This window comes from Kitasatospora xanthocidica, from assembly GCF_014656195.1.
In the GTDB taxonomy this organism is placed as follows: Bacteria; Actinomycetota; Actinomycetes; order Streptomycetales; family Streptomycetaceae; genus Kitasatospora; species Kitasatospora xanthocidica.
Map to the genome: position 1 here is coordinate 191,301 of NZ_BNBY01000006.1, position 57,535 is coordinate 248,835.

Below are 57,535 nucleotides of genomic sequence, written 5' to 3' on the forward strand. Positions count from 1 at the left end.
GACTCCCTCGCCCGAGCCGGCCGACCCGTGTCCGCAGACGTGCACCACCTCCCGATGGAAAGAGCAGTGCCCATGGCCCGCGACCTCACCCCCGGCTCAGGCATCCGCCGCGGCCGGCTGAGGGTGTACCTCGGCTCCGCGCCGGGGGTCGGCAAGACCTACCGGATGCTGGACGAGGCCCGGCGCAGACAGGAGCGCGGGGCGGACGTCGTGGTCGGCTACATCGAGTGCCACGGCCGGCGCCACACCGAGGGCATGCTGGCCGGCCTGGAGGTCCTGCCGCGGGTCCGGCGCTCCTACCGGGACGCCGAGTTCGAGGAGATGGACCTCGACACGGTGCTCGCCCGCCGCCCGTCCGTCGTCCTGGTCGACGAACTGGCGCACACCAACATCCCCGGCGGCCGGCACCCCAAGCGCTGGCAGGACGTCGAGGAACTGCTCGCCGCCGGGATCGACGTCATCACCACCGTCAACATCCAGCACCTGGAATCGCTGAACGACGTCGTCCAGAAGATCACCGGCATCCCGCAGCGCGAGACCGTCCCGGACGAGGTGGTCCGCCGGGCCGACCAGATCGAACTCGTCGACATGGCCCCGCAGGCACTGCGGCGCCGGATGGCCCACGGCAACGTCTACAAGGCGGAGAAGGTGGACGCCGCGCTCTCCAACTACTTCCGGGTCGGCAACCTCACCGCCCTGCGCGAACTCGCCCTGCTCTGGGTCGCCGGGCGGGTCGACGAGGGCCTGCGCGACTACCGGGCCGCCCACCGCATCGACCGGGTCTGGGAGACCCGCGAACGCGTCGTGGTCGCCCTCACCGGCGGCCCCGAGGGCGAGACCCTGATCCGCCGCGCCGCCCGCATTGCCGACCGTACGGCCGGAGGCGACCTGCTGGCCGTCCACGTCACCCGCAGCGACGGCCTGGCCGGCGCCTCCTCCGGGGCGCTCGCCCAGCAGCGGCAACTGGTCGAGACCCTCGGCGGCAGCTACCACGTGGTCGTCGGCGACGACATCCCGACCGCGCTGCTCGCCTTCGCCCGCGCCCACGACGCCACCCAGCTGGTGCTCGGCACCAGCCGCCGCGGCCGGATCAACCGCTTCCTCACCGGCCCCGGCATCGGCGAGACCACCGTGGACGCCTCCGAGGACATCGACGTCCACATGGTCACCCACGAGTTCACCGGCCGCGGCCGGCTGCCCGCGCTCGGCCGCCGCCACTCCCGGCGGCGCACCGTCGTCGGCTACACGGCCGGCCTCGTCCTGCCCTGGCTGCTCACCGCCCTGCTCTCCCAGGCGCACCAGCGGATCAACCTCACCACCGACGCCCTGATCTTCCAGCTCGGCGTGGTCATCGTCGCCCTGCTCGGCGGCGCGATGTCCGCCCTGGTGGCCGCGCTCATCGCCTCGGTGCTGCTGAACTACTACTTCATCCCGCCGATCCACAGCCTGACCATCGGCGAGACCAACAACATCGTCGCCCTGGTGGTCTTCGCCGCCATCGCGCTCACCGTCTCCACCGTGGTCGACCACGCCGGCCGGCTCACCAGCCGGGCGGCCCGGGCCACCGCCGAGGCCGAGACCCTCTCCACCCTGGCCGGCAGCGTGCTGCGCGGCGCCGACGCCCTGCCCGCCCTGCTGGAGAAGTCCCGGACGGCCTTCGGCATGCGGGCCGTCGCCCTGCTCTCCCGGGCCGACGGCGAGGTGCTCGCCCACTGCGAGGGCGAGCACCAGGGCGAGCACCGGACCGCGCGCCAGGGCGAGCACCAGGGCGAGCACCGGAGCGCGCGCCAGGACGAGGACGGCCCGCAGGAGTCCACCGAGGTCCCGGTCGGCGCGGACGCCGTCCTGGTGCTCACCGGCCGCCGGCTGCCCGCCGCCGACCAGCGCGTCCTCACCGCCTTCGCCGCCCACGTCGCCGCCGCCCTGGAACGCGACCGGCTGGCCGTGGTCGCCGCCGAGGTCGAGCCGATCAAGGCCGCCGACCGGATGCGCACCGCCCTGCTCGCCGCCGTCAGCCACGACCTGCGCACCCCGCTGGCCGCCGCCCTCGCCTCGGTCGGCTCGCTGCGCAGCCCCGACGTCGAGTTCTCACCCGAGGACCAGGACGAACTCCTCGCCACCGCCGACGAATCACTGGTCAAGCTCACCCGGCTGGTCGACAACCTGCTCGACATGAGCCGCCTCCAGGCCGGCGCGCTCACCCTGCACCTCACCGAGATCCACCTGGACGAGATCCTGCCCAGGGCGCTGGACAGCCTCCCCGACCCGTACGCGCCGATCCAGCCGCTGGACCTGGACACCGCCCCGCCGGTGCTCGCCGACCCGCCGCTGCTGGAACGCGTGCTCGCCAACGTGATCACCAACGCGCTGCGGTACAACGCCCCCGGCGCGCCCGTCCTGGTCACCGCCAGCCACCACGCCGACCAGGTCGAGATCCGGGTGATCGACCGCGGCCCCGGCATCGCCCCCGAGGACCGCGACCGGGTCTTCCTGCCCTTCCAGCGCCTCGGCGACACCGACAACACCACCGGCGTCGGCCTCGGCCTCGCCCTCTCCCGGGGCCTCGCCGAGGCCATGGGCGGCAGCCTGGAGGTCGAGGACACCCCCGGCGGCGGCACCACCATGCTGCTCACCCTGCCTGCCGCGCACTCCGGGACCGAGCCCGCCGACCTCGCAGCCTCCGGGGAGGAGCCACCGCATGAGTGAGATCCTGATCGTCGACGACGAGCCGGCGCTGCTGCGGACCTTACGGATCAACCTCAGCGCCCGGCAGTACGCCGTCCGCACCGCCGCCAGCGGCGGCGAGGCGCTCGACCGCGCCGCGCACTCGCTCCCGGACGCCGTCCTGCTCGACCTCGGCCTGCCCGACCTCGACGGGATGGACGTGCTGCGCGGCCTGCGCACCCACAGCGCGATGCCGATCATCGTGCTCTCCGGCCGCGGCGACGCCGCCGACAAGGTCGGCGCCCTGGACGCCGGCGCCGACGACTACCTCACCAAACCGTTCCTGATGGAGGAACTGCTGGCCCGGCTGCGCGCGGTGCTGCGCCGCCCGCTGGGCGGGGTCCCGCCCACCCGGCCGGTGATCGGCGACCACGCCGTGGACCTCGCGGCCACCACCGTCACCGGCCCGAACGGCCCGGTACGGCTCACCCCGACCGAGTGGCGGATCCTCGCCCTGCTGCTCGCCAACCCCGGCCGGCTGGTGCCCGGCCGGCAGATCCTGCGCGAGGTGTGGGGCCCGGCCCAGGAGGGGCGCGGCAACTACCTGCGGGTCTACCTCGCCGGGCTGCGCCGCAAGCTGGAGCGCGACCCGACCCGGCCGCGGCACCTGATCACCGAGCCGGGGATCGGGTACCGGTACGTGCCGTAGCGCGCGGCGGGGCGGCGCGCGGTGGAGGTGGCGGGCGGTCCGGGAGCCGGGGCGCCCGGTCGTCAACGGGCCGTCAAGAGCGGGCCGGGGGGCGCCAGGAGAGCGTCAAGGCCGGTGGAGGGCGGTGCTCCGTGGGCGTAGCGTCGGTACCGAAGCGAGCGGGCCCTGCTCCGTGTGGGGGAAGCCCGGGCCCGCTCGCGCCGCCGTCGGGAACGGCGGCCAGCAGGTGGGGGAGGGGCGCGCGACCATTCATCGCGCGCCCCTTTTTGCCCGCTGCTTCCGTTCCCGCCAGCCGCTTCCGGAGGCCGACCCGCCGGCCCCGGCCCGCAGGGTCAGTCCTCGGTGCTCCCGGACTGCCGCGGCAGCGCCAGTGCCACGGTGTCCGCGAACTCCCGCACCGCGCTGGTCCGGCTGACCACCCGGCCGCTGTGCACCACCAGCCGGCTGTGCCCGCCCGCGAGCGCCCCGGCCAGGCTGTCCCCGCGCACCGCCAGCAGCTCCGCCGGGAACCCGGCGTCCACCCGGACCGGCGGCAGCCCGAGCGCCGCCCGGGCCTGGTTCGCCACCGCGTCGTACGCCGCCTCCGGCTCCAGCTCCCCGCCCGCCGCCAGCAGGTACGCCGCCTCCAGCGGATCGGCCCGGCCGACCGGGTTGGACGGGTCGCGCAGCGCCCCGCTGCCCGCCGCCAGCGGAACCCGGGCCTGCGCCAACTCCCGCAGCAGGCCCGGCCGCAGGCCCGTCGACCGGCCCTCCAGCCCGGTGCAGCCGCCGTTCTGCGGCAGGCAGACCACCCGCACCCCGCCGGTCGCCAGCACCGTCGCGGCACCCCGGGCCAGCGCGCCGCACGGCCCGAGCGTCACCCGTGGCCGCAGCGGCGCCAAGGCGCCGACCAGCCGGGCGAGTTGGGCCGCGTCGGCGGCGGTGGTGTGCAGGTCCACCGGGCAGTCCGCCTCCCGGGCGGCCTCCAGCAGCAGCTGCACGTACCCGGCCGGGTCCGGATCCAGCTCCGGACAGCCGCCGGCCGCCGTGGCCCCCAGCTTGAGCGCCTCGCGCAGCTGCGCCCGGCCGTCCGCGCCGGCCCGGCCGGTGAGCAGCCGGGGCATCGCCACCGCCTGCAGCTCGGCCAGCCCCCGCAGTGCCTGCCGGGCGGTGAGCACCGCCTCCAGCCGGCGCAGCCCGTGCACGTCGCCGATCCGGACGTGGGTGCGCTGCGCGGTGGCGCCGTAGCCGAGCGAGGTGAGCGCGGCCTCGGTGACCCGCTGGGTCAGGTCGCCCTGGGTGTCCGGCGGCGGGGCGGGCAGGGCGGCGGAGAAGGCGTCGTCGTAGTGGGCGTGCGCCTCGGCGGGGGCCGGGAGCAGCAGGTAGCCCGTGAGGTCGATCCGGGCGCCGGTGGTGACGGTGGGGGCGCCGGGCAGGGCGGGCAGCGGGCCGAGGCTGCCGACGGTGCCGACGGCCTGGATCCGGTCGCCGCTGATCCGGACGTCCACCACCCGCCCGTCGGCCAGTCGGGCGCCGGTGAGCAACAGGACCGGACCGTGCCCGAGCGGGTTGGCCGCCGGGCCGGGCCCCTGGTGCGGCCCGTCGGCGGCTGCGCTGTCCATCGCCGGCCCCCTCTCGCGCCGGCCCGTGCGGTCGGCCAGTCGATCCCGATCAACCCGATCAATGAGCGTCGAGCCTATGGGGCTCGGGGGCGGGGCGCCGGGAGGCGGGCAATAGTCGTATCGGGTCGGGCCGCCGGGCTCACGGGCCGATCGAACGCCCGGCCTTGGATCGCTCGTCCGCGCGCCCCGCCCACCTGCGGTCTTCGCCGCGGGATACGGATTTCACCTCCGGGCGCGAAACGTGTAATCTCTTCCTCGTTCGCCCCTATAGCTCAGTCGGTAGAGCGTCTCCATGGTAAGGAGAAGGTCTGCGGTTCGATTCCGCATGGGGGCTCTGGTGAGAAGTGGTCAGCCTCGGCTGTGCCACGGATCACTGTGGCGGTGTAGCTCAGTTGGTAGAGCAAGCGGCTCATAATCGCTGTGTCACCGGTTCAAGTCCGGTCACCGCTACCCCGCGTAGTCGGTCGGGAGATCGCACTCCCGGTCGGCTACTCTTGTTGTGTTCTTATTCGTTGTCCAAGGAAGGCACTCCCGTGGCTGCCACCGATGTCCGCCCGAAGATCACGCTGGCCTGCGTGGAGTGCAAGGAGCGGAACTACATCACCAAGAAGAACCGGCGTAACGACCCGGACCGTCTTGAGATGAAGAAGCACTGCCCCCGCTGCAACTCGCACACCGCGCACCGCGAGACCCGCTGACCCTGTCGTAGGGCATCGGGCCTGTGTGAATCAGGTCTTCGACTCCGGGCCGCATCCCTCACGAGGGGTGTGGCCCGGAGTCTTTTCCGTATCCGTCCGCTTCGTGTCCATCCGTGTTCCGAGGAGCTGCCATGGCGCTCGACCCCTCCTTCATCGGGCGTAGTTACCCGCCCACCGAGCCGTACGAGGTCGGCCGGGAGAAGATCCGCGAGTTCGCGATCGCGATCGGCGACGCCAACCCGGCGTACACCGACGCGGAGGCGGCGAAGGCGCTGGGCCACCCGGACGTGATCGCCCCGCCGACCTTCCCGTTCGTGATCACCTACCGCGCGGCCGGCCAGGTCGTCGAGGACCCGGAGCTTGGCCTGGACTTCACCCGGGTCGTGCACGGCGACCAGAAGTTCGCCTACACCCGCCCGGTGCGGGCCGGTGACCGGCTGTCGGTCGCCGTGACCATCGACAACATCAAGTCGCTGGCGGGCAACGACGTGCTCACCGTGCGTGGCGAGGTGACGGACGCGACCGGCGAGCACGTTGTGACGTCGGTCATGACCCTGGTGGCCCGGGCCGCCGACGAGGCGGGGGAGTGAGCGCGATGGCGATCAGCTACGACGAGGTCGAGGTCGGCACCGAGCTGCCGGCGGGATCCTTCCCGGTGACCCGCGACACACTGGTGCGCTACGCGGGCGCCTCGGGCGACTTCAACCCGATCCACTGGAACGAGAAGTTCGCCCTGGAGGTCGGCCTGCCGGACGTCATCGCGCACGGCATGTTCACCATGGCCGAGGCCGTCCGGGTCGTCACCGACTGGGTCGGCGACCCGGCCGCGGTGGTCGAGTACGGCGTGCGCTTCACCCGTCCGGTGCCGGTGCCGAACGACGGGGTGGGCGCGGTGATCGAGGTCTCGGCCAAGGTCGCCAAGAAGCTGGACGACCGCAAGGTGCAGGTCGACCTGCTGGCCACCACCGGCGGGCAGAAGGTCCTCGGGATGTCCCGGGCGATCGTCCGCCTCGTCTGAGAGCGGCGGGACCGGCCCCGGCCGACCCCGGACGGCGAGTTCGCCGGGGTCGGCCGGGGCCGCGCCCTTGCATAGGTAGTGATTGGCCACTAACTTAGAACCCATGGCGAGGTCGAGCATGCGGATGAGCGCGGAGGAGCGGCGCGAGAGCGTCGTCCGTGCCGCGATGATCGAGTTCGCCCGCGGCGGCTACCGGGGCACCTCCACCGAGGCGATCGCCCGTCGGGTGGGCGTCTCGCAGCCGTACCTGTTCCGGCTCTTCCCGGGCAAGCAGGCCATCTTCGAGGCGGCCGCCGAGCGCTGCGTCGAGGAGACCTGGCGGGTGTTCGATGAGGCCTCGGCCGGGCTGACCGGCTCGGCCGCCGCCGAGGCGATGTCCGAGGCCTACATGGGACTGGTCGGGGACCGCGACCAGCTCATGATGCAGATGCAGCTCTACGTCTCGGTGTTCGCGGCGCGGGCGGCGGGCGAGGAGGGCATCGGGGATTCGGCCCGGCGGCTCTGGGAGTCCCTGTTCGAGCGGGTCAGGATCCGGATCGGCGGGGACATGGGGGACGCCACGCACTTCTTCGCGCACGGGATGCTGATCAACACGCTGGTGGCGCTGGGCTTCCCGGAGGACCACCGGATCTGGAGCGGCTTCAACGCGCACGACCCGGCCGAGTAGGCGGGCCGCACGGTGGACTCCGTGCGGCCTCTTTTCGGCCCCAGAAAGTTATTGATCAATAACTACCTAGGATCCGGAAGGCCCGGACCTGGAGGAACTGGGGGAAGTCATGACGGAGAAACCGGCTCTCGGCAGGACCGCGATCTGGACCCTGGTGATCGTCAGCGCGGCGAGCTTCATGGCCGCCCTGGACAACCTGGTGGTCACCACCGCACTGCCGTCGATCCGCGAGGAACTCGGCGGCGGGCTGTCCGACCTCGAATGGACGGTCAGCGCCTACACCCTGAGCTTCGCCGTGCTGCTGATGTTCGGCGCGGCCCTCGGCGACCGCTTCGGCCGGCGCCGGATCTTCCTGGTCGGCCTGACGGTCTTCACCCTCGGCTCCACCGCGGCCGCCCTCTCCCCGGAGATCGGCGAGCTGATCGCCGCCCGGGCCGTCCAGGGTGTCGGAGCCGCGGTGATGATGCCGCTCACCCTCACCCTGCTCACCGCCGCCGTGCCCGAGGCCAAGCGGGGTCTGGCCTTCGGCATCTGGTCGGGCGTCAGCGGCCTCGCCGTCGCCGCCGGGCCGCTGATCGGCGGCTCGCTCACCGAGCACTTCTCCTGGCAGTGGATCTTCTGGGTGAACGTCCCGGTCGGGCTCGTCCTGCTGCCGCTGGCCTATCTGAGGCTCGGCGAGAGCCGGGGCGCGGAGCGCGCCCTGGACGTCCCCGGCACCGTGCTGGTCAGCCTGGGGATGTTCGGGGTGGTCCTCGGCCTGATCCGCGGCAACCCGGACGGCTGGACCAGCCCGCTGGTCCTCGGCGCCCTGATCGCCGGCGTGCTGCTGCTGGCCGCGTTCGTCCGCTACGAGCAGCGCGTGGCCGCCCACCCGATGCTGCCGATGCGGCTCTTCCGCAGCCGCGCGTTCTCCGCCGTCAACGCAGCCAGCCTGCTGATGTACCTCGGGATGTTCGGCTCGATCTTCCTGATCAGCCAGTACCTCCAGGGCGTCGGCGGCTACAGCCCGCAGGAGGCCGGCATCCGGATGCTGCCGTGGACCGCGATGCCGCTGCTGATCTCGCCGATCGCGGGCATCGTCTCCGACCGGATCGGCGGCCGGCCGATCGTGGTCGCCGGGCTGGCCCTCCAGGCCGCCGGCCTCGCGCTGTTCGGCCTGGTCGCGGGCGGCGGCGGCTTCGACTACCTCGCCCAGATCCCGGCCATCGTGGTCTGCGGGATCGGCATGTCGCTCTACTTCGGCCCGACCGCCCAGCTGGTGATGGGGAGCGTCCGGCCGCACGAGCAGGGCATCGCCTCCGGCGCCAACAACGCGCTGCGTGAGGTCGGCGGGGCGCTCGGGGTGGCCTCGCTCTCGGCGGTGTTCTCGGCGCAGGGCGGCTACGAGTCGGCGCAGGCCTTCGCGGACGGGCTGGTGCCCGCGCTGTACGTCGGCGCGGTGGCCGTCGGGGCCGGGGCGCTCGCCGCGGCGTTCATCCCGCGCCGGCGCCGGGCCGTCGTCGCGGCCGAGGCCGCAGCCGGGCGGCCGGTGGCGGACCGGGCCGGAGCCGGCCGGGTCTGAGCGGGCCGGGTCTGAGCGGGCCGGGTCTGAGCGGGCCGGGTCTGAGCCGGTGCGGCCCGGATCCGGGCGGATGCGGGGACGGGTGCGGGGACGGGTGCGGGGACGGGCCCGGGAACGGGTGCGGGGGGAAGGACGGCCGGGGGGCCGCCCTTCCCCCCGTACGCTGGTGGGCGTGCTGGTAGAAAACGACGCCCCCCTCGCCCCGCTCACCACGCTCCGGCTCGGCGGCCCGGCCCGCCGTCTGGTGACCGCCCACACCGACGACGAGGTGATCGCCGCCGTCCGCGCGGCCGACGCGGCCGGTGAGCCGCTGCTGGTCCTCGGCGGCGGCTCCAACCTGGTGATCGGCGACGCCGGCTTCCCCGGCACCGTGCTGCGGATCGCCACCGCCGGCTTCACCGTGGACGGCACCGTGCTGGAGCTGGCCGCCGGCGAGGTGTGGTCGGAGGCGGTCACCCGCGCGGTGCGCGAGCACGGCCTGGCCGGCGTCGAGTTCCTGGCCGGCATCCCCGGCTCGGCCGGCGCCACCCCGGTGCAGAACGTCGGCGCGTACGGCCAGGAGGTCGCCCAGACGATCACCGAGGTGGTCGCCTACGACCGCGCCGCCGACGAGGTGGTCACCCTCTCGAACGCCGAGTGCGAGTTCTCCTACCGCCACAGCCGCTTCAAGGCCGAGCCGGACCGCTACGTGGTGCTGCGGGTCCGCTTCGGGCTCGCCGACCACGACGGGCTCTCCGGCCCGGTCAGGTACGCCGAGGTCGCCAAGCACTTCGGCGTCGCCCAGGACGAGCGGGTGCCGCTGGTCGAGGCGTACGAGGCGGTGCTGAAGCTGCGGGCCGGCAAGGGCATGGTGCTGGACCCGGCGGACCACGACACCTGGTCGGCGGGCTCCTTCTTCACCAACCCGGTGCTCACGGCCGCGCAGTACGAGTCCTTCCGCACCCGGCCGGGCGCCGGGAACGCCCCCGCCTACCCGGCCCCGGAGGGCTGCACCAAGACCTCGGCGGCCTGGCTGATCGACAAGGCCGGCTTCGGCAAGGGCTACGGCAGCGGCCCGGCGACGCTCTCCACCAAGCACACCCTGGCGCTCACCAACCGCGGCTCGGCCACCGCCGACGACCTGCTGGCCCTGGCCCGGGAGATCCGGGACGGGGTCCGCGAGGCCTTCGGGGTGGAGCTGGTCAACGAGCCGGTGATGGTGGGCGTCGCGCTCTAGGCGCTCGCGCTCGCGCTCGCGGTGACGGGCACGTCCGCGGGGGCGTGCCCGTCCGCCAGCCAGGCGTCGATGTCCGCCAGCAGCTCCTTGCGGACGGCCTCCGGCGCCACCGAGCCGCGCACCGACTGCCGTGCCAGCTCGGCGAGTTCGGCGTCGCTGAAGCCCAGGACGTCCCGGGCCAGGTCGTACTGCTCGGCCAGCCGGCTGCCGAACAGCAGCGGGTCGTCCGCGCCCAGTGCCAGCGGCACCCCGGCGTCGAAGAGCCGGCGCAGCGGGACCTCCTCGGGGTTCTCGTAGACGCCGAGCGAGACGTTGGAGGACGGGCACACCTCGCAGGTGATCTGCCGGGCCGCCAGCCGTTCCATCAGCCGGGGGTCCTCGGCGGCCCGCACGCCGTGGCCGATCCGGCCGGCGCCCAGGTCGTCCAGGCAGTCCCGGACGGACTCCGGGCCGGCCAGCTCGCCGCCGTGCGGGGCGGCCAGCAGCCCGCCCTGGCGGGCGATCGCGAAGGCCCGGTCGAAGTCCCGGGCGAGGCCGCGGCGCTCGTCGTTGGAGAGTCCGAAGCCGACCACCCCGTGGTCGGCGTAGCGGACGGCCAGCCGGGCCAGCGTCCGGGCGTCCATCGGGGACTTCATCCGGTTCGCCGCGACCAGCACCCGGATGCCCACCCCGGTGGCGTCGGCGGCGTCGCGCACCGCGTCCAGGATCAGCTCCAGCGCGGGGATCAGCCCGCCCAGCCGGGGCGCGTAGGAGGTCGGGTCGACCTGGATCTCCAGCCAGCGGGAGCCGTCCCGCCGCTCGTCCTGGGCGGTCTCCAGGACCAGCCGGCGGATGTCCGACTCGTCCCGCAGCACCGAGCGGGCGGTGTCGTACAGGCGCTGGAAGCGGAACCAGCCGCGCTCGTCGGTGGCGCGCAGTTTCGGGGGCTCGGCGGAGCTGAGCGCCTCCGGCAGCCGGACGCCGTGCTTGTCGGCCAGCTCCAGCAGCGTGGCGGGGCGCATCGAGCCGGTGAAGTGCAGGTGCAGGTGGGCCTTCGGGAGGCCCCTGACGTCTCGCGGGTTCAACAGGCGTTCCATTCACCGATACTGCCGTATCCGGCCCCCAAACGGGAACCGCCCTCTTCCCGTCCCCCGATGGGGTGAAAAAAGGGCGGTCGCTCGCCCGCTCGCTCGCCTCCGGGCCGCTCGGACCCGGCGTCGACGCTCCTCGCTCCGGCGCGCCTTCGTCGCTGGTCGCTCGTCGCTTTCGACACCGGCGCGGCCCTTCGGCTCGGGGCGAAGTGACACCGGCACGTCGGCTCGACGTCAGTCGCGGGCCTCGCCGAGCAGCTTCTGCATCCGGCTGACGCCCTCGACCAGGTCGGCGTCGCCGAGCGCGTAGGAGAGCCGCAGGTAGCCGGGGGTGCCGAAGGCCTCGCCCGGGACGACCGCGACCTCGGCCTCGTCCAGGATCAGGGCCGCGAGCTCGCCGGAGGTCTGCGGGCGCCTGCCGCGGATCTCCTTGCCCAGGACGCCCTTGACGGACGGGTAGGCGTAGAAGGCGCCCTCGGGCTCGGGGCAGAGGACGCCCTCGATCTCGTTGAGCATCCGCACGATGGTCTTGCGGCGGCGGTCGAAGGCCTCGCGCATCTCGGCGACGGCGTCCAGGTCGCCGGCGACGGCGGCCAGGGCGGCGCGCTGGGCGACGTTGGAGACGTTCGAGGTGGCGTGCGACTGCAGGTTGGTCGCGGCCTTGACGACGTCCGCGGGGCCGATCACCCAGCCCACCCGCCAGCCGGTCATCGCGTAGGTCTTGGCGACGCCGTTGACCACGACGCACTTGTCGGCCAGCTCGGGCAGCAGGGCCGGCAGCGAGGTGAAGGTGGCGTCGCCGTACACCAGGTGCTCGTAGATCTCGTCGGTGAGCACCCAGAGGCCGTGCTCCAGCGCCCAGCGGCCGATCGCCTCGGCCTCGGCCTCGGTGTACACCGCGCCGGTCGGGTTGGACGGCGAGACGAACAGCACCACCTTGGTGTTCTCGGTGCGGGCGGCCTCCAGCTGCTCGACCGAGACCTTGTAGCCGGTGGTCTCGTCGGCCACGACCTCCACCGGGACACCGCCGGCCAGCCGGATCGACTCCGGGTAGGTGGTCCAGTACGGGGCCGGGACGATGACCTCGTCGCCCGGGTCCAGGATCGCCGCGAAGGCCTCGTAGATCGCCTGCTTGCCGCCGTTGGTGACCAGCACCTGGGAGGCGTCCACCCGGTAGCCCGAGTCGCGCAGCGTCTTGGCGGCGATCGCGGCCTTCAGCTCGGGCAGGCCACCCGCCGGGGTGTAGCGGTGGTTCCTGGGGTCCCGGCAGGCCTCGACGGCCGCCTCGACGATGTAGTCCGGCGTCGGGAAGTCGGGCTCGCCGGCACCGAAGCCGATGACCGGCCGGCCGGCGGCCTTGAGGGCCTTGGCCTTGGCGTCCACGGCGAGGGTCGCGGACTCGGCGATCGCACCGATCCGGGCGGAGACCCGGCGGTCGGCGGGGCGGATGGACTGGCTGGGCTGCTGGGTGGAAGCGCTCATGTCTGCATGGTCGCAGAACCGGGACGGGCCGGACATGACGCTTCCGGGATCGGTACGGCCCCCTCCGCATCGCGGTGCCCGGCGATCCGTCGGCGGGCACCGCGCCGGGCCGGACATCCGCCGGGCGATCGATCGTCCCGGAAGAAGAGGTTCGACCAAACGCCCCTCGACCACGTACACTCGCTGCTCGACGGCCCGCCGAAAAGACCGGAGCTTTCACCGCTGTTACAGACAGCGGGGGGAGATGCGGTAGGTTGGTCGCCACCGGAGCCGCGAGGCACCGTAGGGCAATAGCTCAATTGGTAGAGCACCGGTCTCCAAAACCGGCGGTTGGGGGTTCGAGTCCCTCTTGCCCTGCTGTCAGATCCGTTTCAGCCCGTTCGCTCCACAGAGCGAGCGGGCTTGATGCGGAGATGGCACCGATCAGCACCGCTAGCCGGCTGGTCGTGCCCCACCGGGTGCGCGGCGAAGTTCGGCAGGACCCGGATTCAGGTGAGGACGAGTGACGGAGACCACGGGCTCCACCGCAACGCCTGAGAGCGGCAACCCCGAGGGTGCCGACGGCGCTTCCGAGACCACGCCCGTCGAGGGCGAGGAGAAGGCGCTGTCGCGCCGCGACCGCAAGCGGGCCAACCGCTCCGGCGACAAGAAGTCCGGCAAGCGGGCCAAGAAGGGCCTGTTCGCCCGCATGGGGCTGTTCTACCGGCAGATCATCGCCGAACTGCGCAAGGTGGTCTGGCCCTCCAAGGGCGAGCTCACCAGCTACACGACCGTCGTCGTCGTGTTCGTCGTGGTCGTGATGGCCTTCGTCGCCGGTCTGGACTACGGCTTCTCCAAGCTGAGCCTCTGGATCTTCGGCTGACGCGGCCGACCACCTTCGAAACAGCTTCCCGACCCGGGCCGACCTTCGGTCCGGGTCGAGCTGTCGGTGGCGGACGTACGCGCGGTTACCGTTGACTCGGTACTGTTGAAGTCTCCGAGACCTCGCCAGGCGCCCGCGCGAGCGGCAGCGTGCCGGGTCCGGTTTCGGAGCGCGCCACCTTCACCATCTCCAGGAAAGAAGCAGCCACCGTGTCTGAGTCCCCCCTGTACGACGCCGACGAGACCGTCCGTGAGGCGGATGTCGCCGCCGAGCTGGACGCGGCCGAGCTGGCTGACGACGTCGAGCTGACGGAGGACGCCGAGCAGATCGTCGACGCCGCGGACAGCGACGAGGACGAGGTCGAGGCGTACGACGAGGCCGAGGCCGGCGAGCCGGCCGAGGAGGCCGCGCTGCACGTGGAGAGCGACGACGAGGCCGCCGACGAGGACGAGACCGAGGCCGCGGACGAGACCGTCGACGAGGACGAGGCCGAGGCCGAGGAGGCCGTCGAGGTCGACCCGGTCGCCAAGTTCCGCGAGGACCTGCGCTTCATGCCGGGCGAGTGGTACGTGATCCACACCTACGCCGGCTACGAGAACCGGGTGAAGCAGAACCTGGAGCAGCGCGCCGTCTCGCTGAACGTCGAGGAGTACATCTTCCAGGCCGAGGTGCCGCAGGAGGAGGTCGTCCAGATCAAGAACGGCGACCGCAAGACCATCCGCCAGAACAAGCTCCCCGGCTACGTCCTGGTGCGCATGGACCTCACCCCGGAGTCCTGGGGCGTCGTGCGCAACACCCCGGGTGTCACCGGCTTCGTCGGCAACGCCTACGACCCGTACCCGCTGACCCTGGACGAGGTCGTCAAGATGCTCGCCCCCGACGTCGAGCGCCAGGCGGCCAAGGAGGCCGGCAAGCCCTCGCCGGTCAAGCCGAGCGAGATCCAGGTGCTGGACTTCGAGGTCGGCGACTCGGTCACCGTCACCGACGGTCCGTTCGCGACCCTGCAGGCGACCATCAACGAGATCAACCCCGACTCGAAGAAGGTCAAGGGCCTGGTCGAGATCTTCGGCCGGGAGACCCCGGTCGAGCTCTCCTTCGACCAGATCCAGAAGAACTAGTCATACGGTCTTCGGATCCGGGGTGGGGCCGAGGGCCCTGCCCCGGATCCGTTTTGATCCAGCGGCGCTGACGCGTTAGCCTGGTTCGATGTGTGTGCTGGCGGCTGGGTGTCGCCCCGGTTCCGCACGCACCAGCAATCACCTCTCGGAAGGACCCGGAGAGACATGCCTCCCAAGAAGAAGAAGATCACGGGGCTTATCAAGCTCCAGATCAACGCCGGTGCGGCCAACCCGGCGCCGCCGGTCGGCCCCGCGCTGGGCCAGCACGGCGTCAACATCATGGAGTTCTGCAAGGCCTACAACGCTGCGACCGAGTCGCAGCGCGGCATGATCGTGCCGGTGGAGATCACGGTCTACGACGACCGTTCCTTCACCTTCATCACGAAGACGCCGCCGGCCGCGCGCCTCATCCTGAAGGCCGCCGGTATCGAGAAGGGCTCCAGCGAGCCGCACAAGACCAAGGTCGCCAAGCTCACCAGCGCCCAGGTCCGCGACATCGCCACCACCAAGATGCCCGACCTGAACGCCAACGACCTGGACGCGGCGGAGAAGATCATCGCCGGCACCGCCCGGTCGATGGGCATCACCGTCGAGGGCTGATCACCTTCTCGTCCCCTGTGGTAGGGCCTGCGCAGGCCCGTTGACTACCACAACTCCAATCACCATTCAGGAGCAGCAGTGAAGCGCAGCAAGGCTCTGAAGGCCGCGGACGCCAAGGTCGACCGCGAGCGCCTTTACGCCCCCCTCGAGGCCGTCCGCCTCGCCAAGGCGACCAGCACCACCAAGTTCGACGGCACCGTCGAGGTCGCCATGCGTCTGGGCGTCGACCCGCGCAAGGCCGACCAGATGGTCCGCAGCACCGTGATCCTCCCGCACGGCACCGGTAAGACCGCTCGGGTCCTGGTCTTCGCGACCGGCGAGCGTGCCGAGGCCGCGCGTGCTGCGGGCGCCGACATCGTCGGTTCGGACGAGCTCATCGACGAGGTCGCCAAGGGCCGCCTCGACTTCGACGCCGTCGTCGCCACCCCGGACCTCATGGGCAAGGTCGGCCGCCTGGGCCGCGTGCTCGGTCCCCGTGGTCTGATGCCGAACCCGAAGACCGGCACCGTGACCCCGGACACGGCCAAGGCCGTGAACGAGATCAAGGGCGGCAAGATCGAGTTCCGCGTCGACAAGCACTCGAACCTGCACTTCATCATCGGTAAGGCCTCCTTCACCGACGAGCAGCTGGTCGAGAACTACGCCGCCGCGCTGGACGAGGTGCTCCGCGCCAAGCCGTCCGCCGCCAAGGGCCGCTACATCAAGAAGACCGCGTTCTCGACCACCATGGGCCCCGGCATCCAGGTGGACCCGAACCGCACCCGCAACCTCCTCACCGAGGAGGACCCGGCCGCGGTCTGAGCCCCAGTGCTCTAGAGCTGTCCGTACGACGGGCCCGCACCCCCTTCACCGGGGGTGCGGGCCCGTCGTCGTTCCCGCGACCAGCGCGGATGGGAACGGATGACCGAGTCGTCGTACGCTCTGCCGGTCAGATCGTGTGGAGACCCCGTGACCGCCGGAGTGTGCCGTGCCGCCCGCCCCCCGCGCCGCCGCCCTGGCGGCGGCCCTGCTGGTGCTCGGCACCGGCACCGGTTGCAGCCTGCTGGCCGCCCCGGACACCCGCACCCCCGGCAATCCCGCGCCGATACCGCCCAAGCAGGTGGTGCTGGCGGCCGCCCAGGCGATGGACGACGCGGGCGGCGCCCGGATCGAGGTGGTGCGGGAGGGGCCCGGGGGCCGGCGCACCGCGAGCGGCACGCTGGTCTGGGGCGCCCGGGACGAGGGCGAGCTGGCCGTCACCGACGAGGCGGGCACCGGGCGACTGGCGCTGAAGGACGGCGAGATCGACCTCGCGTACCAGGGCGGCGCGGCCAAGCACGCCGACCGGTCCACCGCCGAGTCGCTGGACGCGGGGGCCGCCGCCGGTCCGGACGGCTACGCGGGCGGCTGGACGACCGCGCTGATCAGCACCCCGGGCAACCGGGCGTACGCGATCGCGCAGAAGGTCCCGCTCGGCTCGCTCGGCGGCGAGCAGCTGGCCGGGACGACCGTCGCGCACTACCAGGGCACCGCGTCCGTGGACGAATTCTTCGGTACGGACCAGGAGTTGAGCCCGCAGCGGAGGTCCGCCACGGTGGACTGGTACCGGCAGCACGGGGTGACGGCGATCGGTTTCGACGTCTGGGTCGGGCCCGGCGAGCGCTTGCTGAGACTCCGCGAGACGGTCCGGGGGAGTGCCGGAACCACGGTGACCACAACGGATGTCCCCTCCATCGGGACGGGGGATCCGACCCCCTCCGACGGAGGCTGACGGGAGGCCCGACAAACCGGTGCGTGGCGGCTCCGACGATCCGTTAGAGTCCGCTGGGAAAGACCTGAGAAGAGCTGAAAATCGGCTCTTCCATGGGTCGAAACGGATCTTCACGGGGGGACTCCATGCGCGCTGTGCGCCTCGCCTCGGCCGTCGTCACGACGGCCGTCCTGCTCGGTGCGGTCACCGCCTGCAGCAGCAGCAAGGGCGGCAACGACGCCAAGGCCGGCAATGACGCCAAGGGCGGCGACCCGATCGCGGCGGCGCTGACCGGGGACCCGAAGGCGGCGCTGGCCGCCTCCGCGCTGGTCATGCAGAAGGCCGGCAACGGCAAGGTCAGCATGGTCGCCCCGGACGACAGCAAGGGCGGCGGCACCGGCGACGCGGACTGGAAGGACCCGGGCAAGCCCTCCGTGGACCTGACCGGCGACATGGCCGGCAAGAAGCTCAAGATCCGGGTGGTCGGCGCGGACGCCTACCTCGGCGGCGGCGACGAGGCGGCCCCGGCCCTGGGCGGCAAGCACTGGGTCAAGCTGCCCTCCGGCAACGAGGCCGGCGACGGCTTCCGGGTGGTGGGCCAGATGCTGAACCCGGTGGTCATGCTGACCGTCGCGGCCCAGAGCGGCAAGCTGTCCAAGGTCGGCGACGAGGACCTGGGCGGTGCCAAGACCACCCACCTGCGGGCGGTCGAGGACACCTCCGCCCTGGTCGCCGGGATGTCGGCGCTCCCCGAGAACCAGCGCAAGGCCGTGCAGAAGACGCTGGAGCAGGACGGCAAGACCCTCACCTTCGACTTCTGGCTGAACGGCAAGCAGGAGCTCGTCCAGTACCAGGAGTACGGCGACACGAACGGCGCGAAGGACGCCGTCACGGTCAAGTACTCGGACCTCGGCAAGGCCGCCCCGATCGCGGCGCCCGCCGCCACCGACCTCGGCAGCGAGGCCGACCTGCTCAAACTGCTCGGCTGATCCGGCCGGGCCCGTGGACCGGAGCCCGCGCGGCTCCACCGCACCGACCGGCTACCACCCCGGGCGCACCTCGCGCCCGGGGGTCCTCAAGGGGGGAATCATGGCTGGAACCCGCAAGACCGCCGTCGCCGTCGTCCTCGCCGCCGTGGCGCTGACCGCGACCGCCTGCAACGACAGCGGCGGGGACGGCAAGAACGCCGCCCCGGCCGCGCCGACCACCGCCGCGGCCGCGCCGACCAGTGCCGCGCCGTCGTCCGCCACCTCGTCGGCGGCCTCGACGCCGACCAAGGTGAGCCCGGCGTCCTTCCTGGAGCAGGTCACCCAGAAGACCGGCGCCGCGAAGTCGGCGAAGATCGACGAGGTGATCGCGATCGGCCAGATCACCATGAAGGGCAAGGGCGCGGTGTCCTGGGCCGACGGCCTCCAGGGCAACATCACCATGGACCTGTCCGACTCCCCGCTGGGCAAGGTCCTGGCGCCGGTCACCGGGGGCACGAGCGCGCCGTACCGCTACACCAAGGACTCGATGTACATGCGGCTGGGCGGCGACGCCGTCCAGGCCCTCGGCGGCCGGCACTGGCTGCACTACAGCAAGGCCGACATGGCCAAGGCCTCCGGCGGCTCGACCGACCAGCTCAAGAGCGCGGACCCGGTGCAGGGCGTCCGGACGCTGATCGCCACCGGCAAGGTGACCGAGGTCGGCCAGGAGACGGTCAACGGCAAGCCGGCCACGCACTACACCGGTGAGCTCAGCGCGGACGACATCGCCGGTGCCACCGGCACCGGCCTGAGCCAGGAGCAGCTGGACCAGGTCAAGGAGAACCTGACCACGGCCGGCATCACCAGCGAGACGATCGACGTCTGGGTCGACTCCGACAAGCTGGTGGTCAAGCGCACCGAGCAGGCCGACACCAAGGTCGGGGCGATGAAGGCCACCGTCACCTACTCGGACTACGGCACCCCGGTCACCACGACCGCGCCGGACCCGTCCGACACGGTGGAGCTGTCCGAGCTGGCGGCGCTCGACAAGGGCGCCACCGGCTGACCGGCCGCGCGGCGCGGGGCGGGGGCCGACGAGGTCGGCCCCCGTTCCGCTGTCCGGCTCGGCCGACCGGTGGATCCGCGGGGGCCCGCGCGGCCCGACGAGGGGGCCGCCACCGGGCCGACGGGTGACGGGTGGCATGGTGGCGACAGAAGGGCGGCCGTCGGACGGGGGCCGGGCGAGGAAGGGAACGGACGTGGCGGGACGGCAGCGGTTGGCGGCAGTGGCCGTCGTCGCCCTGCTGGCGAGCGGGCTCAGCGGCTGCGGCGGGGGAGCGGACGCACCCGCCACACCGTCCGGCAGCCCCACCCCGAGCACCGCCTCGCCGACCGCCGCCACCCCGACCGGGCCGGCCAAGCCGACCGACCGCTCCCCGCACGGGGTGCTGCTCTCCGCCCAGCTGGCCATGCAGACCGCCCGCCGGGCCAAGGTCAGCTACCGCCTCGGCGCGGAGGCCGGCTCCGGCCCGCTCTTCTGGCAGCCCAAGACGGCGCTGCAGATCAAGCGCGTCGCCCCGGCCGACGCCGAGCAGCTGATCGTCGTGGACACCGTCGCCTACCAGGGCGGCGACGCCGCCACCGCGGCCCGGCAGGGCGGCCGGCACTGGGAGCGCTTCACCGTCCCGCCGGACCCGGACGGCCACAAGGAGATCCCGTACGCGGGGCTGATCGACCTGCTGAACCCGGTCGAGGCGCTCGCCGCGGCCACCGCCGACGGGGCGGACCCCGCCTTCGTCGGCGAGGAGAAGTACGAGGACTCCACCGTCGAGCACTACCGGGTCACCATCACCGCCGAGAAGTACGCGGCTGCCCAGACCCAGCTGACCCAGGCCCGCCGGGACGGCCTGCGGGCCGCGCTCGCGCCCGGCGGCTCGCTCTCGCTCACCCTGGACCTCTGGCTCAACGACAAGGACCAGCTGGTCCGGCTCCAGCGCACCGGCAGTGGGGACAGCGGCCGGGCGGACGACTCGGTGCTCTACAGCGACCTCGCCGGGGCCCTGCTCTCGGCACAGGCGCCGGCCGAGGCGGACACCGTGGACACCGGTGTCCGGACGGTCTCCCCGCTGGCCCGCTGAGCCCGGCCGGCCCCCGCCCGGGGTTGCTCCGTCCGAGGGCGATTTGCACCTTGCGAACGGCTCCGGCTAATGTGGCGGAAGCCAAAGACCGCTGGTTGTCGCCGCGCCCGTCAGGGAGTCGGTGGCCGAAGGATCTGCGCTTCGTCGCAGGCAGCCCGCGTAGGTGTGTCTGGAGCTTCGACCTCCGGGTGCCGCGTCCGCGCGGCCGCCCGTCGAGGTCGTCACGAGCCCCGTGCGCCTGCGCACCGGGGCTCATTGCATTTTCGCAGGAGCTTTCCTTCCCTCCGAGCGGTCCGAGGCGGAATTGGTCGACTTTCGTGGTCGGCCGGACTTCTACATCACGGAAGGAGGCGTAAGCCTATGGCCAGGCCCGACAAGGCTGCTGCCGTCGCCGAGATCACGGACAAGTTCCGTGGCTCGTCCGCGGCCCTGCTGACCGAGTACCGCGGTCTCTCGGTGAAGCAGGTCAAGACCCTGCGTCGCTCGCTCGGCGACAACGCCGAGTACGCCGTGGTGAAGAACACGCTGACCAAGATCGCGGCCAATGAGGTCGGGATCACGGAGCTCGACGACCTGTTCAACGGTCCGACGGCTGTCGCCTTCGTCACCGGTGACCCGGTGGAGTCGGCGAAGGCTCTGCGTGACTTCGCCAAGGAGAACCCCGCTCTCATCATCAAGGGCGGTGTCCTTGACGGTAAGGCGCTGTCCGCCGATGAGATCAAGAAGCTCGCGGACCTCGAGTCCCGCGAGGTGCTGCTCGCCAAGCTGGCGGGTGCCCTGAAGGCCAAGCAGTCCCAGGCTGCCGCGCTCTTCCAGGCCCTGCCGTCGAAGCTCGTCCGCACTGTGGACGCGCTGCGCGACAAGGTCGAGCAGGGCGGTGCCGGTACGCCGGCTCCCGCCGCCGAGGACGCCGCCGCCGAGTAATTCGGCAGGCTCACGCCTCGCTGCGGGCCCGTGCCCGCCCAACCCGTACATCCGGCACCACCTGCCGATTTAGTGGAAGGACGCCATCATGGCGAAGCTGACCCAGGACGAGCTGCTCGCGCAGTTCGAGGAGCTCACCCTCATCGAGCTCGCCGCCTTCGTGAAGGCCTTCGAGGAGAAGTTCGACGTCACCGCCGCTGCGCCGGTCGCCGTCGCCGCCGCCGGTGCGGCCGGCCCGGCCGCCGAGGCCGTTGAGGAGCAGGACGAGTTCGACGTCATCCTCGACGGTGCGGGCGACAAGAAGATCCAGGTCATCAAGGAGGTGCGCACCCTGACCTCCCTCGGCCTGAAGGAGGCCAAGGACCTCGTTGACACCGCTGGTGCCAAGGTCCTGGAGAAGGTTGCCAAGGACGTTGCCGAGAAGGCCAAGGCTGCCCTCGAGGGCGCCGGCGCCAAGGTCACCGTCAAGTGATCTTGCGCCCCCTCTGAGGGGGCGTGCGGCCGGGCCGATCACCCTTGCGGGTGGTCGGCCCGGCCTTTTCGCGTTTCCGGCGGCGGTGCGGCCACAGGCCGTTTCACCCGTTCGAGCCGGTGAGAGCCACCGGAGTGGCCGATCGCCCACTCGGCACCGTCGGTGGCGAGGGGTATGGTGATCACCGTCGCCGGGGTGGTCCCCACCACGGCTTCTGTAACGCGGGGCGGGTCGGCAGCGATGAACGGGGCGAGGTCCGCCCCGTCGGCGGGCCCTTGACGAACCCGGCGCGGCGCGCGATTCTCAAGGCGCGAGTCCGCCCGGTTGGTCCGCTGCTGGATGCATAACCAGTGGCTCCGGCGGGAAATGACTCCACGTGAGTTAGAGCAGTACCCGGTGGGCGTCCGCGCCCGCCGGCTACCGGGAGGAGTCTCCGATTCGGTCTCCGAATCAGAGCTGGACAGCAGTGTGGCCTTTGGCTACACTGTCCCTTTGCGCTGCCTGTTAGCTGCTCCGTGACTCGTCGCCCGGAGTTTGCGTTGCCCTGAAGGGGTCTGGCATCGCCTCCGCAAAGCGGCTCTGACCTGGGGTTTCAACCCCGGCGGAGGCCAGTTGCGAGGAGGCGGGACCAAGCCCAAGAAGGCCCGGCCGGTACGCGCGTAGTGAGCTCCGAGCCCTCGGAAGGACCCCCCTCTTGGCCGCGCCGCGCAACGCCTCGAACAATTCCGCCGCATCCACCGCCCCGCTCCGCGTCTCGTTCGCGAAGATCAAGGAGCCCCTCGAGGTCCCGAACCTCCTGGCCCTGCAGACCGAGAGCTTTGACTGGCTGCTCGGCAACGCGGCCTGGAAGTCCCGGGTCGAGCAGGCGCTGGAGTCTGGTCAGGATGTCCCCACCAAGTCCGGTCTGGAGGAGATCTTCGAGGAGATCTCGCCGATCGAGGACTTCAGCGGGTCGATGTCCCTGACCTTCCGCGACCACCGTTTCGAGCCGCCGAAGAACTCGATTGACGAGTGCAAGGACCGCGACTTCACGTACGCGGCCCCGCTCTTCGTCACGGCCGAGTTCACCAACAACGAGACCGGTGAGATCAAGTCTCAGACGGTCTTCATGGGCGACTTCCCGCTCATGACCCACAAGGGCACGTTCGTGATCAACGGCACCGAGCGTGTCGTCGTGTCGCAGCTCGTCCGCTCCCCGGGTGTGTACTTCGACTCCACCCTGGACAAGGTGTCCGACAAGGACATCTACTCCTGCAAGGTCATCCCCTCGCGTGGTGCCTGGCTGGAGATGGAGATCGACAAGCGCGACATGGTCGGCGTCCGCATCGACCGCAAGCGCAAGCAGTCCGTCACCGTGCTGCTGAAGGCCCTCGGCTGGACCAACGAGATGATTCTCGAGGAGTTCGGCGAGTACGAGTCCATGCGCAACACCCTGGAGAAGGACCACACCCAGGGCCAGGACGACGCGCTGCTGGACATCTACCGCAAGCTGCGTCCGGGCGAGCCGCCCACGCGCGAGGCCGCGCAGACGCTTCTGGAGAACCTGTACTTCAACCCGAAGCGCTACGACCTCGCCAAGGTCGGCCGTTACAAGGTCAACCGCAAGCTGGGCAACGCCGAGTCCCTGGACTCCGGCGTGCTCACCGAGCCCGACATCATCGGTGCGATCAAGTACCTGGTGAAGCTGCACGCCGGCGAGACCGAGTGGCGTGACGGCGAGGGCCGCGACATCGTGGTCGAGGTCGACGACATCGACCACTTCGGCAACCGTCGCCTCCGCAACGTCGGCGAGCTCATCCAGAACCAGGTCCGTACGGGTCTCGCCCGTATGGAGCGCGTCGTGCGCGAGCGCATGACCACCCAGGACGTCGAGGCGATCACGCCGCAGACCCTGATCAACATCCGGCCGGTCGTCGCCTCCATCAAGGAGTTCTTCGGCACCAGCCAGCTGTCGCAGTTCATGGACCAGACGAACCCGCTGTCGGGCCTGACCCACAAGCGTCGTCTGTCCGCGCTCGGCCCCGGCGGTCTCTCCCGTGAGCGCGCCGGCTTCGAGGTCCGTGACGTGCACCCCTCGCACTACGGCCGCATGTGTCCGATCGAGACCCCCGAAGGCCCGAACATCGGTCTGATCGGGTCGCTGGCCTCGTACGGCCGGGTCAACGCGTTCGGCTTCATCGAGACGCCGTACCGCAAGGTCGTCGACGGTGTGGTCACCGAGCAGGTCGACTACCTGACCGCCGACGAGGAGGACCGCTACGTCATCGCCCAGGCGAACGCGCCGCTGACCGCGGACCTGCACTTCGCCGAGCCGCGCGTCCTGGTCCGCCGCCGTGGCGGCGAGATCGACTACATCCCGGGCTCCGAGATCGACTACATGGACGTCTCGCCGCGCCAGATGGTGTCGGTCGCGACCGCCATGATCCCGTTCCTCGAGCACGACGACGCCAACCGCGCGCTCATGGGCTCGAACATGATGCGCCAGGCGGTGCCGCTGCTGAAGAGCGAGGCCCCGCTGGTCGGTACCGGCATGGAGTACCGCTGCGCCGTCGACGCCGCCGACGTCATCACCGCCGAGAAGGCCGGTGTCGTCCAGGAGGTCTCGGCCGACTACGTCACCGTGGCGAACGACGACGGCACGTACACCACGTACCGCGCCGCCAAGTTCACCCGCTCCAACCAGGGCACCGCCTTCAACCAGAAGGTGCTCGTGGACGAGGGCGCCCGCGTCGAGGTCAACCAGGTGCTGGCCGACGGCCCGTGCACCGACGAGGGCGAGATGGCCCTCGGCAAGAACCTCCTCGTGGCGTTCATGTCCTGGGAGGGTCACAACTACGAGGACGCGATCATCCTGTCGCAGCGCCTCGTGCAGGACGACGTCCTCTCCTCGATCCACATCGAGGAGCACGAGGTCGACGCCCGTGACACCAAGCTCGGCCCCGAGGAGATCACCCGGGACATCCCGAACGTCTCCGAGGAGGTCCTCGCCGACCTCGACGAGCGCGGCATCATCCGCATCGGCGCCGACGTCGTCACCGGCGACATCCTGGTCGGCAAGGTCACGCCCAAGGGCGAGACCGAGCTGACCCCGGAGGAGCGCCTGCTCCGCGCGATCTTCGGTGAGAAGGCCCGTGAGGTCCGCGACACCTCGCTGAAGGTGCCGCACGGTGAGTCCGGCAAGGTCATCGGCGTCCGCGTCTTCGACCGCGAAGAGGGCGACGAGCTGCCCCCGGGCGTGAACCAGCTGGTCCGCGTCTACGTGGCCCAGAAGCGCAAGATCACCAACGGTGACAAGCTGGCCGGCCGTCACGGCAACAAGGGTGTCATCTCCAAGATCCTCCCGGTCGAGGACATGCCGTTCCTCGAGGACGGCACCCCGGTCGACATCATCCTCAACCCGCTGGGTGTCCCGTCCCGAATGAACCCGGGACAGGTCCTGGAGATCCACCTCGGGTGGCTCGCCAAGCAGGGCTGGGACGTCTCCGGCCTCGCCGACGAGTGGGCCCAGCGCCTGCAGGCGATCGGCGCCGACCAGGTCGACGGTGGCACCAACCTCGCCACCCCGGTCTTCGACGGCGCCCGCGAGGACGAGATCACCGGCCTGCTGGACAACACCACCCTCACCCGTGACGGTGAGCGCCTGGTGAACTCCACCGGCAAGGCCCGGCTGTTCGACGGCCGCTCCGGCGAGCCGTTCCCGATGCCGGTCTCGGTCGGCTACATGTACATCCTCAAGCTGCACCACCTGGTCGACGACAAGCTCCACGCCCGTTCGACCGGTCCGTACTCGATGATCACCCAGCAGCCGCTCGGTGGTAAGGCGCAGTTCGGTGGTCAGCGCTTCGGTGAGATGGAGGTGTGGGCCCTCGAGGCGTACGGCGCGGCCTACGCCCTGCAGGAGCTCCTCACCATCAAGTCCGACGACGTCCTCGGCCGTGTGAAGGTCTACGAGGCCATCGTCAAGGGCGAGAACATCCCCGAGCCCGGCATTCCCGAGTCCTTCAAGGTGCTCATCAAGGAAATGCAGTCGCTCTGCCTCAACGTGGAGGTGCTGTCCTCGGACGGCCAGTCCATCGAGATGCGGGACTCCGACGAGGACGTGTTCCGCGCGGCCGAGGAGCTCGGCATCGACCTGTCCCGGCGCGAGCCCAGCAGCGTCGAAGAGGTCTGACGGAGGCCGGGCCGGCCGCACGACCGCGGCCGGCCCGCCCCCAGGCCCCCCTCAGACCACATGAACGACTCTCGACTTACGAAAGAGGGCTTGACGACCAGTGCTTGACGTCAACTTCTTCGACGAGCTCCGCATCGGCCTGGCCACCGCCGACGACATCCGCCAGTGGTCGCACGGCGAGGTCAAGAAGCCGGAGACCATCAACTACCGCACCCTGAAGCCGGAAAAGGACGGGCTCTTCTGCGAGAAGATCTTCGGCCCCACCCGGGACTGGGAGTGCTACTGCGGCAAGTACAAGCGCGTCCGCTTCAAGGGCATCATCTGTGAGCGCTGCGGCGTCGAGGTGACCCGCGCCAAGGTGCGCCGCGAGCGGATGGGCCACATCGAGCTGGCCGCCCCGGTCACCCACATCTGGTACTTCAAGGGTGTCCCGTCCCGCCTGGGCTACCTGCTGGACCTGGCGCCGAAGGACCTCGAGAAGGTCATCTACTTCGCCGCCTACATGATCACCTGGGTCGACGACGAGCGCCGCCAGCGCGACCTGCCGTCCCTGGAGGCGCACGTCTCGGTCGAGCGCCAGCAGATCGAGAACCGCCGCGACTCCGACCTCGAAGGCCGCGCCAAGAAGGCCGAGACCGACCTGGCCGAGCTGGAGGCCGAGGGCGCCAAGGCCGACGTGCGCCGCAAGGTGCGCGAGGGTGCCGAGCGCGAGATGAAGCAGCTGCGCGACCGCGCGCAGCGCGAGCTCGACCGCCTCGACGAGGTGTGGGCCCGCTTCAAGAACCTCAAGGTCCAGGACCTCGAGGGCGACGAGCTGCTCTACCGCGAGCTGCGCGACCGCTTCGGCACCTACTTCTCCGGCTCGATGGGCGCGGCGGCCCTCAAGGACCGCCTCGAGAACTTCGACCTGGCGGAGGAGTCCGAGCGCCTGCGCGAGATCATCCGCACCGGCAAGGGCCAGAAGAAGACCCGTGCGCTGAAGCGCCTCAAGGTCGTCTCCGCGTTCCTGCAGACCACCAACAAGCCCAACGGCATGGTGCTGGACTGCGTCCCGGTCATCCCGCCGGACCTGCGTCCGATGGTGCAGCTGGACGGTGGCCGCTTCGCGACCTCCGACCTGAACGACCTGTACCGCCGCGTGATCAACCGCAACAACCGCCTGAAGCGCCTCCTCGACCTCGGTGCCCCCGAGATCATCGTGAACAACGAGAAGCGCATGCTCCAGGAGGCCGTCGACGCGCTGTTCGACAACGGCCGCCGCGGCCGTCCGGTCACCGGCCCGGGCAACCGCCCGCTGAAGTCCCTCAGCGACATGCTGAAGGGCAAGCAGGGTCGTTTCCGTCAGAACCTGCTCGGCAAGCGAGTCGACTACTCGGCCCGTTCGGTCATCGTCGTCGGCCCGCAGCTCAAGCTGCACCAGTGCGGTCTGCCGAAGGCCATGGCGCTGGAGCTCTTCAAGCCGTTCGTGATGAAGCGCCTGGTCGACCTGAACCACGCGCAGAACATCAAGTCGGCCAAGCGCATGGTCGAGCGTGCCCGTCCGGTCGTGTGGGACGTGCTCGAAGAGGTCATCGCCGAGCACCCGGTCCTGCTGAACCGTGCGCCCACCCTGCACCGCCTCGGCATCCAGGCCTTCGAGCCGCAGCTGGTCGAGGGCAAGGCCATCCAGATCCACCCGCTCGTCTGCACCGCGTTCAACGCGGACTTCGACGGTGACCAGATGGCCGTCCACCTGCCGCTCTCCGCGGAGGCGCAGGCCGAGGCCCGCATCCTGATGCTGTCCTCGAACAACATCCTGAAGCCGGCCGACGGTCGCCCCGTCACCATGCCGACCCAGGACATGGTGCTCGGTCTGTTCTTCCTCACCTCGGACCGCGAGGAGGTCAAGGGCGGTGGCCGCTCCTTCTCCTCCACCGCCGAGGCGGTCATGGCCTTCGACGCCCGCGAGCTGGACGTCCAGGCCCCGATCGAGCTGCGCCTCCCGGCCGGCACCGTCCCGCCGCGCGGCTGGGCCGTCCCGATCGACGAGGACGGCCAGCAGGCCTGGTACGAGGGCGAGCCCTTCCGCCTGACCACCACCCTGGGCCGCGCGCTCTTCAACGAGCTGCTGCCCGAGGACTACCCGTTCGTCGACTACGAGGTGGGCAAGAAGCAGCTCTCCGCGATCGTCAACGACCTGGCGGAGCGCTACCCCAAGGTCGTCGTCGCGGCGACCCTGGACAACCTGAAGGCGGCCGGCTTCCACTGGTCGACCCGCTCGGGTGTCACCGTCTCGATCTCCGACGTCGTCGTCCCGCCGAACAAGCCCCAGATCCTCGAGGGCTACGAGGCGAAGGCGGAGAAGGTCCAGCGCCAGTACGAGCGCGGCCTGATCACCAACGACGAGCGCAAGCAGGAGCTCATCGGCATCTGGACCCAGGCGACCAACGAGGTCGCCGAGGCCATGAACGTGAACTTCCCGAAGACGAACCCCATCTTCATGATGGTCGACTCGGGCGCTCGCGGAAACATGATGCAGATGCGCCAGATCGCCGGTATGCGTGGTCTGGTGTCGAACGCCAAGAACGAGACCATCCCGCGACCCATCAAGGCGTCGTTCCGTGAGGGTCTCACCGTGCTGGAGTACTTCATCTCCACCCACGGTGCCCGTAAGGGTCTGGCCGACACCGCCCTCCGTACCGCCGACTCCGGCTACCTCACCCGTCGTCTGGTCGACGTCTCCCAGGACGTCATCATTCGCGAGGAGGACTGCGGCACCGAGCGCGGCCTGAAGCTGTCGATCGGTTCCGTGGGCGCCGACGGCGTGCTGCGCAAGGCCGACGACGTCGAGACCAGCGTGTACGCCCGCATGCTCGCCGAGGACATCACCGTCGACGGCAAGCTGCTGGCCACCGCCAACACCGACCTCGGTGACGTGCTGATCGACGAGCTGATCCGCCACGGCATCGGCGAGGTCAAGACCCGCTCGATCCTGACCTGTGAGTCGGCCGTCGGCACCTGCGCCATGTGCTACGGGCGCTCGCTGGCCACCGGCAAGCTGGTCGACATCGGTGAGGCGGTCGGCATCATCGCCGCCCAGTCCATCGGTGAGCCCGGCACCCAGCTGACGATGCGTACCTTCCACACCGGTGGTGTGGCCGGTGACGACATCACCCAGGGTCTGCCGCGTGTCGTCGAGCTCTTCGAGGCCCGTACCCCCAAGGGTGTGGCCCCGATCTCGGAGGCCACCGGCCGGGCGCGGATCGAGGACACCGAGAAGACCCGCAAGATCGTCATCACCCCGGACGACGGCACCGACGAGATCGCCTACCCGGTCTCGAAGCGTGTGAAGCTGCTGGTCAGCGAGGGCGAGGCGGTCGAGGTCGGCCAGAAGCTGACCATGGGTGCCACCAACCCGCACGACGTCCTGCGCATCATGGGCCAGCGTGCCGTCCAGGTCCACCTGGTCGCCGAGGTCCAGAAGGTCTACAACTCGCAGGGTGTGTCGATCCACGACAAGCACATCGAGATCATCATCCGGCAGATGCTCCGCCGCGTGACGATCATCGAGTCGGGCGACGCCGAGTTGCTCCCGGGCGAGCTCGTCGAGCGCGGCCGCTTCGAGACCGAGAACCGTCGTGTGGTCGCCGAGGGCGGTCACCCCGCCTCCGGTCGTCCGCAGCTGATGGGTATCACCAAGGCCTCGCTGGCCACCGAGTCCTGGCTGTCGGCCGCCTCCTTCCAGGAGACGACCCGGGTCCTCACCGACGCGGCGATCCACGCCAAGTCGGACCCGCTGCTGGGCCTCAAGGAGAACGTCATCCTCGGTAAGCTCATCCCGGCCGGTACGGGTCTGCCCCGCTACCGCAACATCCGGGTCGAGCCGACCGAGGAGGCCAAGGCCGCGATGTACTCGGCCGTCGGCTACGACGACTACGACCTGTCGCCCTTCGGCGCCGGCTCCGGCCAGGCGGTCCCGCTGGACGACTACGACTACGGCCCGTACACCGGCTGAGTCTCGCTTCACTGATCGCAGGGCGGTCACCCTTCACGGGGTGGCCGCCCTGCGGCGTTCCCGGGGGCGTTCCAGGGTGTTCCTGGAGGCGTTCCCGGGGGCGGGCGTCCGGGTGGCTCACCCGTACGGGGGAGGGGCCGGAACCGCTCCGGGGAGGGAGGCGGGGAGGCGCCGGGGCGGGGGAGGCTTCCGGGTGTCGGATGACGGGCTTTCGAAGGGGGCCGGGGATGAAGCGGGTGCTGGGCGCGATGGCGATCACGGCGGGGGTGCTGGCCGGGATGTCGGCCTGCCTGCCGATCGGGGACGACCAGGAACACCGGACCCTCAGCTACGGGGTGGCCGACCGGATCACCGAGCTGGTGGTCGAGGGGGAGAACGGCGGCGTCGAGGTGACCGGCGGCGGCGACACCGTGCACGTGGTCGAGAAGCAGAACTACAAGGGCGCCGAGCCGAAGAGCACCCACGAGGTGAAGGACGGCGTGCTCCGGCTGACGTACGACTGCGACTCCTGCGGGATCGGGTACACCGTGCGGGTGCCGGCCGGGACCAAGGTGCGGGTGAAGGAGACCAACGGCGGCATCAAGCTGGCCGGGCTGGCCGGCGACGCGGAGGCCGCCGTGACGAACGGCGGCGTCGAGGCCGGCGGGCTGACCTCGGCCCAGGTGAGGCTGAGCGCGGTGAACGGCGGGGTGAAGGCCGACTTCGCCGCCGCGCCGTCGAAGGTGGAGGCGCGGACGACCAACGGCGGCGTGCACGTGCGGGTGCCGGCCGGGGAGGCGTACACGGTGGACGCGCACGCGTCGTCCGGCGGGGTGGACGTCGGCATCCCCTCGCAGCCGGGTGCGGCGCGCGGCATCACCGCCCGGGCGGAGTCCGGCGGTGTGACGGTCACCGGTGGATGACCGGGCCGTTCCGGAGGTCCTGCCGGTAGGGCATGATCTTCTCCGCGGGGGCGGCGTCCCCGGTTACGGGGGAGGTACCGGGGTGGAGCACGCGTCGGGCCGGCCGAACTGGCCGGCCGGGCTGAGTCCGTACGTGCCGGACTCGCTGCTGGCGGTGGCCGCGGCGGGGGTCGCGGTCTGGTCGGTGTACCACGACGAGACGGCCTGGCCGTGGTGGGTCTGCGTGCTCGCGGTGGCGACCGCGCTGCCGCTGCCCTGGCGCCGTAGCCGGCCGCTGACGGTGCTGGTGCTGGCGACGGTGCCGTCCCTGGTGATCTCGGTCGTGGCGCACTCGGCGAACCCCCAGGTGCCGCTGTCCGGGGTGATCGCCTTCTACACGGTGGCCGAGCGGTCCTCGGACCGGGCGCGGTGGAGCGTGCTGGCGGTGGTGGTGGCCGGCAACGTCCTCGGCACCCACTCGCCGAACGGCGCGTTCTTCAGCCTGGTCACCTCCGTCGGCACCTTCGTGTTCGGCTCACTGGTGCGCGCCCAGCGGCAGCTGGCCCGGGTGCAGGCGGAACGGGCCAGGGAGACCGGTGAACGGGCGGCCAGCGAGGCGGCCAGGGCGGTGGCGGAGGAGCGGGCCAGGATCGCCCGGGAGATGCACGACATCCTGGCGCACGCGGTCTCGCTGATGGTGATCCAGGCCGAGGCCGGGCCGGTGGTGGTGCGCAACGACCCCGACCGGGCGATCCGCGCGTTCGACACCATCGCCGACGCCGGCCGCGACGCCATGGTCCAACTGCGGCGCGTACTCGGGGTGTTGAAGGACCCGGAGGCGGGCCGCGAGCTGGCGCCGCAGCCCCGGCTGGCCGAACTCGCCGACGTGGCCGAGCGGGTGCGCGGAGCCGGCCTGCGGGTGGAGCTCGAACTCCCGGAGGAGCGGGGCGGGTTGGCCGCCGACGTGCAGGCGGCGGCGTACCGGATCGTGCAGGAGGCGCTGACCAACACGATCAAGCACGCCGGGGCCGACCGGGTGGCGATCCGGGTGCGGCGGACCGGGGAGGTGCTGGAGGTCGTGGTCTCCGACAACGGCCGCGGGGTGCCGCCGGCGGCCGACCGTACGGTGGTCGGCTGGTCCGGCGGGCGCGGGCTGGTCGGCATCCGGGAGCGGGCGGCGGCCTGCGGCGGACGGGCCGAGGCCGGTCCGGGACCGGCGGGCAGGGGATTCCTGGTGAGCGCCCGGCTGCCGCTGGGAGCGGGCGCAAAGGTGGAGGGAGTGGGCGGATGACGCCGATTCGGGTGGTCGTCGCGGACGACCAGGAGCTGGTGCGGGCCGGGTTCGGGATGATCCTGGACGCGCAGCCGGACATCGAGGTGGTGGCCGAGGCGGCCGACGGCGCCGAGGCGGTCGAGGCGGTGCGCGCGCACGGCCCGGACGTGCTGCTGCTGGACGTCCGGATGCCGGTGATGGACGGGCTGGAGGCGGCCCGCCGGGTGTGCGCGGAGTTCCCGTCCACCAAGGTGATCATGCTGACCACCTTCGACATCGACGACTACGTCTTCGACGCGCTCTACGCGGGCGCCAGCGGCTTCCTGCTCAAGGACGTCCGGCGGGACGACCTGGCGCACGGGGTGCGGATGGTCGCCTCCGGGGAGGCGCTGCTCGCGCCCTCGGTGACCAGGCGGCTGATCGGCGAGTTCGCCGCCCGCCGTCCGGGGTCGCCGGATCGGGCGGTGCGGCCGCCGTCCAAGCTGCTGGAACAGCTGACCCTGCGCGAGCAGGAGACGCTGCGGCTGATCGCCCGCGGGCTGTCCAACGCGGAGATCGCGGCCGAACTGGTGGTCAGCGAGCACACGGTGAAGACGCACGTCAGCAATGTGCTGAGCAAGCTCGGGCTGCGGGACCGGGTGCACGCGGTGGTGTTCGCGTACGAGGCGGGGGCGGTGGTGGCGGGGGAGTCCTGACGGGCTCCGCCGCCGGCCCCGCCGCGGGCTCCCTCGTGCGGGGGAGCCGGGGAGTTCACCGGTGCGGGCGATCCGGGACGAGGGGGCCGGCGGACAGGCTGTGCGGTGTCGGAACGGACCACGGACACCGCAGGAGACCGCAGATGAACGCCACCCAGCCCAGCCGCCTCACCGCGTACGCCGTCGTCGGCGCCCCGGCACTGATGGCCCTCTACGGCGGCATCCGCCTGGTGCCGGGCTCCCGCGAGCCGGGACTCGGCTGGACGGCCGGGCACACCGCGATGTTCGCCGGGCTGCTGCTCTTCGCCCCGGTCTTCCTCGCGCTGCGCCGACGGCTCGCCCCGCGCGGCACGGCCGGGCGGATCGCGGCCGGGGCGGCGCTGGGCACGGCCTTCGCGGGGCTGCTCTGCTCGCTGGCGCAGATCGGGATCGACCTGGTGGTCGGCCTGGCGGCGGCGGACAAGGCCGAGCAGTCGCGGCTGTTCGACCGGGTGCAGGGCGTCCCGGGCGTGCTGCCGGCGGTGTACCAGGTCGGCCCGCTGCTGTTCTACGTCGGCCTGCTGGCGCTGCTGGTCGCCGCGTCGGTGGGCGCCGCCCGGACCCTGCGCTGGTGGAGCCCGGTGCTGATGCTGGTCGGCACCGTCGCCTCGGCCGCCGATCTGGCCCTGATCCCGCTGGCCGCCGCCTGCTACCTGGTGGCGCTGAGCCCGCTGGTCCGGCTCGGCGCCGGGCCCCGGCCGGTGCCGGCCTAACTCATGGCCCAACTCCTGGCCCAACTCCTGGCCTAGCTCATCCGGAAGACCGGCCCCCGCGGGGTGAACGGCAGCCCGGAGCCGCGGGGGACGAGGAAGGCGTGCTCGCGGCGCACCCGCAGCACGTCGCACTCGCCGTCGGTGATCACCAGGACGGGCGCCCCGGGCGGGAAGTCCTCCGCCCGCTCCAGCAGGTCGACGCCCGGCTGCAGCACGGTGCCGCCGCGTCCGCGCACCCGGACCCGACCGGCGATCTCGTCGGGCGGGAGGTACCCGGCGTCGTGCGGGGCGGCGTCGCAGTACACCACCCGGGCGGCCGGGACGTCCCGGGCGGCGGCGTAGGAGGCGATCGCGCCGAGCGCCTTGCCGAGCAGGGGCCGGCTCATCGAGCCGGAGGTGTCCAGGACGACGCCGAAGGTGCAGCGGGGCACCTCCTCCTCGGGGTGGTGGCGGCCGGCCCGCGGGATGTCCGGGGTCGCGGCCTGCCGGCGGGCCGGGCGGGAGTAGCTGCGCACCGGCTCCGGCCGCGGCACGAACTCGTCGAACCAGCGCGCCAGTCGCGCGTCCCACGGCAGCGGCGGGTGGGCCAGTGCCCGGATCTCCTCGACCAGCCCGGCCGGGAGCAGGCCGCGTCCGCGCTGGTGCAGCTCGAAGCCCTGCTGGAGGCCGCGGCGGTAGAAGTCGTCGAGGTCCACGTAGTCGCGCGGGCCGCGGTCCAGCGGGGCGCCGAGGATGTCCGGCCGGTTCTTCCCGGCCAGGGTGGCGAGGCGGCGGATCCGGCGCTCGTCGCGGACGATCCGGTCGTACACCTCCTCGGCCGACAGGCCCTTCAGCTGCGGGTCGTGCAGCAGGCCCTCGGGCATCTCGCCGACGCCCATCTCCAGCAGCCAGCCGTTGATGACGTAGTCGGCGGCGACGTTGAACAGGAACGGGTCCCGCCCGCCGCGGCGCTCGCCGTGCCGCAGGGCGGCGTGCAGCATCTCGTGGCCGAGGATGAACCGCCACTCCTCGTCGGTGTACCGGCGCAGCGGGTTGACGTAGACCTCTCCGGCCTCGGCGTTGACGGCGGCGACGGAGATGCCGTGGGCGCGGGCGAGTTCGGCGTCGGCCACGAGGGTGAGCCCGGCCGCGATGCCGCCGAGCAGCGGGTACGAGGAGACGAACCAGTTGAGCGCCCTGGTCCAGGGCCGCTCCGGCAGCCGTTCGCCGGTCTCCTCGTCGAACCGGCCGCCGGCCCGGTCCATCGCGGTGGACATGGCGCGGGTGAGCGCCGCCGCGAAGGCGGTCTCCCAGTCCTTGGGGTCGCGGCCGCGGCCGTGCCACTCGACCAGCAGCTGGTCGCGGTCGGCGGTGCCGGCCGTCCCCGCGACGTCGGGCGGCGGCAGGCCGTCGCGGCGCCAGCGGACGGCCAGCTCCTCCTCGTCGCCGCCGGGGTACTCCTGCGGGAGGACGACCGGGGCGCGGCCGACCGGGAAGGTGGCGAGGAAGCGGTTGACCACCGCGCAGCGGGCGGCGGCCGTGTGGTCGTCCGGCTGCTCCCGGGTGCCGCGGGCGGCCGGGACGTGGCCGAAGCCGAGGTGCAGCAGGCCGTGGGCGAGCACCCAGGCCCACTCCTCGGGCTCGGCCCGGCGGCGCGGGTTGACGTGCAGGGTGCCGTCGGAGTCCACCACCGCCCAGCCGCCCGGCGGGGCGAGCTCGCACTTCTCGGTGCGGCAGACGTCGACGGGCAGGGCGGCGAAGGCCGGGTTGCGGCGCAGCAGCCGGACGCCCTCGGCGAAGACCTCGGCGCCCGGGTCGGGCTTCTTCGCGGCCGCGGGCTTCACCGGCGGGCCTCGACCAGCCGGGGCATGTCCCGGGCCGCTTCGATCAGGAACCAGGAGGGCAGCACCGGGTTGCCGTCCGAGCCGTCGGCGATCACCGTCTGGGCGACCTCCACCGAGATCTCGGCCAGCTGCACCAGCAGCGACTTGGCCCGGAAGGCGGTCTGCCGCTGAGCCCCGGAGGCGTGCTCCTTGCTCGCGGGCAGCTCCTTGACCAGCCGGCCGCGGAAGGAGTCGGCCAGGTAGTAGAGCAGGTCGCGGTCCTCCGGCCGGTGCGGCCAGCGGGCGTCGCCCTTGAGGATCGCCTCCAGGCCGTACGAGTTGCGGACGATCTTCGCGTAGCCGCAGAAGGCGACCGCGTGCTGCGCGGTGAGCAGGCCGTACGAGAGGACCTTGAGGGTCGCCTCGTCCAGGGTGGGCCCGAAGGAGTGCAGCGCGTCGGAGAGCATGTGCCAGGCGCGCGGGGTGGAGAACGGCTCCTCGGTCTTGGGCGGGGCGGACCACAGGTGGTCGGGCCGGTCGGTGAGGTGGTCGAGGACCCAGGGGTGGATCCCGGCGCCGGCCGCCCAGCGCAGCCAGTCCTCGGCGCTGGCCCGCAGATGGACGTGGATCATGCGGTTGACCAGCGCGGAGGCCATCGGGCGGGCGAGCGCGCCGTCGGTGGCGCGGTTGCCGGCGCCGATCACGATGGAGCCGGGCGGCAGCTCGTACGAGCCGATCCGGCGGTCCAGGATCAGCGAGTAGAAGGCCTTCTGGACGTCCGGCGAGGCCGCGTTGAGCTCGTCCAGGAAGAGGCAGTACGGCTCGTCGCGGGCGATCTGCTCGGGCGGGCAGAACCGGGAGCGGCCGTCCGGGGTGAGCTGCGGGACGCCGATCAGGTCCTCCGGGGCGAGCTGGGTGCCGACCAGGCTCACGCACTCCAGGCCGAGCGACTCGGCGAACGCCCTGACCAGGGAGGACTTGCCGATCCCGGGGGCGCCCCAGAGGAACACCGGGCGTACGGTGGCCAGTCCGAGCAGCAGCTCGGGGATCTGGGAGGGCGAGACGCTGACTGCTCCCTGCACGGGGCTCCTTCGCGGTACGGCGGTCGACCGGCCCAGTGTGCGGCGGGAGTCGGCGGGGCGCACCCGGATTTCCGGCGGTGGGGGCGCACCCGGATTCCGGCGGTGGGGCGCGCCCGGATTTTCGGTGGCCGGGGGCGGGCCGGCGGCCGTACCGTCCCGGGTATGAACGCCAAGCGTCCACTGATCGCCGTGCTCACCGGCGCGGGCATCTCCACCGACTCCGGCATCCCCGACTACCGCGGCCCGAAAGGCCTTTGGCAGCAGGACCCGTCGGCGCAGCGGATGGTCACCATCGGCCCCTACCTGGCGGACCCGGAGGTGCGCCGCAGGGCCTGGGTGATGCGCGGGGAGGCGGGCGCGCTCGCGGCCGAGCCGAACGCGGGGCACCGGGCGCTGGTCGACCTGGAGCGTTCCGGGCTGCCGGTCCGGGTGCTGACCCAGAACGTGGACGGGCTGCACCGGCGTTCCGGGCTGCCCGCCCGCAAGGTGCTCGAACTGCACGGCACCGCCACGGAGGTGCAGTGCGTGGGCTGCCGGGTGACCGGGCCGATGGCGGAGGCGCTGGCGCGGGTCGAGGCCGGGGAGCCGGATCCGGCGTGCCGGGAGTGCGGGGGGATCCTACGGCCGCGGACGGTGATGTTCGGGGAGGCGCTGGACCCGGTGGTGCTCCAGCAGGCCGACGCGATCGCCAAGGCCTGTGACCTGTTCATCGCGGTGGGCACCAGTCTCCAGGTCTACCCGGTGGCCTCGCTGCCGCAGATCGCGCTGGAGGCCGGGGCCCGGCTGGTGGTGGTGAACGGCGAGCCGACGCCGTTCGACGGGGCCGCGGACGAGGTGATCCGGGAGCCGATCTCGCGGGCGCTGCCCGAGCTGGTGCGGAGGCTGGTCGCGGAAGGGGCGTAAGGGCCTTTACGGACGTACCGCACGCATACGATGATCGTCCCGGCGTCCCCCCACGGCCTGGAGTGATCGAGCGATGACGACGACGGCGAAGTTCGACCCCTGGTCGGCGGAGTTCGTGGCCCACCCGTACGACGCGTACGCCGAGCTGCGCGAACACGCGCCGGTGACGTACTTCGAGCCGACGGACCAGTGGCTCGTCTCGCGCCACGAGGACGTCAGCGCGCTGCTGCGCGACCGACGGCTCGGCCGCACCTACACCCACCGCTTCAGCCACGCCGAGTTCGGCCGCCCCGAGCCCGACCCGGCGTACGAGCCCTTCCACACCCTGAACGACCACGGGCTGCTCGACCTGGAGGCGCCCGACCACACCCGGATCCGCCGGCTCGTCTCCAAGGCCTTCACCCCGCGCATGGTCGAAGGCCTGCGCCCGACCGTCCGCCGCCTGGCCGGAGAGCTCGTCGACGAGCTGCTCGCGGCCGGCGGCGGCGACCTGATCGCCACCGTCGCCGAGCCGCTGCCCGTCGCCGTGATCGCCGAGATGCTCGGGGTCCCGGAGAGCGACCGCCACCTGCTGCGGCCCTGGTCCGCCGACATCACCGGGATGTTCGAGCTCAACCCGAGCGAGGAGACCGCCCGCCGGGCCGTCACCGCGAGCACCGAGTTCTCCGACTACCTGCGCGCCCTGATCCGCGAGCGCCGGACGGACCCGGGCGACGACCTGATCAGCGCGCTCATCCAGGCCCAGGAGGGCGCCGACGCGCTCAGCGAGCAGGAGATGGTCTCCACCTGCGTGCTGCTGCTCAACGCCGGCCACGAGGCGACCGTCAACACCACCGGCAACGGCTGGTGGGCGCTGTTCCGCAACCCCGGGGAACTCGCCCGGCTGCGCGGCTCGGTGGACGAGCTGCTGCCCACCGCGATCGAGGAACTGATGCGCTGGGACACCCCGCTGCAGATGTTCGAGCGCTGGGTGCTGGAGGACATCGAGGTCCGCGGCGTCACCATCCCGCGCGGCTCCGAGATCGCCCTGCTCTTCGGCTCCGCCAACCGCGACCCCGAGCGCTTCACCGACCCCGACCGGCTCGACCTCGCCCGCACCGACAACCCGCACATCACCTTCGGCGCCGGAATCCACTTCTGTCTGGGCGCCCCGCTCGCCAGACTGGAGCTCACCGAGTCCTACGGCACCCTGCTGCGCCGGGCCCCGGGCCTGCGGCTGGTCCGCGAGCCCGAGTGGAACCCGGGCTACGTGATCCGCGGGCTCAAGGAACTGCGGGTCGAGCTGTAACCGGAAGAGGGGGGAACCGCCGTGGGCAAGGCGACGGGGGCACTGCTGGGGCTGGCGATCGGGGACGCGATCGGCCGGCTGACGGAGTTCAAGCCCGTCGAGCTGATCGCCGCCGACCACCCGGACTGGCGGCGGCTCCCGCTGCCCGGCCGGGCCCTGGTCACCGACGACACCCAGATGACGCTCGCCCTCGGCCGCGGCCTGCGCACCGCCCTGGCGCGCGGACCGTTGACCCCGCTGCGCCTGGAGCGGCCGGTCCGCGAGGAGTTCGTCGACTGGTGGCGCTCCCCGGAGAACAACCGCGCCCCCGGCATGACCTGCCTGCGCTCCTGCGAGCGGCTCAGCCACGACGCCGTCCGCTGGCAGCAGGCCAGCGACGTCGGCTCCAAGGGCTGCGGCGCCAACATGCGGGTCGCCCCGATCGGGCTGGTCCGCGAGCTGGACGCCCGGCAGCTCTCCGGCGCCGCCCAGCTGCAGTCCGGGCTCACCCACGGCCACCCCACCGCGCTCGCCGCCAGCGACCTCACCGCGTACGCCGTCCGCAAGCTCGCCGAGGGCGTCCCGCCGGCCGGGCTGCCCGCGGTGCTGCGGGCGTATGCGCTGGCGAGCCGGGAGCGGTACGACGAGTTCTGGCTCGGCGACCTCGCCGCCCACTGGTACGGCCCCTCGCCACAGGCCGTCCTGGCCCGAGGCTGGGACGACTGCCTGAAGGTGCTCGACGAGCTGGACGCCGCGCTCGCCGCGCCCGACGTCGAGGCCGACCCCTGCCTGGCCACCGGCGAGGGCTGGGTCGCCGAGGAGGCCTTCGGCACCGGCCTGCTCTGCTTCCTGCTGCTGCCGGACGACCCGGTGGCCGCCGTCCGCCGGGCCGCCTACTCCAGCGGCGACTCGGACTCCCTGGCCTGCCTGACCGGCGCCTTCGCGGGTGCCCACCACGGCGAGGCGGTCTGGCCGGCCGACTGGGTGGAGCGGATCGAGCACCGGGACGAGCTGCTGGAGCTCGGGGCGCTCTGGGACTGACGAGGGGGCCCGCCGGGGGCGGGGAACCGGTCGGCGGGGTGGCGCGTCGAAGGGCCATGACGAACCGCAGCACCGGAACCCGTCGCCCACCCCGCCGTCCGGCGGCGCTGCTCCTCGCCGCCGTGCTCGCCGCGCCGCTGCTCGCCGGCTGCGGCAGCACCGGCGCCGCCGCGCCCGCGGAGCTGCGGGCCTCGGCACCCGCGAGCCGTCCCGCCGTCGACCCGGCCCAGCTGACCGCGACCGCGGCCGCCACCAACGCCTTCGGCCTCGACCTCCTGCACGCCCTCACCGCACGGCCCGACGCGGCCGGCCACAACCTCGTGGTCTCCCCGTCGGGCCTGGCCACCGTGCTCGCCATGCTGCTGCCCGGCACCCGCGGCGCCACCGCCGACGAGCTCGCCAAGGCCCTGCACACCGAGCTCACCCCGCAGCAGTACGCCCTCGCCACCGGCGCGCTGAACCGCCGGACGCCCTCCGGCGGAGGGCTCACCCTGCGCCAGAGCGACGACCTCTGGACCCAGCAGGGCTTCGCCGTCGCGCCGGACTACCTGGCCACCCTCGCCGCCGCCTTCGACGCCGGGGTGCACCCCACCGACTTCGCCAAGGACCCGGAGGGCTCCCGCAAGACCGTCAACACGGCCGTGGAGAAAGCCACCGAGGGCCGGATCAAGGAGCTCTTCGCCCCGAACGCGATCACCCCGGACACCCGGCTGGTGCTCACCGACGCGCTCTACCTCAAGGCCGAGTGGGCCTCCGCGTTCAAGCCCGCGCAGACCGCCGACCGCCCGTTCCACACGCTCGACGGCGCCGCCCCGGCCGTCCCCTCGATGAGCCAGACCGGCGAGTTCAAGTACGCCGACGGCTCCGGCGGGATCGTCGGCGAGCCCTGGCAGGCCGTCGAACTCCCGTACGCGGGGGGCCGGTTGGTGATGGACCTGATCGTCCCCGCACAGGGCGGCTTCGCGGCCTTCAGCAAGGGCCTGGACCAGCCCCAGCTGGACCGCATCCTCGGCGCCCTCGACGAGCGGCGGGTCGACCTGCAACTGCCGCGCTTCCACTTCGACACGTCCGAGGAGCTCACCTCAACGCTGCGCTCGCTCGGCGTGAACTCGGTCTTCGACCGGGCCGACCTCAGCGGCATCGCCAAGGAACCGCTCGCCGTCAGCACGGTGGTGCAGAAGGCGACCGTCCAGGTCGACGAGGAGGGCACGGTCGCGGCGGCCGGCAGCGGCGTCGGGATCGCGGCGGCGGCAGCGCCGGCCGCGGACCAGCCCGTCCAACTGCACATCGACCGGCCGTTCCTGTTCCTGATCCGGGACACCGACGGCGGACGGCCGCTGTTCCTCGGTCAGGTCACCGACCCGCAGGCGAAGTAGCCGGCCGTCCGTACGGAAGCCCGGACGGAAGCCCGGCGGCCCGGCTCACCAGGCCGGGTAGCGCCCGCCGAGCCCGGGGTGGAGCGGGTCGCGGCTGCCGAACAGCACCAGCAGGTCGTCCGCGACCTGCCTCAGCTCGGCCCGCCCCTCGACCGCCCCGGCCCACTCGGCGGGCAGCGCCGAGGCGCCGTACGCGGCCCCGACCAGGTTGCCGCAGACCGCGCCGGTCGAGTCGCTGTCCCCGGAGTGGTTCACCGACAGCAGCAGCGCGGAGCGCACCGGGTCCGGGTCGAGGGTGGCCGCCAGCAGCGAGTACACCGCGATGCCCAGGCACTCCTCGGCGATCCAGCCGAGCCCGACCCGCTCCGCCGCCTCCGCCGAGGGCCCGGACTCCTGGGCGATCCGCACCGCCCGGGCCAGCGCCTGGACGGTCTCCTTGGAAGCGGGCAGCTCGCGGATCTGCTCGACCGTCTCGCCGACCGCCGCCCACGGCTCCGTCCCGTTCGCGAGCCGCTCGACCAGCGCCGCGAAGGCGCCCGCCGCGAGGTAGCCGGTCGGGTGCCCGTGGGTGAGCTGGGCGCACTGCACCGCCAGCCCGAAGGACTGCTCGGCACCCAGCCGGGCCAGCCCGAACGGCGCCGAACGCATCACCGTGCCGCAGCCCTTGGACCCCGGGTTGATCGGCCCCGGCCGCCCGATCGCGGACGGCGCCTCGAACACCGGGTGCTCGGACACCCCGCTCAGACAGGCGTTGCCCGGCGCCCGCCGCGCGTACAGGAAGGGCTGCCGCAGCAGCCAGCCGTCGTACGGGCGGGGCTGCGCTCCGGCGTCCGGCGCGGGCTGGTACTGCGTCAGCAGCCAGCGCCGGTAGGCGCCGTGGACGGCCTCCGGCACCGAGCCGCCGCCGCCCGTCCAGCCGCGCACGAAGCCGCGGATCAGGCCCTCGGCGGTGAACAGCGTCATCTGGGTGTCGTCGGTGACCTCCACCGGCCCGGGCCCGGCCGGCAGCGCGGTCACGCCCTCCGGCCCGTACCGGTCCTGGATCTGGTGGAGCTGCTGGAACTCCACCGGCCAGCCCAGCGCATCGCCGATCGCTCCGCCGAGCAGCGCTCCGCGCACCCGGTCCCGGTACCCCGACTCGGCCGCCGGCTCCGTCACGTCGGATCCCCCTTCGTTCGTGGCGGAGTACGTTCTTCGGCTTCCTCGCCTCCGCGGGAGGAGACGATTCCCGCCGGTCCTGCGACCGGAGGGGGCTCCCGGTTGCCCGGTCGCCTGGTTGGCGCTTCACGGCCCGCCCAACGGCTGAGGCTCCACGCCCTGCAAACGCCTGCCCGGCGTCCGTTACTACGAAGGTCGTGCCAGGTGCCCCGGCTTGGCTGTCGCCGGAGACGCCATGATCGTACTGAACCTGACCGACAAGCGGGACGTCAGCCGCGGATCTGTCCGGCGCGTCCGTGCAGGGCGGCCCGGTCGGCGGCGGCGCGGCCGGCCGCCCAGCCGACACCGTCGCTGACCCGCACCCGCTGCGAGACCAGCTTCGGGAACAGCCGGCCGATCTCCTCGTCCACCGCCTCCGAACGGGCGGCGAGCGCGGGCAGCAGCCGCTCGTCCGGCAGCAGCTGCTCCTCGGTGCCGTCCTCGCGCAGGTGCCGGCCGGCCGCGGCGGCGCTGGTGGTCCGCTCGGTGGCGGCGGTCAGCCGCTCGCGGATCCGCGCCGCGTACGCGACCAGGAAGGACTGCCGGAACGCCTTGCTGCGCGAATCCCGGCGGGAGCCCGCCTTGTTGAGGGCGTGGGTGGCCTGCACCAGCAGCGAGGTGTAGAGCAGCTCGACGCCGTCCAGGTCGCCGTCGAAGCCGACCACCGTGCAGAAGCCGAACTCCTTCGCCCACACCACCCGGCACCGGTTGGCCGCCGCGACCGCGTCGAGCAGCATCGTCTTGGGGCCCTCGTACGGGTTGTCCACCCCGATCCGCAGCGCCGCCGGGGCGTCGCGGTCGGCACCGGTGGCGGCCAGCAGCGCGTCGTCGATGCTGTGCTGGGCCATCAGCTGCTGGGCCTTGGCGGTCAGCGCCTCGGCCTCGTCGGGGAACTCGGTGGACTCGGCCTTGGCCAGCAGCGCCCGGATCCGGGCCAGCATCCTCGGCTCGCCCGCCGGCGGCCCGGGGTGCCGCGGTCCGGAGTGCCGCGCACGCGCCGACTGCCCGGGGGCCGGGCCGACCGGGGCGATCGGCGGCAGCCGGCCCCAGCTGCGCAGCAGCTCCAGGGCGACGGTCGCGAGCGCGAAGCGGTCCAGCCGGTGCTTCTGGGCGAAGGCGCCGAGGTACTGCTCGTCGCCGGGCCACCAGACCTCGGCCTCCAGCTCGCGCAGCTGCTCCAGCCAGCGCCGGTCGAGCGCCGCCGCCGGGTGGCGCCGGTCCTCCGCGGCGATCAGGTCCACCGCGAGCTCCAGGTGGACGGGCTTCAGCCCGCGCCGCACCACCCGCACCAGGTCCGCCGGGCGCCACCCCGCCGACCAGCACCGCCCGACGGCGGTGTCCGCGTACGCCAGCAGCGCCCGGCTCACCGCCGACCACTGCCCGGCCGACGCGGCCAGCAGCGACGCCCCGGTGTCCAGCGCGAGGTCCAGCCCCTCCTCCGGCGCCGTCACCACCGACCGCACCGCCTGCTCCAGCAGCGGCCCGGCGTCCCCGCCCTGCTGCTCGTGCTCGCCCACGGTGTGTCCCTGCTCTCCTCGACGGCCCGGTTCCTCCTGCCCATGATGCCGGAGCCGCCGCCGATACCCGGGGGAGAGACGGCGGCGCCCGGCCCCGGGGCGGGACCGGGCGCCGGGTGCCGGCCCCCTCGCCGAGCGGTCCGGCTCAGCGCTCGACGGCCTTGGCCAGGATCTCCGGGGTGCGCTCCAGCAGCCGGGTGGCCGCCGTCCGGACGCCGAGGACGGCGACCAGGGCGCCGTAGAGCGGGCCGATCAGCAGCACCGGCCAGCTCGGCCCGTCCGACAGCAGCGCCCAGCCGAGGTAGCCGCCGACGGGCAGGGCGAGCAGGGCGACGCCGACCATCGAGCCGAAGGAGTTGAGCATGATCAGCCCGCCCTGGCCGGGGGCGGCGTTGCGCATCGGGTTGCTGTCGGCCGGCATGGTGTACGGCACCAGCACGCTGAACACCGAGCCGAGCGCCACCCCGCAGCCGAGCAGCGCGAACGCCAGGCCGAGCGCGGACGGCAGCTCGCCCCACCGGCCGGTGACGGCCGCCAGCACCAGCCCGAGCAGCACCGTCACCGGGACGGCGTACAGGAGCACGGCGTACGCCCGGCCGCGCAGCTCGTCCCGGGCGTCCGCCGGGGTGCGCAGGGTGGCGGCGACCATCCAGAACGCCGAGCCGTCCATGCCGAACAGGTTGAGCATCTGCAGCCCGAGGAACATCCCGGTCATCGCCAGCAGGTAGACGCTCGCCCAGCCCTGGACCATCGACAGCACGCAGATCACCACCGTCATGCCGATGCTGGTGAACAGCGCGGCCTTGGCCCGCGGTTCGCGCCAGGCGTACCGCAGGTGGCGCTGCATCACCGCGCCGGTCCGGCCGGCGGGCAGGAAGCCCCAGCCGCGCGAGCTCCGCACCCCGCGGGCCACCTCCAGGGTGGAGGAGTCGGCGGTGACCATCAGCTCCTGCAGGCTGCCGCGCCACCAGCGCAGCAGCAGCGCCAGCAGCACGGCGGCCGCGGCGAGCTGCAGCAGCGCCGCCCCGTACTCGCCGGCGCCGACGCTGCGGGGGGCGTCCGCGGCGCTGATCGGCGGGATCCGGCGCAGCACCGCGGCGATCGGCTTGAGCGGGCTGAGATCGATGTCCTGGCCCTGCTGACGGCCGAAGACGCTCTGCGAGCCGACGTTGGCGACCTGGACGAGCAGGGCGAAGGCCAGCCCGCCGAAGATCGCGAAGTCCTTGCCGCGCCGGCTGGAGAGCATCCGGGCGTTCCCGGCCGCGACCGCCCGGGAGAGCGTGACCAGGCAGAGCAGGGCGAGCGGCACGGCGATCACCGCGGTGGCGGCGGAGGCGCCGCCTGCGGCTCCGGAGAGCACCGCGGCGGTCACCAGCACCAGGCTGATCAGCGGGCCGGGCCCGATCAACGAGGCCAGCAGCGAGCCGCGCAGCAGCGGCCCGGGCCGCAGCGGCAGCATGGTGAGCCGGGTCGGGTCGGCGCTCTCGTCGCTGGAGAACAGGAACAGCGGCAGCGCGGCCCAGCCCAGGGTCAGCACGCCGAGCAGCATCACCCCGGTGTTCCCGGAGCCCTCGTAGCGCCCGTTGAGCATCGCCATGCCGAGGGCGATGAAGCCCGCGACGACCAGTCCGAGAACGCCGCCGACGATGTACACCGCCGCCCGGCCCCGGCTGCGCCGCAGTCCGTTGCGCAGCAGCCGCAGCTTGAGCGCCACCAGGGCGCGGACCACCGTCCGCCCGTCGGGGACCGTGGTGGGCGCGGCCGCAGTCACTGCCCGCCCCCGAGCTGCCCGCCGCCGAGCTGCCCGCCCCCGGCCCGGGTGCCGCCGAGCCAGCCGAGTGCCTGCCCGTCGTCCTCGCGGACGCCGATCAGCTCCAGGAACGCCTCGTGCAGGCTGCGCCCGCCCCGGACGGTGTCGAGCGGGCCGTGGGCGATCACCCGGCCCGCGTTGACCACCGCGACCCAGTCGCAGAGCTGCTCGACCAGCTCCATCACGTGGCTGGAGAAGACGACCGTGGAGCCGGCCGCCGCGTACCGCTTGAGTACGCCGCGGATGGTCTGGGCGGAGACCGGGTCGACGCCCTCGAAGGGCTCGTCCAGGAACAGCACGTCGGGGTTGTGCAGCAGCGCGGCCGCCAGCCCGATCTTCTTGCGCATGCCGGTGGAGTAGTCGGCGACCAGCTTGTCGGCGTCCCGGCCGAGGTCCAGGACGGCCAGCAGCTCCTCGGCCCGGCGGTCCACCTCGGCGCCGGGCAGGCCGCGCAGCCGTCCGGTGTACTGCAGCAGCTCGCGCCCGCTGAGCCGTTCGAACATCCGCAGGCCCTCGGGCAGGATGCCGATCCGGGCCTTGACCGTGACCGGGTCGGCCCACACGTCGGTGCCGTGGACCAGGACGGTGCCCTGGTCGGGCCGCAGCAGCCCGGTGGCCATCGACAGCGTGGTGGTCTTGCCGGCGCCGTTCGGGCCGACCAGCCCGATGAACGAGCCGGCCGGCAGCTCCAGGCTCAGCCCGGCCACGGCGGCCTGGGTGCCGAAGTGCTTCCACAGCCCCCGGATGCTGACGGCGGACGGGACGCCCGCCTCGGGGTGATCGGAGGACGGTGGTGCTGAGGCGTGCATCGCTGCCTTCTCTGCCGTGGTGGGTCGTGGCGGGTCCGCGGTGGTCCGGGGTGGGTCCGCGGTGGAGTGAGCCCCCGGGTTCAGCCTGTCACCGGCCGAACGGGCTGTCGCCCGAGTTGAGGATCCCCTGAGCGTGTCCGCCGAACGGGTGAGGCGCGCCGCCCCGGAGACCCTTCCCGACGGCTACTGGGCCGAATCGGCAACTACTCAGTTCGCCTGTTCGTCCTGCACTATGAGGAGCAGTGAGGGGACGCGGGGGTCCCGCGGTACCGGGAGGTGGCGGATGTCCGTTCAACCGTGGGGCGAACCCGGTCCCGGCCACAAGCACGGGCAGGGACACGGGCACGGGCAGGGTCACGGGTACGGCCACCGGCAGGTCGCCGGCTGGCAGCCGGCCCCGGCGCCGTCCCCGCAGTCCGCGATGCGGGCGGGCCACGCGGACCGGGACCGGACGGTCGACGTGCTGAAGGCCGCGTTTGCCGAGGGCCGGCTCTCCGTCCAGGAGTACGAGCAGCGCCACGAGGCGGTCGCCGCGGCCCAGACCTACGGCCAGCTGGCCGCGCTGGTGGCCGACCTGCCGTCCGGCCCGATGCCGGCGCCGTTGCAGGCCGCGCAGCCCGTCCCGGCGACCTTCCTGGTGCCGCCCCCGATGCCGCAGGCCCGGCCCACCAGTGCGCTGGCGGTGGTCTCCCTGGTGTGTGGCCTGATCGGCTTCCTGGCGCTGCCGGTGGTTCCCGCGGTGATCACCGGACACCTCGCCCGCAAGCAGATCCGCGAGCGCAACATGGACGGGGACTGGGCGGCCGTGCTGGGGCTGGTGCTCGGCTACATGGGCACCGCGTTCTGGACCCTGCTGATCCTGCTGGGCATCGCCTAGCACCCGCCGGCCGGTGAGGCCGGGCGCGGCCCGGTCCGCTCGGGCCGTTCCGGTGGCGGCCGGCCGGGGCGTGTGGTAGAGCGGGTGAAGACGGCCGGACACCGGACGGCCACGCGCGGGACACCCGCGTGACGCCCGGCCGAAGGCGACGACCTGCGGCGTTGCATTTGTTTTGACCGCGCCCCATGCGCTAGGTACGCTCTGACCTTGTGCCTGGGGTGTCCCCGGGTCCTTGTGCGTGCATGCACACCGGTCGCCGCGCCGAGCCGGAGCGCTTTCCAGCGCCCCGCGCGTAGAGCGCCGTCGCTGTACATCAGCCATGGGATTCCGTGCCGGAAAATGCCCAACACACCCGACCGCGTGGGTCGACCACGGGTGTCGTGTGCGAGGGAGACACCGCAGGTTAGTTCCACCAAGCCTTGGCACACAGAAAACGGAGAAACGGTGCCTACGATCCAGCAGCTGGTCCGAAAGGGCCGGCAGGACAAGGTCGAGAAGAACAAGACTCCCGCGCTGAAGGGCTCCCCGCAGCGCCGTGGGGTCTGCACGCGTGTGTACACGACCACCCCGAAGAAGCCGAACTCGGCGCTTCGCAAGGTCGCCCGTGTGCGCCTCACCAGCGGGATCGAGGTCACCGCTTACATCCCGGGCGAGGGCCACAACCTGCAGGAGCACTCCATCGTGCTGGTGCGCGGTGGTCGTGTGAAGGACCTTCCTGGTGTCCGCTACAAGATCATCCGCGGTTCGCTTGACACCCAGGGTGTCAAGAACCGCAAGCAGGCTCGCAGCCGCTACGGCGCCAAGAAGGAGAAGTAAGAATGCCTCGTAAGGGCCCCGCCCCGAAGCGCCCGGTCATCATCGACCCGGTTTACGGCTCCCCGGTCGTCACCCAGCTGGTCAACAAGATCCTGCTGCACGGCAAGCGCTCCACCGCCGAGCGGATCGTCTACGGCGCCCTCGAGGGCGTCCGCGACAAGACCGGCTCGGACCCGGTCGTCACGCTGAAGCGCGCGCTGGAGAACGTCAAGCCGGCCCTCGAGGTCAAGTCCCGCCGTGTCGGTGGCGCGACCTACCAGGTTCCGGTCGAGGTCCGTCCGGGCCGCGCCAGCACCCTGGCGCTGCGCTGGATGGTCGGTTACTCCCGCGCCCGTCGCGAGAAGACCATGACCGAGCGCCTGATGAACGAGATCCTCGACGCCAGCAACGGCCTGGGCGCTTCCGTGAAGCGTCGCGAGGACACCCACAAGATGGCCGAGTCCAACAAGGCCTTCGCGCACTACCGCTGGTAGTCCGTACCCCGTCACTAGACAGAGAGAGAACGAGCCACCATGGCTGCAACCTCCCTTGACCTCGCCAGGGTCCGCAACATCGGGATCATGGCGCACATCGACGCGGGCAAGACCACCACCACCGAGCGGATCCTGTTCTACACCGGTGTCTCGTACAAGATCGGTGAGGTCCACGATGGCGCTGCCACCATGGACTGGATGGAGCAGGAGCAGGAGCGCGGCATCACGATCACGTCGGCCGCGACGACCTGTCACTGGACGGTCGACGACGTCGACAACACCATCAACATCATCGACACCCCGGGTCACGTCGACTTCACCGTCGAGGTGGAGCGTTCGCTGCGCGTCCTCGACGGTGCCGTGACCGTGTTCGACGGTGTCGCCGGTGTCGAGCCCCAGTCCGAGACCGTGTGGCGGCAGGCTGACCGCTACGGCGTCCCGCGCATCTGCTTCATCAACAAGCTGGACCGCACGGGCGCGAACTTCTTCTTCTGCGTCGACACCATCGTGGAGCGCCTCGGCGCCACCCCGCTGGTCATGCAGCTCCCGATCGGTGCCGAGGCGGACTTCCAGGGCGTCGTCGACCTGGTCCGCATGAAGGCTCTGGTCTGGTCCGCCGAGGCCGCCAAGGGCGAGATGTACGACATCGTCGACATCCCGGCCGAGCTGCAGGAGCAGGCTGCGGAGTACCGCACCCAGCTGATCGACACGGTGTCGAACATCAGCGACGAGATCATGGAGCTCGCCCTCGAAGAGGCCGAGATCCCGGTCGAGCTGCTGCAGGACGTCATCCGCAAGGGCACCCTGAACTCGGACTTCACCCCGATCTTCTGCGGTACCGCCTTCAAGAACAAGGGCGTTCAGCCCCTGCTCGACGCGGTCGTCAAGTACCTGCCGTCGCCGCTGGACATCGGCTCCGTCGAGGGCACCAAGCCCAACGACGCCGAGGTCAAGATCTCCCGCAAGGCGTCGGACGACGAGCCGCTGGCCGCGCTGGCGTTCAAGATCATGTCCGACCCGCACCTGGGCAAGCTCACCTTCGTCCGGATCTACTCCGGTCGCCTGGAGTCCGGCACCTCGGTGCTGAACGCCGTGAAGGGCAAGAAGGAGCGCATCGGCAAGATCTACCGCATGCACGCGAACAAGCGTGAGGAGATCGAGTCGGTGGGCGCCGGCGACATCGTCGCCGTCATGGGCCTGAAGCAGACCACCACCGGTGAGACGCTGTCCGACGAGAAGAACGCGGTCATCCTGGAGTCCATGGACTTCCCGGCCCCGGTCATCCGCGTCGCGATCGAGCCCAAGTCCAAGGGTGACCAGGAGAAGCTGGGTGTCGCCATCCAGCGTCTCGCCGAGGAGGACCCGTCCTTCCAGGTCAACACGGACGAGGAGACCGGCCAGACCATCATCGCGGGTATGGGCGAGCTGCACCTCGAGGTGCTGGTCGACCGTATGAAGCGTGAGTTCAAGGTCGAGGCCAACGTCGGCAAGCCGCAGGTCGCGTACCGCGAGACGATCCGTCAGGCCGTCGAGCGCATCGACTACACCCACAAGAAGCAGACCGGTGGTTCCGGTCAGTTCGCCAAGGTGCAGATCGCGATCGAGCCGCTCGAGCAGGCCGAGGGCTACGAGTTCGTCAACAAGGTCACCGGTGGCCGCGTGCCGCGGGAGTACATCCCGTCGGTCGACGCCGGTTGCCAGGAGGCCATGGAGTTCGGCATCCTCGCCGGCTACCCGCTGCAGGGTGTCCGGGTGAGCCTGCTCGACGGTCAGGCGCACGACGTCGACTCCTCCGAGCTCGCGTTCAAGATCGCCGGTTCGATGGCCTTCAAGGAAGGCGCGAAGAAGGCCAAGCCGGTCCTTCTCGAGCCGATGATGGCCGTCGAGGTCACCACGCCCGAGGACTACATGGGCGACGTGATCGGCGACATCAACTCTCGTCGTGGCCAGATCCGGTCCATGGACGAGCGTCACGGTGCCCGCGTCGTCACGGCGCTGGTGCCCCTCTCCGAGATGTTCGGCTACGTCGGTGACCTGCGCAGCAAGACCTCTGGTCGCGCCAGCTACTCGATGCAGTTCGACTCGTACGCCGAGGTCCCCAAGGCCGTGGCCGAGGAGATCATCGCTAAGTCCAAGGGCGAGTAGGTCCGGCTCCGCCGGTCCGGGATCAGTCCGACATTCGGGCTGATTTCGACCCCTTAGGCTATGAGGAGCGACTCGGGAGGATCCAGGCGGATCCTCCCGGGGCCTCCGGCCCCCACCCGCGGGACGGTACGCGGTGCTTCCGGCACCGCGGACCAAGCCCGATACAAGACCAACTGACGTCAGCACGGCGTACAGGATCTGTCCTCAGGAGGACTGCAGTGGCGAAGGCGAAGTTCGAGCGGACGAAGCCCCACGTCAACATCGGCACCATCGGTCACATCGACCACGGTAAGACGACCCTTACCGCGGCCATCACCAAGGTGCTGCACGACGCGTACCCGGAGATCAACCCCTTCACGCCGTTCGACCAGATCGACAAGGCGCCGGAGGAGCGGCAGCGCGGTATCACCATCTCGATCGCGCACGTCGAGTACCAGACCGAGGCGCGTCACTACGCCCACGTCGACTGCCCGGGTCACGCGGACTACATCAAGAACATGATCACCGGTGCGGCCCAGATGGACGGTGCGATCCTCGTCGTCGCCGCCACCGACGGCCCGATGCCGCAGACCAAGGAGCACGTCCTCCTGGCCCGCCAGGTCGGCGTCCCCTACATCGTCGTCGCCCTGAACAAGGCCGACATGGTGGACGACGAGGAGATCCTGGAGCTCGTCGAGCTCGAGGTCCGTGAGCTCCTCTCCGAGTACGAGTTCCCGGGCGACGACCTGCCGGTCGTCCGCGTCTCCGCGCTGAAGGCGCTGGAGGGCGACAAGGAGTGGGGCGAGAAGCTCCTCGGCCTCATGCACGCGGTCGACGAGAGCATCCCGACCCCGGCCCGCGCCGTGGACCAGCCGTTCCTGATGCCGATCGAGGACGTCTTCACGATCACCGGTCGTGGCACCGTCGTCACCGGTCGTATCGAGCGTGGCATCCTCAAGGTCAACGAGACTGTCGACATCATCGGCATCAAGGAGACCAAGACCACCACCACGGTCACCGGCATCGAGATGTTCCGCAAGCTGCTCGACGAGGGCCAGGCCGGCGAGAACGTCGGTCTGCTCCTCCGTGGCATCAAGCGCGAGGACGTCGAGCGCGGCCAGGTCATCATCAAGCCGGGTTCGGTCACGCCGCACACCGACTTCGAGGCCCAGTCCTACATCCTGTCGAAGGACGAGGGTGGCCGCCACACCCCGTTCTTCAACAACTACCGCCCGCAGTTCTACTTCCGTACCACGGACGTGACCGGCGTCGTGACCCTCCCCGAGGGCACCGAGATGGTCATGCCGGGCGACAACACCGCCATGACGGTCGCGCTGATCCAGCCGATCGCCATGGAGGAGGGCCTGAAGTTCGCCATCCGTGAGGGTGGCCGCACCGTCGGCGCCGGCCAGGTCACCAAGATCATCAAGTAATTGACGATCTGACCTGCCTGCCCCGTACAGGCTGAGTCCGAAGGGCCCCGCGCACCGCACGGTGCGCGGGGCCCTTCGGCCTTCACGGGGCGCTCATGGGAGCGGTGCCGCCTTTCACGGGCCGCTCATCGCCGACTGTTATGGTCGGGCCACCAACAAGCCCCCGCCGTCGCGGAAAGTGGGATCCAACGCATGTCAACGGCACCGCTGTTGTCGGTCGTGATGCCGATCTACAACGAGCAGGAGGCGCTCCCGCTGACCGTCGAACGGCTGCGGCCGATCCTCGACGGGCTCGGCGTGACCTACGAGGTGGTCGGCGTCGACGACGGCAGCACCGACGCGACCCCGGTGCTGATGCAGAAGATCCACCAGGACTGGCCGGAGTTCCGCATCGTCCGCTTCGCCCGCAACTCCGGGCACCAGGCCGCCCTCACCGCCGGCATCCACCGGGCCTTCGGCGACTACGTCGTCTCCATCGACGCCGACCTGCAGGACCCGCCGGAGAAGATCCCCGAGATGCTGGAGCTCGCCCGCGAGCAGGGCCTCGACATCGTCTACGGCGTCCGCGGCGACCGCGGCACCGACACCTTCTTCAAGCGGCACACGGCCGGCGCGTACTACTGGCTGATGCGCAAGCTGGTCGGCCAGCGGATGCCCAACCAGGCCGGCGACTACCGGCTGCTCAGCCGGGCCGCGGTGAACGCGCTCAAGGCGATGCCCGAGCACCAGCCGGTCTACCGGCTGCTGGTGCCGTGGCTGGGCTTCCCCAGCGGCGAGGTGGTGTACGTGCGGGAGGAGCGGGTCGCGGGCAGCACCCACTACCCGCTGTCCAAGATGGTCCGGCTGGCGCTGGACAGCGTCACCAACTTCTCCGCGTCGCCGCTGCGGCTGGCCACCTGGCTCGGGCTGTTCAGCTTCCTGGTCTGCATCGCGCTGGCGCTCTACACCACGGTCGCGTACGCGGTCGGCTCGACCGTGCCCGGCTGGTCCTCGCTGTTCATAGGGATGCTGTTCATCGGCGCCGTCCAGCTGGTCTGCGTCGGGCTGCTCGGTGAGTACGTCGGCCGGATCTACTCGGCGGTCCAGGCCCGGCCCGCCTACTTCGTCGGCTACGACTCCGCCGAGGAGCGGGACCGGTACGGTACGGGCGAGTGAACGAGATCCTCTCCGCCGACCGGGGCGAGCACGACGAGCACGGCGAACACCGCGAGCAGCACGGCCGGGACGGGACCGACGCGGCGGCCGCCGCCGGCCCGCGAACGGTCCGGCGGCAGCTGCCGTCCTTCCTGGTCATCGGGGTGCTGAGCACCCTCTTCTACCTGACGCTGTTCGTCACCCTGCGGCTGGTCGCCTCGTCCCAGGTGGCCAACCTGGTCGCGCTGGCCGTCAGCGCGGTGGCCAACACTGCGGCCAACCGCCGCTTCACCTTCGGCATCACCGGCTCGGACGGCGTGGTGCGCCACCAGCTCCAGGGCGCGGTCGCGTTCCTGATCGGCCTCGGCCTCAGCAGCGGTGCCCTTGCGCTGCTCGGCGCGGCCGTGCCGCACGCCTCCCGGATGGTGGAGGTGGCCGGGCTCGTGGTGGCGAACGGTCTCGCCACCGTGGCCCGGTTCGTCCTCCTCAAGCTGTGGGTCTTCAGGAAGCGCTGACCGCGGCGAGCCGCTCCTGCCCCGCGGCCTCGGCCCGGCGGCCGGTGCTGGTCCAGGCCCAGATCCCGAGCACCACGCAGCCGGCCGCACCGGTCAGCAGCGCCGTCGCCGAGCCCGCCGGCGGGTGCCAGGTGCCGGACAGCGGGTTGAGCGGGGTGTGGTCCACCGAGGTCCCGACGCCGGCCTGCCAGCGGATCATGGTGTAGCCCAGGAAGGCGAGCTGCAGCGGCAGCACCACCAGCGCGACCGTGCGGACCAGCGAGGCGGACCTGGCAGCGTCGAGCTTGCTCCGCTGGCCGAGGACGAAGGCCGCGAGCAGGGGGACACCGACGGCGACCGGCAGCATGTACCGGCCCTGCCCGGCGAAGCCGACCTTGTGAGCCGCGAGCGCGTCGGAGAGCGTGATCACCGCGAACGGGGCGAGGAAGAACGCGAACAGCCGCCAGCGGTCGCTCCAGGCGCCGAACGCGAGCGCGGGCAGCACCAGGCAGCCGATGGCCATGAACCACAGGTAGTAGGCCGTTCCGGGCAGGTGCGTGTCGAGCCAGGACGGCACGCCGACCAACTCGATGAAGTACTCGGGCCAGCGCACGATCACCTCGTGCCGGATCGCCTTGGGCACGGTGATGCCCGGTGGCACCTGGACGGCCATCATCTCCGAGGCCTTCATGGCGACGGTCCACAGAGCCCCTGCCGCGCCGCTGACCGCCAGGGCCGCCGCCGCCCACCACGCGGGCCGGAAGCGCAGCAACTGCTTCAGGCGCTCCCGCTTGGCCGGGATCAGCATGATGCCGAGGATCGCCACGCACCAGACCGGCCCGAGCGCGCGGAGCGTCATGACCACCGAGCCGGCGATCCCGATCTGGACCAGGGCCGCGCGGCGGACCGGCTGCTCCGGGTCCAGCATGGTCGGGATGAGGGCCGCGATCAGTGCCACACCGGCCGCGATCTCGAAGCCGTTGGGGTTGATCGAGCCCGACAGGTGCAGGGTGATCGGGGTCACCGCGACCAGGAGGCCGGCCGCCGCGAGCCGGTGCCTGGTCCAGGCGACCAGAGCGTGCGCGGCGGAGGCGAGCAGCGCCGAGACCAGGGCCGCGCTGATCAGCCGTCCCAGGGTCAGGCCCAGCCAGTTCGGCCAGATCGCCATCGGCCAGCCGACGAGGGCGTAGTAGACGGGGTTGTACCGGCCGGCCCGGGTCGCCACCCGCTCGATCGTCCGGTCACCGCCGGGGGGCTGGGCACAGGCCGCCGACTTGGAGGCGTCGAACCACCAGCACTGGTCCCGGACGATCGAGGCCGGCACGTGCTGGAAGGCGCCGGTGCCGCCGCCCGCGGCCTCGGGCTTCGGTGCGAACTCACCCCGGGCCACGCCGACCGCGCGGATGATGTGTTCCCGTTCGTCCGGGCTCGCGTCGTAGGGGGATGCCAGGACCCAGCCCGCGCAGACGAGGAAGAAACCGATGAAAGCGGTCCACCAGGTGCGTCGGAACAGCAGGCGGCCCGGGCGGGTGAAGCTGCCGTCGGATCTCTTCGTGGGGGGGACGGACGGCGTGTTCACCGCGGGAGAGTAAGAGGACACCCGACCAACATATCGGGTACGAGGAGCCCTTCCTTCGGACACCAGTATGCCGAGGCTTCCCCCGCCCCTTACGATTCCCCCGTGACTTCACTGGATTTGCCCGCGGAAGCGTCCGAGACCTCCGCGAAGGGCCGCGTTGCCGGACTTCTGGGCCATAGCGCCGTGCGGTTCCTGGCCAGCGGCGTCACCAGCACCGTGATGGACATGGGGACGCTGTACGTGCTGCACGGCGTGCTGCGTCTGCCGCTGGCCCTGTCCACGCTCGCCGGGGTGCTGGCCGGATTCACCGTCAACTTCCTGCTCAACCGGATTTGGGCGTTCGGCAGCTCGTCCCCGGTCGGCAAGCAGACCGTGCGCTACATGCTGCTCGCGTCCGCGAACTGGATCAGCACGGTCCTTCTGGTGGGCGGGCTCGTCAAGCTCGGATTGTTCTACCTGCTGGCCCGGGCCATCCCCTTGGTGATCCTGTCGGTGGTGAACTACTTCGGCTACAAGTACTGGGTGTTCCGGGACAAATGACCTGACGACGAAGGCCCGGCCGGATTCCTCCGGCCGGGCCTTCGCGCGTCCCGCGCGGGACGGCGGTGCTACTGGGTGCGCAGGCTCTCGGTGAAGGCCTTGCAGGTCTCGTACGTCGGCAGCAGGCCGGAGGAGATCGCCTCCGCCAGCGACGGCGCGGCCTCGTCCCGGGCCGACAGCAGCGGCTCGTCGGCCGGCCACTCGATGCCCAGGTCGGGGTCGAGCGGGTGGACCGAGTGCTCGCCGGTCGGGTTGTACGTCTCGGAGCAGAGGTACGAGAGCGTGGCGTCGTCGCTCAGCGCGCAGAACCCGTGGCCGAGGCCCTCCGGGATGTAGACCGCGCGGCGCTCCACGTCGTCGAGCCGGACGCCCTCCCAGCGGCCGAAGGTCGGCGAGCCGACCCGCAGGTCCACGATGACGTCGAGCACGGCGCCGCGCACGCAGGTCACGTACTTGGCCTGGCCGGGCGGCACGTCGGCGAAGTGGATGCCGCGGACGACGCCGCGCGAGGAGACCGACAGGTTGGCCTGGGCCAGCCGCAGCGGGTGGCCGACGACCTCGGCGAGCCGGTCGAAGCGGTACCACTCGGTGAACATGCCGCGCGGGTCACCGTGCAGCTGGGGGGTGATCTCGATCAGGCCCTCGATGCTCAGTTCCTGGAACTTCACCGGGCGTCCTCCTCGTCAAGCAGGGCCAGCAGGTACTGTCCGTAGCCGCTCTTCAGCAGCGGCTGGGCGAGCTCCCGCAGCTGCCCGGAGTCGATCAGGCCGGCCCGCCAGGCGGCCTCCTCGATGCAGCCGATCTTGAAGCCCTGGCGCTCCTCGATGACCCGGACGAACTCCGAGGCCTGCACCATCGAGACGAAGGTGCCGGTGTCCAGCCAGGCGGTGCCGCGGTCCAGGATGGTGACGTTGAGCTCGCCCTTGCGCAGGTACGCGTCGTTGACCGCGGTGATCTCCAGCTCGCCGCGCGCGCTGGGCTTCAGGCCGCGGGCGATCTCCACGACCTGGTTGTCGTAGAAGTAGAGGCCGGGGACGGCGTAGCGGGACTTGGGCTTCTCGGGCTTCTCCTCGATGGAGATCGCCTGGCCGTGCTCGTCGAACTCGACCACGCCGTACGCCGTCGGGTCGGCCACCGGGTAGGCGAAGACCCGGCCGCCGGGGGCGTCGGTGTGCTCGGCGAGACGGGTGCCGAGGCCGCTGCCGTGGAAGATGTTGTCGCCGAGGATGAGGGCGACCGATTCGTCGCCGATGAAGTCCGCGCCGAGGACGAAGGCCTGGGCGATGCCCTCGGGCTTCTCCTGGACGGCGTACTCCAGCTTGAGGCCGAGCTGCGAGCCGTCGCCCAGCAGGCGCTCGAACTGCTCGCGGTCGGCGGGGGTGGTGATGATCAGGATCTCGCTGATGCCCGCCATCACCAGGGTGGACAGCGGGTAGTAGATCATCGGCTTGTCGAAGACCGGGAGCAGCTGCTTCGAGACCGCGCGAGTGAGGGGCCACAGGCGCGAGCCGGTCCCGCCGGCCAGGAGGATTCCACGCATGCGAGCAGCTTAAGTGAGAGCCGTGTACGCCCTGTCCCGGGCCGTACCTAGGGGCCGAGCGGCGACGGTAGACTACGCGCATTATGCGCATCCTCGTTACCGGCGGCGCCGGATTCATCGGTTCGGAGTTCGTCCGTCAGCTCCTCGGAGCGGACGAGAGCGCCCGGATCACGGTCTTCGACAAACTCACCTACTCGGGCGTCCTGGAGAACCTGGCCCCGGTGGCCGGCCACCAGGGTTACACCTTCATCCAGGGCGACATCTGCGACGCGGACGCCGTCGACCAGGTCATGCCGGGCCACGACGTGGTGGTGCACTTCGCCGCCGAGTCGCACGTGGACCGCTCGATCGCGGGCGCGGGCCCCTTCGTCGTCACCAACGTGCTCGGCACCCAGGTCCTGCTGGACTCGGCCCGCAAGCACGGTGTCGCCCGCTTCGTCCACGTGTCCACCGACGAG

The 57,535-nt window shown here is 71.7% G+C and carries 49 protein-coding genes and 3 tRNA genes (1 of these 52 running past the window's edge); 40 read left to right on the forward strand and 12 right to left on the reverse strand.

Annotated features, from left to right (window positions below; translation table 11 throughout):
- Window positions 1-72: 72 nt before the first annotated feature.
- Window positions 73-2,706, forward strand: coding sequence for an ATP-binding protein (locus IE332_RS13240; RefSeq protein WP_229928567.1), 2,634 nt, complete (start codon window positions 73-75; stop codon window positions 2,704-2,706).
- Complete coding sequence (locus tag IE332_RS13245; protein ID WP_189916021.1) at window positions 2,699-3,373, forward strand: response regulator; 675 nt, start codon at window positions 2,699-2,701, stop codon at window positions 3,371-3,373. The genes IE332_RS13240 and IE332_RS13245 overlap by 8 nt, the downstream gene beginning before the upstream one ends.
- A gap of 332 nt (window positions 3,374-3,705) precedes the next feature.
- Here the strand turns inward: IE332_RS13245 and IE332_RS13250 are convergent, their stop codons facing one another.
- On the reverse strand, window positions 3,706-4,974 hold the full coding sequence (locus IE332_RS13250; RefSeq protein WP_189916022.1) for an amidohydrolase family protein: 1,269 nt from the start codon (window positions 4,972-4,974) through the stop codon (window positions 3,706-3,708).
- Window positions 4,975-5,235: 261 nt separating this feature from the next.
- Between IE332_RS13250 and IE332_RS13255 the strand changes: the two genes are divergently transcribed.
- The 8 genes from IE332_RS13255 (at window position 5,236) to IE332_RS13290 (ending at window position 10,134) form a co-directional block, all read left to right on the forward strand.
- A tRNA-Thr gene (locus IE332_RS13255) sits at window positions 5,236-5,308 on the forward strand.
- A gap of 43 nt (window positions 5,309-5,351) precedes the next feature.
- Window positions 5,352-5,424: transfer RNA gene (locus tag IE332_RS13260), tRNA-Met, on the forward strand.
- Between the two features lie 83 nt (window positions 5,425-5,507).
- On the forward strand, window positions 5,508-5,672 hold the full coding sequence (gene rpmG, locus IE332_RS13265) for a 50S ribosomal protein L33 (protein ID WP_006604855.1): 165 nt from the start codon (window positions 5,508-5,510) through the stop codon (window positions 5,670-5,672).
- Window positions 5,673-5,803: 131 nt separating this feature from the next.
- On the forward strand, window positions 5,804-6,262 hold the full coding sequence (locus IE332_RS13270; RefSeq protein ID WP_189916023.1) for a MaoC family dehydratase N-terminal domain-containing protein: 459 nt from the start codon (window positions 5,804-5,806) through the stop codon (window positions 6,260-6,262).
- Between the two features lie 5 nt (window positions 6,263-6,267).
- Complete coding sequence (locus IE332_RS13275) at window positions 6,268-6,690, forward strand: MaoC family dehydratase (protein ID WP_189916024.1); 423 nt, start codon at window positions 6,268-6,270, stop codon at window positions 6,688-6,690.
- A gap of 103 nt (window positions 6,691-6,793) precedes the next feature.
- Window positions 6,794-7,357, forward strand: a complete 564-nt coding sequence (locus IE332_RS13280) for a TetR/AcrR family transcriptional regulator (RefSeq protein ID WP_229928568.1) — start codon at window positions 6,794-6,796, stop codon at window positions 7,355-7,357.
- Window positions 7,358-7,466: 109 nt separating this feature from the next.
- Window positions 7,467-8,918, forward strand: a complete 1,452-nt coding sequence (locus tag IE332_RS13285; protein ID WP_189916025.1) for a DHA2 family efflux MFS transporter permease subunit — start codon at window positions 7,467-7,469, stop codon at window positions 8,916-8,918.
- Between the two features lie 70 nt (window positions 8,919-8,988).
- Window positions 8,989-10,134 carry a UDP-N-acetylmuramate dehydrogenase gene (locus tag IE332_RS13290; RefSeq protein WP_189916026.1) on the forward strand — a complete coding sequence of 382 codons (1,146 nt, stop codon included), beginning with the start codon at window positions 8,989-8,991 and terminating at the stop codon, window positions 10,132-10,134.
- Here IE332_RS13290 and IE332_RS13295 read toward each other — a convergent pair.
- Entirely contained in the window at window positions 10,131-11,210 is a 1,080-nt protein-coding gene (locus IE332_RS13295) for an adenosine deaminase (RefSeq protein WP_189916027.1), read from the reverse strand. The genes IE332_RS13290 and IE332_RS13295 overlap by 4 nt on opposite strands.
- Window positions 11,211-11,438: 228 nt before the next feature.
- On the reverse strand, window positions 11,439-12,686 hold the full coding sequence (locus tag IE332_RS13300; protein WP_189916028.1) for a pyridoxal phosphate-dependent aminotransferase: 1,248 nt from the start codon (window positions 12,684-12,686) through the stop codon (window positions 11,439-11,441).
- Between the two features lie 284 nt (window positions 12,687-12,970).
- Between IE332_RS13300 and IE332_RS13305 the strand changes: the two genes are divergently transcribed.
- From IE332_RS13305 to IE332_RS13385, 17 genes are all read left to right on the forward strand, one after another.
- Window positions 12,971-13,043 (forward strand) — tRNA-Trp (locus IE332_RS13305).
- A gap of 145 nt (window positions 13,044-13,188) precedes the next feature.
- Entirely contained in the window at window positions 13,189-13,548 is a 360-nt protein-coding gene (gene secE / locus IE332_RS13310; protein ID WP_189916029.1) for a preprotein translocase subunit SecE, read from the forward strand.
- Window positions 13,549-13,757: 209 nt separating this feature from the next.
- Window positions 13,758-14,666 (forward strand): transcription termination/antitermination protein NusG, encoded by a 909-nt coding sequence (gene nusG, locus IE332_RS13315; RefSeq protein ID WP_189916030.1) that lies wholly within the window; start codon window positions 13,758-13,760, stop codon window positions 14,664-14,666.
- Between the two features lie 165 nt (window positions 14,667-14,831).
- A complete protein-coding gene (gene rplK / locus IE332_RS13320; protein ID WP_030055774.1) occupies window positions 14,832-15,266 on the forward strand; it encodes a 50S ribosomal protein L11 in 435 nt (144 codons plus the stop codon).
- 78 nt (window positions 15,267-15,344) lie between these two features.
- On the forward strand, window positions 15,345-16,067 hold the full coding sequence (rplA, locus tag IE332_RS13325) for a 50S ribosomal protein L1 (RefSeq protein ID WP_189916031.1): 723 nt from the start codon (window positions 15,345-15,347) through the stop codon (window positions 16,065-16,067).
- Between the two features lie 166 nt (window positions 16,068-16,233).
- Window positions 16,234-17,016 carry a hypothetical protein gene (locus tag IE332_RS13330; RefSeq protein ID WP_189916032.1) on the forward strand — a complete coding sequence of 261 codons (783 nt, stop codon included), beginning with the start codon at window positions 16,234-16,236 and terminating at the stop codon, window positions 17,014-17,016.
- 125 nt (window positions 17,017-17,141) lie between these two features.
- Window positions 17,142-17,984 (forward strand): SCO4651 family lipoprotein, encoded by an 843-nt coding sequence (locus IE332_RS13335; RefSeq protein WP_189916033.1) that lies wholly within the window; start codon window positions 17,142-17,144, stop codon window positions 17,982-17,984.
- A 100-nt stretch (window positions 17,985-18,084) separates the two neighbouring features.
- Entirely contained in the window at window positions 18,085-19,029 is a 945-nt protein-coding gene (locus IE332_RS13340) for an SCO4651 family lipoprotein (RefSeq protein ID WP_189916034.1), read from the forward strand.
- 193 nt (window positions 19,030-19,222) lie between these two features.
- Window positions 19,223-20,101 carry an SCO4651 family lipoprotein gene (locus tag IE332_RS13345; protein ID WP_189916035.1) on the forward strand — a complete coding sequence of 293 codons (879 nt, stop codon included), beginning with the start codon at window positions 19,223-19,225 and terminating at the stop codon, window positions 20,099-20,101.
- A 360-nt stretch (window positions 20,102-20,461) separates the two neighbouring features.
- Window positions 20,462-21,025 (forward strand): 50S ribosomal protein L10, encoded by a 564-nt coding sequence (gene rplJ, locus IE332_RS13350; protein WP_045693068.1) that lies wholly within the window; start codon window positions 20,462-20,464, stop codon window positions 21,023-21,025.
- A gap of 88 nt (window positions 21,026-21,113) precedes the next feature.
- Window positions 21,114-21,497, forward strand: a complete 384-nt coding sequence (gene rplL / locus IE332_RS13355; protein WP_189916036.1) for a 50S ribosomal protein L7/L12 — start codon at window positions 21,114-21,116, stop codon at window positions 21,495-21,497.
- 694 nt (window positions 21,498-22,191) lie between these two features.
- Window positions 22,192-25,668: a DNA-directed RNA polymerase subunit beta gene (rpoB, locus tag IE332_RS13360; protein WP_189916037.1), complete on the forward strand. Its 3,477-nt coding sequence runs from the start codon at window positions 22,192-22,194 to the stop codon at window positions 25,666-25,668.
- 100 nt (window positions 25,669-25,768) lie between these two features.
- Window positions 25,769-29,662 (forward strand): DNA-directed RNA polymerase subunit beta', encoded by a 3,894-nt coding sequence (locus IE332_RS13365; protein ID WP_189916038.1) that lies wholly within the window; start codon window positions 25,769-25,771, stop codon window positions 29,660-29,662.
- 227 nt (window positions 29,663-29,889) lie between these two features.
- Window positions 29,890-30,564 carry a DUF4097 family beta strand repeat-containing protein gene (locus IE332_RS13370; protein WP_189916039.1) on the forward strand — a complete coding sequence of 225 codons (675 nt, stop codon included), beginning with the start codon at window positions 29,890-29,892 and terminating at the stop codon, window positions 30,562-30,564.
- 82 nt (window positions 30,565-30,646) lie between these two features.
- Window positions 30,647-31,834, forward strand: a complete 1,188-nt coding sequence (locus IE332_RS40905) for a sensor histidine kinase (RefSeq protein ID WP_229928570.1) — start codon at window positions 30,647-30,649, stop codon at window positions 31,832-31,834.
- A complete protein-coding gene (locus IE332_RS13380; protein ID WP_189916040.1) occupies window positions 31,831-32,511 on the forward strand; it encodes a response regulator in 681 nt (226 codons plus the stop codon). Before IE332_RS40905 ends, IE332_RS13380 begins: the two co-directional genes overlap by 4 nt.
- 143 nt (window positions 32,512-32,654) lie before the next feature.
- On the forward strand, window positions 32,655-33,263 hold the full coding sequence (locus tag IE332_RS13385; protein WP_189916041.1) for a hypothetical protein: 609 nt from the start codon (window positions 32,655-32,657) through the stop codon (window positions 33,261-33,263).
- 32 nt (window positions 33,264-33,295) lie between these two features.
- Here IE332_RS13385 and IE332_RS13390 read toward each other — a convergent pair whose 3' ends face one another.
- Window positions 33,296-35,086, reverse strand: a complete 1,791-nt coding sequence (locus IE332_RS13390) for a vWA domain-containing protein (protein ID WP_189916042.1) — start codon at window positions 35,084-35,086, stop codon at window positions 33,296-33,298.
- Window positions 35,083-36,147, reverse strand: a complete 1,065-nt coding sequence (locus IE332_RS13395; protein ID WP_189916043.1) for an ATP-binding protein — start codon at window positions 36,145-36,147, stop codon at window positions 35,083-35,085. The genes IE332_RS13390 and IE332_RS13395 overlap by 4 nt, the downstream gene beginning before the upstream one ends.
- A 162-nt stretch (window positions 36,148-36,309) precedes the next feature.
- Here IE332_RS13395 and IE332_RS13400 point away from each other — a divergent pair, with 162 nt between their 5' ends.
- From IE332_RS13400 to IE332_RS13415, 4 genes are all read left to right on the forward strand, one after another.
- Window positions 36,310-37,050, forward strand: a complete 741-nt coding sequence (locus IE332_RS13400) for an SIR2 family NAD-dependent protein deacylase (RefSeq protein ID WP_189916044.1) — start codon at window positions 36,310-36,312, stop codon at window positions 37,048-37,050.
- A gap of 73 nt (window positions 37,051-37,123) precedes the next feature.
- Window positions 37,124-38,338, forward strand: coding sequence for a cytochrome P450 (locus IE332_RS13405; RefSeq protein ID WP_189916045.1), 1,215 nt, complete (start codon window positions 37,124-37,126; stop codon window positions 38,336-38,338).
- 21 nt (window positions 38,339-38,359) lie between these two features.
- Complete coding sequence (locus IE332_RS13410) at window positions 38,360-39,358, forward strand: ADP-ribosylglycohydrolase family protein (protein WP_229928571.1); 999 nt, start codon at window positions 38,360-38,362, stop codon at window positions 39,356-39,358.
- Window positions 39,359-39,414: 56 nt separating this feature from the next.
- Complete coding sequence (locus IE332_RS13415; protein WP_189916046.1) at window positions 39,415-40,734, forward strand: serpin family protein; 1,320 nt, start codon at window positions 39,415-39,417, stop codon at window positions 40,732-40,734.
- Between the two features lie 45 nt (window positions 40,735-40,779).
- Here the strand turns inward: IE332_RS13415 and IE332_RS13420 are convergent, their stop codons facing one another.
- The 4 genes from IE332_RS13420 to IE332_RS13435 form a co-directional block, all read right to left on the reverse strand.
- The gene (locus IE332_RS13420; protein WP_189916047.1) at window positions 40,780-41,892 is read right to left on the reverse strand and encodes an ADP-ribosylglycohydrolase family protein; all 1,113 of its coding nucleotides are present in this window, start codon (window positions 41,890-41,892) and stop codon (window positions 40,780-40,782) included.
- Window positions 41,893-42,161: 269 nt separating this feature from the next.
- Window positions 42,162-43,448, reverse strand: coding sequence for a DUF2786 domain-containing protein (locus IE332_RS13425; RefSeq protein WP_229928572.1), 1,287 nt, complete (start codon window positions 43,446-43,448; stop codon window positions 42,162-42,164).
- A gap of 145 nt (window positions 43,449-43,593) precedes the next feature.
- The gene (locus IE332_RS13430) at window positions 43,594-45,219 is read right to left on the reverse strand and encodes a GumC domain-containing protein (protein WP_189916048.1); all 1,626 of its coding nucleotides are present in this window, start codon (window positions 45,217-45,219) and stop codon (window positions 43,594-43,596) included.
- Window positions 45,216-46,067: an ABC transporter ATP-binding protein gene (locus tag IE332_RS13435; protein WP_189916049.1), complete on the reverse strand. Its 852-nt coding sequence runs from the start codon at window positions 46,065-46,067 to the stop codon at window positions 45,216-45,218. The genes IE332_RS13430 and IE332_RS13435 overlap by 4 nt, the downstream gene beginning before the upstream one ends.
- A 283-nt stretch (window positions 46,068-46,350) precedes the next feature.
- On the opposite strand from IE332_RS13435, the gene IE332_RS13440 reads away from it, so the two are divergent.
- The 7 genes from IE332_RS13440 to IE332_RS13470 all read left to right on the forward strand — a co-directional run bounded on the left by IE332_RS13440 (window position 46,351) and on the right by IE332_RS13470 (window position 53,439).
- Window positions 46,351-46,944, forward strand: a complete 594-nt coding sequence (locus IE332_RS13440) for a DUF1707 and DUF4190 domain-containing protein (RefSeq protein WP_229928573.1) — start codon at window positions 46,351-46,353, stop codon at window positions 46,942-46,944.
- Window positions 46,945-47,388: 444 nt separating this feature from the next.
- Window positions 47,389-47,760 carry a 30S ribosomal protein S12 gene (gene rpsL, locus IE332_RS13445; protein ID WP_014144289.1) on the forward strand — a complete coding sequence of 124 codons (372 nt, stop codon included), beginning with the start codon at window positions 47,389-47,391 and terminating at the stop codon, window positions 47,758-47,760.
- Between the two features lie 2 nt (window positions 47,761-47,762).
- Window positions 47,763-48,233 (forward strand): 30S ribosomal protein S7, encoded by a 471-nt coding sequence (gene rpsG, locus IE332_RS13450; RefSeq protein WP_030232420.1) that lies wholly within the window; start codon window positions 47,763-47,765, stop codon window positions 48,231-48,233.
- A 39-nt stretch (window positions 48,234-48,272) separates the two neighbouring features.
- Window positions 48,273-50,378: an elongation factor G gene (gene fusA / locus IE332_RS13455; protein WP_189916050.1), complete on the forward strand. Its 2,106-nt coding sequence runs from the start codon at window positions 48,273-48,275 to the stop codon at window positions 50,376-50,378.
- A gap of 218 nt (window positions 50,379-50,596) precedes the next feature.
- On the forward strand, window positions 50,597-51,790 hold the full coding sequence (gene tuf / locus IE332_RS13460) for an elongation factor Tu (protein WP_031063092.1): 1,194 nt from the start codon (window positions 50,597-50,599) through the stop codon (window positions 51,788-51,790).
- Between the two features lie 192 nt (window positions 51,791-51,982).
- Entirely contained in the window at window positions 51,983-52,945 is a 963-nt protein-coding gene (locus tag IE332_RS13465; RefSeq protein ID WP_189916051.1) for a glycosyltransferase family 2 protein, read from the forward strand.
- Window positions 52,942-53,439, forward strand: a complete 498-nt coding sequence (locus tag IE332_RS13470) for a GtrA family protein (RefSeq protein WP_189916052.1) — start codon at window positions 52,942-52,944, stop codon at window positions 53,437-53,439. The genes IE332_RS13465 and IE332_RS13470 overlap by 4 nt, the downstream gene beginning before the upstream one ends.
- Here IE332_RS13470 and IE332_RS13475 read toward each other — a convergent pair.
- Window positions 53,426-54,997 (reverse strand): DUF2142 domain-containing protein, encoded by a 1,572-nt coding sequence (locus IE332_RS13475; RefSeq protein ID WP_189916053.1) that lies wholly within the window; start codon window positions 54,995-54,997, stop codon window positions 53,426-53,428. The genes IE332_RS13470 and IE332_RS13475 overlap by 14 nt on opposite strands.
- A 102-nt stretch (window positions 54,998-55,099) precedes the next feature.
- On the opposite strand from IE332_RS13475, the gene IE332_RS13480 reads away from it, so the two are divergent.
- On the forward strand, window positions 55,100-55,537 hold the full coding sequence (locus tag IE332_RS13480; protein ID WP_189916054.1) for a GtrA family protein: 438 nt from the start codon (window positions 55,100-55,102) through the stop codon (window positions 55,535-55,537).
- A gap of 68 nt (window positions 55,538-55,605) precedes the next feature.
- Here the strand turns inward: IE332_RS13480 and rfbC are convergent, their stop codons facing one another.
- A complete protein-coding gene (gene rfbC, locus IE332_RS13485; protein WP_189916055.1) occupies window positions 55,606-56,205 on the reverse strand; it encodes a dTDP-4-dehydrorhamnose 3,5-epimerase in 600 nt (199 codons plus the stop codon).
- Window positions 56,202-57,077, reverse strand: a complete 876-nt coding sequence (gene rfbA / locus IE332_RS13490; protein WP_189916056.1) for a glucose-1-phosphate thymidylyltransferase RfbA — start codon at window positions 57,075-57,077, stop codon at window positions 56,202-56,204. The genes rfbC and rfbA overlap by 4 nt, the downstream gene beginning before the upstream one ends.
- An 83-nt stretch (window positions 57,078-57,160) precedes the next feature.
- On the opposite strand from rfbA, the gene rfbB reads away from it, so the two are divergent.
- On the forward strand, window positions 57,161-57,535 hold the start of the coding sequence (gene rfbB, locus IE332_RS13495; RefSeq protein ID WP_189916057.1) for a dTDP-glucose 4,6-dehydratase. It continues 603 nt past the right edge of the window; 375 of the gene's 978 nt are visible here — the first part of the coding sequence; the start codon lies at window positions 57,161-57,163; its stop codon lies off the right edge, out of view.

What these genes read in the sequence shown, in the direction of transcription:
- IE332_RS13250 (WP_189916022.1), bottom strand. Translation starts at nt 4,974, where the DNA reads ATGGACAGCGCAGCCGCCGACGGGCCGCACCAGGGGCCCGGCCCGGCG.
- IE332_RS13300 (WP_189916028.1), bottom strand. Translation starts at nt 12,686, where the DNA reads ATGAGCGCTTCCACCCAGCAGCCCAGCCAGTCCATCCGCCCCGCCGAC.
- IE332_RS13440 (WP_229928573.1), top strand. Translation starts at nt 46,351, where the DNA reads ATGTCCGTTCAACCGTGGGGCGAACCCGGTCCCGGCCACAAGCACGGG.
- IE332_RS13290 (WP_189916026.1), top strand. Translation starts at nt 8,989, where the DNA reads ATGCGGGGACGGGTGCGGGGACGGGTGCGGGGACGGGCCCGGGAACGG.
- rplJ (WP_045693068.1), top strand. Translation starts at nt 20,462, where the DNA reads ATGGCCAGGCCCGACAAGGCTGCTGCCGTCGCCGAGATCACGGACAAG.
- IE332_RS13435 (WP_189916049.1), bottom strand. Translation starts at nt 46,067, where the DNA reads ATGCACGCCTCAGCACCACCGTCCTCCGATCACCCCGAGGCGGGCGTC.
- IE332_RS13285 (WP_189916025.1), top strand. Translation starts at nt 7,467, where the DNA reads ATGACGGAGAAACCGGCTCTCGGCAGGACCGCGATCTGGACCCTGGTG.
- IE332_RS13385 (WP_189916041.1), top strand. Translation starts at nt 32,655, where the DNA reads ATGAACGCCACCCAGCCCAGCCGCCTCACCGCGTACGCCGTCGTCGGC.
- IE332_RS13415 (WP_189916046.1), top strand. Translation starts at nt 39,415, where the DNA reads ATGACGAACCGCAGCACCGGAACCCGTCGCCCACCCCGCCGTCCGGCG.
- IE332_RS13295 (WP_189916027.1), bottom strand. Translation starts at nt 11,210, where the DNA reads ATGGAACGCCTGTTGAACCCGCGAGACGTCAGGGGCCTCCCGAAGGCC.
- IE332_RS13240 (WP_229928567.1), top strand. Translation starts at nt 73, where the DNA reads ATGGCCCGCGACCTCACCCCCGGCTCAGGCATCCGCCGCGGCCGGCTG.
- IE332_RS13400 (WP_189916044.1), top strand. Translation starts at nt 36,310, where the DNA reads ATGAACGCCAAGCGTCCACTGATCGCCGTGCTCACCGGCGCGGGCATC.
- rplL (WP_189916036.1), top strand. Translation starts at nt 21,114, where the DNA reads ATGGCGAAGCTGACCCAGGACGAGCTGCTCGCGCAGTTCGAGGAGCTC.
- rfbA (WP_189916056.1), bottom strand. Translation starts at nt 57,077, where the DNA reads ATGCGTGGAATCCTCCTGGCCGGCGGGACCGGCTCGCGCCTGTGGCCC.
- IE332_RS13275 (WP_189916024.1), top strand. Translation starts at nt 6,268, where the DNA reads ATGGCGATCAGCTACGACGAGGTCGAGGTCGGCACCGAGCTGCCGGCG.
- IE332_RS13270 (WP_189916023.1), top strand. Translation starts at nt 5,804, where the DNA reads ATGGCGCTCGACCCCTCCTTCATCGGGCGTAGTTACCCGCCCACCGAG.
- IE332_RS13280 (WP_229928568.1), top strand. Translation starts at nt 6,794, where the DNA reads ATGGCGAGGTCGAGCATGCGGATGAGCGCGGAGGAGCGGCGCGAGAGC.
- IE332_RS13380 (WP_189916040.1), top strand. Translation starts at nt 31,831, where the DNA reads ATGACGCCGATTCGGGTGGTCGTCGCGGACGACCAGGAGCTGGTGCGG.
- rpsG (WP_030232420.1), top strand. Translation starts at nt 47,763, where the DNA reads ATGCCTCGTAAGGGCCCCGCCCCGAAGCGCCCGGTCATCATCGACCCG.
- fusA (WP_189916050.1), top strand. Translation starts at nt 48,273, where the DNA reads ATGGCTGCAACCTCCCTTGACCTCGCCAGGGTCCGCAACATCGGGATC.
- rplK (WP_030055774.1), top strand. Translation starts at nt 14,832, where the DNA reads ATGCCTCCCAAGAAGAAGAAGATCACGGGGCTTATCAAGCTCCAGATC.
- IE332_RS13245 (WP_189916021.1), top strand. Translation starts at nt 2,699, where the DNA reads ATGAGTGAGATCCTGATCGTCGACGACGAGCCGGCGCTGCTGCGGACC.
- IE332_RS13335 (WP_189916033.1), top strand. Translation starts at nt 17,142, where the DNA reads ATGCGCGCTGTGCGCCTCGCCTCGGCCGTCGTCACGACGGCCGTCCTG.
- IE332_RS13370 (WP_189916039.1), top strand. Translation starts at nt 29,890, where the DNA reads ATGAAGCGGGTGCTGGGCGCGATGGCGATCACGGCGGGGGTGCTGGCC.
- IE332_RS13340 (WP_189916034.1), top strand. Translation starts at nt 18,085, where the DNA reads ATGGCTGGAACCCGCAAGACCGCCGTCGCCGTCGTCCTCGCCGCCGTG.
- IE332_RS13405 (WP_189916045.1), top strand. Translation starts at nt 37,124, where the DNA reads ATGACGACGACGGCGAAGTTCGACCCCTGGTCGGCGGAGTTCGTGGCC.
- IE332_RS13465 (WP_189916051.1), top strand. Translation starts at nt 51,983, where the DNA reads ATGTCAACGGCACCGCTGTTGTCGGTCGTGATGCCGATCTACAACGAG.